This is a genomic window from Bacillus sp. 01N45 (assembly GCF_056399205.1).
In genome coordinates this window covers 746,087-789,582 of sequence record NZ_JBFTQW010000001.1, presented here as the reverse complement: position 1 = coordinate 789,582, position 43,496 = coordinate 746,087, and the positions used below count along the sequence as shown (strand labels likewise).

Annotated in this window: 50 protein-coding genes (1 of these 50 cut by a window edge); 38 read left to right on the top strand and 12 right to left on the bottom strand. The window is 35.9% G+C overall.

All coding sequences use genetic code 11. The features are described 5' to 3' along the window. From AC1DMU_RS04160 to srtB, 5 genes are all read left to right on the top strand, one after another. Positions 1 to 892 (top strand): NEAT domain-containing protein (locus tag AC1DMU_RS04160; protein WP_476941471.1); only part of this gene is annotated, 892 nt, incomplete at its 5' end. A 75-nt stretch (positions 893 to 967) separates the two neighbouring features. Further along, positions 968 to 1,843 carry a heme ABC transporter substrate-binding protein IsdE gene (gene isdE, locus AC1DMU_RS04155; protein WP_088064533.1) on the top strand — a complete coding sequence of 292 codons (876 nt, stop codon included), beginning with the start codon at positions 968 to 970 and terminating at the stop codon, positions 1,841 to 1,843. 27 nt (positions 1,844 to 1,870) lie between these two features. Further along, a complete protein-coding gene (locus AC1DMU_RS04150) occupies positions 1,871 to 2,854 on the top strand; it encodes a FecCD family ABC transporter permease (protein WP_087985361.1) in 984 nt (327 codons plus the stop codon). Next, positions 2,844 to 3,614 carry an ABC transporter ATP-binding protein gene (locus AC1DMU_RS04145; RefSeq protein WP_000403736.1) on the top strand — a complete coding sequence of 257 codons (771 nt, stop codon included), beginning with the start codon at positions 2,844 to 2,846 and terminating at the stop codon, positions 3,612 to 3,614. The genes AC1DMU_RS04150 and AC1DMU_RS04145 overlap by 11 nt, the downstream gene beginning before the upstream one ends. A 31-nt stretch (positions 3,615 to 3,645) precedes the next feature. Beyond that, a complete protein-coding gene (gene srtB / locus AC1DMU_RS04140) occupies positions 3,646 to 4,407 on the top strand; it encodes a class B sortase (RefSeq protein WP_088064532.1) in 762 nt (253 codons plus the stop codon). A 68-nt stretch (positions 4,408 to 4,475) separates the two neighbouring features. Here srtB and isdG read toward each other — a convergent pair whose 3' ends face one another. Further along, the gene (gene isdG / locus AC1DMU_RS04135) at positions 4,476 to 4,799 is read right to left on the bottom strand and encodes a heme oxygenase (RefSeq protein WP_000587825.1); all 324 of its coding nucleotides are present in this window, start codon (positions 4,797 to 4,799) and stop codon (positions 4,476 to 4,478) included. Between the two features lie 295 nt (positions 4,800 to 5,094). Between isdG and AC1DMU_RS04130 the strand changes: the two genes are divergently transcribed. Further along, positions 5,095 to 6,294 carry a class I SAM-dependent rRNA methyltransferase gene (locus AC1DMU_RS04130; RefSeq protein WP_087985357.1) on the top strand — a complete coding sequence of 400 codons (1,200 nt, stop codon included), beginning with the start codon at positions 5,095 to 5,097 and terminating at the stop codon, positions 6,292 to 6,294. A 39-nt stretch (positions 6,295 to 6,333) separates the two neighbouring features. Here AC1DMU_RS04130 and AC1DMU_RS04125 read toward each other — a convergent pair whose 3' ends face one another. Together AC1DMU_RS04125 and AC1DMU_RS04120 are read right to left on the bottom strand one after the other, a co-directional pair. Further along, complete coding sequence (locus AC1DMU_RS04125; RefSeq protein WP_001014310.1) at positions 6,334 to 6,528, bottom strand: YwbE family protein; 195 nt, start codon at positions 6,526 to 6,528, stop codon at positions 6,334 to 6,336. Continuing rightward, entirely contained in the window at positions 6,529 to 6,702 is a 174-nt protein-coding gene (locus AC1DMU_RS04120) for a hypothetical protein (RefSeq protein ID WP_048544295.1), read from the bottom strand. A gap of 169 nt (positions 6,703 to 6,871) precedes the next feature. Between AC1DMU_RS04120 and AC1DMU_RS04115 the strand changes: the two genes are divergently transcribed. The 7 genes from AC1DMU_RS04115 (at position 6,872) to AC1DMU_RS04085 (ending at position 12,066) form a co-directional block, all read left to right on the top strand. Then, complete coding sequence (locus tag AC1DMU_RS04115) at positions 6,872 to 7,564, top strand: response regulator transcription factor (RefSeq protein ID WP_087985356.1); 693 nt, start codon at positions 6,872 to 6,874, stop codon at positions 7,562 to 7,564. 1 nt (position 7,565) lies between these two features. Beyond that, complete coding sequence (locus tag AC1DMU_RS04110; protein WP_088064531.1) at positions 7,566 to 8,501, top strand: HAMP domain-containing histidine kinase; 936 nt, start codon at positions 7,566 to 7,568, stop codon at positions 8,499 to 8,501. 124 nt (positions 8,502 to 8,625) lie between these two features. Continuing rightward, positions 8,626 to 9,549, top strand: coding sequence for an ABC transporter ATP-binding protein (locus tag AC1DMU_RS04105; RefSeq protein WP_088064530.1), 924 nt, complete (start codon positions 8,626 to 8,628; stop codon positions 9,547 to 9,549). After that, positions 9,542 to 9,703, top strand: coding sequence for a hypothetical protein (locus tag AC1DMU_RS04100; RefSeq protein WP_176546134.1), 162 nt, complete (start codon positions 9,542 to 9,544; stop codon positions 9,701 to 9,703). The genes AC1DMU_RS04105 and AC1DMU_RS04100 overlap by 8 nt, the downstream gene beginning before the upstream one ends. 34 nt (positions 9,704 to 9,737) lie before the next feature. Next, complete coding sequence (locus AC1DMU_RS04095; protein ID WP_088064528.1) at positions 9,738 to 10,442, top strand: ABC transporter permease; 705 nt, start codon at positions 9,738 to 9,740, stop codon at positions 10,440 to 10,442. A gap of 34 nt (positions 10,443 to 10,476) precedes the next feature. Next, on the top strand, positions 10,477 to 11,349 hold the full coding sequence (locus AC1DMU_RS04090) for a DUF4097 family beta strand repeat-containing protein (RefSeq protein WP_142291815.1): 873 nt from the start codon (positions 10,477 to 10,479) through the stop codon (positions 11,347 to 11,349). Positions 11,350 to 11,373: 24 nt separating this feature from the next. Next, positions 11,374 to 12,066, top strand: a complete 693-nt coding sequence (locus AC1DMU_RS04085) for an ABC transporter permease (protein ID WP_088064527.1) — start codon at positions 11,374 to 11,376, stop codon at positions 12,064 to 12,066. Between the two features lie 61 nt (positions 12,067 to 12,127). Here AC1DMU_RS04085 and AC1DMU_RS04080 read toward each other — a convergent pair whose 3' ends face one another. Both AC1DMU_RS04080 and AC1DMU_RS04075 read right to left on the bottom strand, forming a co-directional pair. Next, positions 12,128 to 12,460 carry a YfjL-like protein gene (locus AC1DMU_RS04080; RefSeq protein WP_087985349.1) on the bottom strand — a complete coding sequence of 111 codons (333 nt, stop codon included), beginning with the start codon at positions 12,458 to 12,460 and terminating at the stop codon, positions 12,128 to 12,130. A 137-nt stretch (positions 12,461 to 12,597) separates the two neighbouring features. Next, a complete protein-coding gene (locus tag AC1DMU_RS04075) occupies positions 12,598 to 13,101 on the bottom strand; it encodes a DinB family protein (protein WP_088064526.1) in 504 nt (167 codons plus the stop codon). 532 nt (positions 13,102 to 13,633) lie between these two features. Between AC1DMU_RS04075 and AC1DMU_RS04070 the strand changes: the two genes are divergently transcribed. From AC1DMU_RS04070 to uvrC, 8 genes are all read left to right on the top strand, one after another. Continuing rightward, a complete protein-coding gene (locus AC1DMU_RS04070; protein ID WP_215558958.1) occupies positions 13,634 to 14,617 on the top strand; it encodes a BclA C-terminal domain-containing protein in 984 nt (327 codons plus the stop codon). A gap of 188 nt (positions 14,618 to 14,805) precedes the next feature. After that, positions 14,806 to 16,491 (top strand): long-chain-fatty-acid--CoA ligase, encoded by a 1,686-nt coding sequence (locus AC1DMU_RS04065; RefSeq protein ID WP_141555680.1) that lies wholly within the window; start codon positions 14,806 to 14,808, stop codon positions 16,489 to 16,491. Positions 16,492 to 16,597: 106 nt separating this feature from the next. Then, the gene (locus AC1DMU_RS04060) at positions 16,598 to 17,185 is read left to right on the top strand and encodes a TetR/AcrR family transcriptional regulator (RefSeq protein ID WP_088064524.1); all 588 of its coding nucleotides are present in this window, start codon (positions 16,598 to 16,600) and stop codon (positions 17,183 to 17,185) included. A gap of 11 nt (positions 17,186 to 17,196) precedes the next feature. After that, positions 17,197 to 17,973 carry an enoyl-CoA hydratase gene (locus AC1DMU_RS04055; RefSeq protein WP_000911294.1) on the top strand — a complete coding sequence of 259 codons (777 nt, stop codon included), beginning with the start codon at positions 17,197 to 17,199 and terminating at the stop codon, positions 17,971 to 17,973. A gap of 78 nt (positions 17,974 to 18,051) precedes the next feature. Then, the gene (gene etfB, locus AC1DMU_RS04050; RefSeq protein ID WP_001029035.1) at positions 18,052 to 18,825 is read left to right on the top strand and encodes an electron transfer flavoprotein subunit beta; all 774 of its coding nucleotides are present in this window, start codon (positions 18,052 to 18,054) and stop codon (positions 18,823 to 18,825) included. Between the two features lie 36 nt (positions 18,826 to 18,861). Next, on the top strand, positions 18,862 to 19,839 hold the full coding sequence (gene etfA, locus AC1DMU_RS04045) for an electron transfer flavoprotein subunit alpha (protein WP_000101967.1): 978 nt from the start codon (positions 18,862 to 18,864) through the stop codon (positions 19,837 to 19,839). Positions 19,840 to 20,049: 210 nt separating this feature from the next. Next, positions 20,050 to 20,364, top strand: coding sequence for a thioredoxin (gene trxA, locus AC1DMU_RS04040; protein ID WP_001018943.1), 315 nt, complete (start codon positions 20,050 to 20,052; stop codon positions 20,362 to 20,364). Between the two features lie 147 nt (positions 20,365 to 20,511). Beyond that, the gene (gene uvrC / locus AC1DMU_RS04035; RefSeq protein ID WP_088064523.1) at positions 20,512 to 22,296 is read left to right on the top strand and encodes an excinuclease ABC subunit C; all 1,785 of its coding nucleotides are present in this window, start codon (positions 20,512 to 20,514) and stop codon (positions 22,294 to 22,296) included. Between the two features lie 115 nt (positions 22,297 to 22,411). Here uvrC and AC1DMU_RS04030 read toward each other — a convergent pair whose 3' ends face one another. Further along, a complete protein-coding gene (locus tag AC1DMU_RS04030; RefSeq protein ID WP_000042225.1) occupies positions 22,412 to 22,861 on the bottom strand; it encodes a YslB family protein in 450 nt (149 codons plus the stop codon). Between the two features lie 299 nt (positions 22,862 to 23,160). Between AC1DMU_RS04030 and sdhC the strand changes: the two genes are divergently transcribed. From sdhC to AC1DMU_RS04010, 4 genes are all read left to right on the top strand, one after another. Continuing rightward, positions 23,161 to 23,787, top strand: a complete 627-nt coding sequence (gene sdhC, locus AC1DMU_RS04025; RefSeq protein WP_000678354.1) for a succinate dehydrogenase cytochrome B558 — start codon at positions 23,161 to 23,163, stop codon at positions 23,785 to 23,787. Positions 23,788 to 23,800: 13 nt separating this feature from the next. Beyond that, entirely contained in the window at positions 23,801 to 25,594 is a 1,794-nt protein-coding gene (gene sdhA / locus AC1DMU_RS04020; RefSeq protein WP_000676749.1) for a succinate dehydrogenase flavoprotein subunit, read from the top strand. Further along, entirely contained in the window at positions 25,587 to 26,348 is a 762-nt protein-coding gene (gene sdhB / locus AC1DMU_RS04015; RefSeq protein WP_001291827.1) for a succinate dehydrogenase iron-sulfur subunit, read from the top strand. Before sdhA ends, sdhB begins: the two co-directional genes overlap by 8 nt. A gap of 93 nt (positions 26,349 to 26,441) precedes the next feature. Then, positions 26,442 to 26,888, top strand: a complete 447-nt coding sequence (locus AC1DMU_RS04010; RefSeq protein WP_000822749.1) for an acyl-CoA thioesterase — start codon at positions 26,442 to 26,444, stop codon at positions 26,886 to 26,888. Positions 26,889 to 26,924: 36 nt separating this feature from the next. Here the strand turns inward: AC1DMU_RS04010 and AC1DMU_RS04005 are convergent, their stop codons facing one another. After that, positions 26,925 to 27,704, bottom strand: coding sequence for a M15 family metallopeptidase (locus AC1DMU_RS04005; protein ID WP_048541274.1), 780 nt, complete (start codon positions 27,702 to 27,704; stop codon positions 26,925 to 26,927). A 265-nt stretch (positions 27,705 to 27,969) separates the two neighbouring features. Here AC1DMU_RS04005 and motA point away from each other — a divergent pair, with 265 nt between their 5' ends. Continuing rightward, positions 27,970 to 28,764 (top strand): flagellar motor stator protein MotA, encoded by a 795-nt coding sequence (motA, locus tag AC1DMU_RS04000; RefSeq protein ID WP_060488187.1) that lies wholly within the window; start codon positions 27,970 to 27,972, stop codon positions 28,762 to 28,764. After that, positions 28,754 to 29,542: a flagellar motor protein MotB gene (gene motB, locus AC1DMU_RS03995; protein ID WP_001256743.1), complete on the top strand. Its 789-nt coding sequence runs from the start codon at positions 28,754 to 28,756 to the stop codon at positions 29,540 to 29,542. Before motA ends, motB begins: the two co-directional genes overlap by 11 nt. Before the next feature lie 24 nt (positions 29,543 to 29,566). Here motB and AC1DMU_RS03990 read toward each other — a convergent pair whose 3' ends face one another. Beyond that, positions 29,567 to 30,394, bottom strand: a complete 828-nt coding sequence (locus tag AC1DMU_RS03990) for a 5'-nucleotidase, lipoprotein e(P4) family (RefSeq protein ID WP_000782761.1) — start codon at positions 30,392 to 30,394, stop codon at positions 29,567 to 29,569. A gap of 342 nt (positions 30,395 to 30,736) precedes the next feature. Here AC1DMU_RS03990 and AC1DMU_RS03985 point away from each other — a divergent pair, with 342 nt between their 5' ends. The 3 genes from AC1DMU_RS03985 (at position 30,737) to AC1DMU_RS03975 (ending at position 33,397) form a co-directional block, all read left to right on the top strand. After that, on the top strand, positions 30,737 to 31,621 hold the full coding sequence (locus AC1DMU_RS03985; protein WP_137014411.1) for an ABC transporter ATP-binding protein: 885 nt from the start codon (positions 30,737 to 30,739) through the stop codon (positions 31,619 to 31,621). Between the two features lie 2 nt (positions 31,622 to 31,623). Next, positions 31,624 to 32,847: an ABC transporter permease gene (locus tag AC1DMU_RS03980; RefSeq protein ID WP_001224961.1), complete on the top strand. Its 1,224-nt coding sequence runs from the start codon at positions 31,624 to 31,626 to the stop codon at positions 32,845 to 32,847. A gap of 118 nt (positions 32,848 to 32,965) precedes the next feature. After that, positions 32,966 to 33,397 carry an Rrf2 family transcriptional regulator gene (locus tag AC1DMU_RS03975; protein ID WP_000512998.1) on the top strand — a complete coding sequence of 144 codons (432 nt, stop codon included), beginning with the start codon at positions 32,966 to 32,968 and terminating at the stop codon, positions 33,395 to 33,397. A gap of 60 nt (positions 33,398 to 33,457) precedes the next feature. Here the strand turns inward: AC1DMU_RS03975 and AC1DMU_RS03970 are convergent, their stop codons facing one another. Both AC1DMU_RS03970 and AC1DMU_RS03965 read right to left on the bottom strand, forming a co-directional pair. Further along, positions 33,458 to 34,123, bottom strand: coding sequence for an MIP/aquaporin family protein (locus AC1DMU_RS03970; RefSeq protein WP_000913204.1), 666 nt, complete (start codon positions 34,121 to 34,123; stop codon positions 33,458 to 33,460). A 142-nt stretch (positions 34,124 to 34,265) separates the two neighbouring features. Next, positions 34,266 to 35,231: a DMT family transporter gene (locus tag AC1DMU_RS03965; RefSeq protein ID WP_048541288.1), complete on the bottom strand. Its 966-nt coding sequence runs from the start codon at positions 35,229 to 35,231 to the stop codon at positions 34,266 to 34,268. Positions 35,232 to 35,331: 100 nt separating this feature from the next. On the opposite strand from AC1DMU_RS03965, the gene AC1DMU_RS03960 reads away from it, so the two are divergent. After that, a complete protein-coding gene (locus AC1DMU_RS03960; RefSeq protein WP_000658052.1) occupies positions 35,332 to 35,904 on the top strand; it encodes a helix-turn-helix domain-containing protein in 573 nt (190 codons plus the stop codon). A gap of 65 nt (positions 35,905 to 35,969) precedes the next feature. Here AC1DMU_RS03960 and AC1DMU_RS03955 read toward each other — a convergent pair whose 3' ends face one another. Next, positions 35,970 to 36,155: a PspC domain-containing protein gene (locus AC1DMU_RS03955; protein ID WP_000044335.1), complete on the bottom strand. Its 186-nt coding sequence runs from the start codon at positions 36,153 to 36,155 to the stop codon at positions 35,970 to 35,972. Positions 36,156 to 36,486: 331 nt separating this feature from the next. On the opposite strand from AC1DMU_RS03955, the gene AC1DMU_RS03950 reads away from it, so the two are divergent. From AC1DMU_RS03950 to AC1DMU_RS03925, 6 genes are all read left to right on the top strand, one after another. Further along, positions 36,487 to 37,728 carry an amidohydrolase family protein gene (locus AC1DMU_RS03950; protein WP_075312488.1) on the top strand — a complete coding sequence of 414 codons (1,242 nt, stop codon included), beginning with the start codon at positions 36,487 to 36,489 and terminating at the stop codon, positions 37,726 to 37,728. A gap of 98 nt (positions 37,729 to 37,826) precedes the next feature. After that, the gene (locus tag AC1DMU_RS03945; RefSeq protein WP_088064522.1) at positions 37,827 to 39,122 is read left to right on the top strand and encodes a purine/pyrimidine permease; all 1,296 of its coding nucleotides are present in this window, start codon (positions 37,827 to 37,829) and stop codon (positions 39,120 to 39,122) included. Positions 39,123 to 39,287: 165 nt separating this feature from the next. Beyond that, positions 39,288 to 39,512: a spore germination transcription factor GerE gene (gene gerE / locus AC1DMU_RS03940; protein ID WP_000659484.1), complete on the top strand. Its 225-nt coding sequence runs from the start codon at positions 39,288 to 39,290 to the stop codon at positions 39,510 to 39,512. 186 nt (positions 39,513 to 39,698) lie between these two features. Then, positions 39,699 to 39,986: a hypothetical protein gene (locus AC1DMU_RS03935; protein ID WP_048541328.1), complete on the top strand. Its 288-nt coding sequence runs from the start codon at positions 39,699 to 39,701 to the stop codon at positions 39,984 to 39,986. A 158-nt stretch (positions 39,987 to 40,144) separates the two neighbouring features. Next, positions 40,145 to 40,807 (top strand): type 1 glutamine amidotransferase domain-containing protein, encoded by a 663-nt coding sequence (locus AC1DMU_RS03930; protein WP_046956269.1) that lies wholly within the window; start codon positions 40,145 to 40,147, stop codon positions 40,805 to 40,807. A 159-nt stretch (positions 40,808 to 40,966) separates the two neighbouring features. Next, on the top strand, positions 40,967 to 41,605 hold the full coding sequence (locus tag AC1DMU_RS03925) for a TetR/AcrR family transcriptional regulator (RefSeq protein WP_088064521.1): 639 nt from the start codon (positions 40,967 to 40,969) through the stop codon (positions 41,603 to 41,605). Between the two features lie 50 nt (positions 41,606 to 41,655). Here AC1DMU_RS03925 and AC1DMU_RS03920 read toward each other — a convergent pair whose 3' ends face one another. Continuing rightward, positions 41,656 to 42,339 carry a type 1 glutamine amidotransferase domain-containing protein gene (locus tag AC1DMU_RS03920; protein WP_088064520.1) on the bottom strand — a complete coding sequence of 228 codons (684 nt, stop codon included), beginning with the start codon at positions 42,337 to 42,339 and terminating at the stop codon, positions 41,656 to 41,658. 392 nt (positions 42,340 to 42,731) lie between these two features. Between AC1DMU_RS03920 and AC1DMU_RS03915 the strand changes: the two genes are divergently transcribed. Beyond that, positions 42,732 to 43,496: the 5' portion of an MFS transporter gene (locus tag AC1DMU_RS03915; RefSeq protein WP_088064519.1), read on the top strand. It continues 558 nt past the right edge of the window; 765 of the gene's 1,323 nt are visible here — the first part of the coding sequence; the start codon lies at positions 42,732 to 42,734; its stop codon lies beyond the right edge, outside the window.

The following is a 43,496-nucleotide window of genomic DNA, read 5'->3' as shown; positions in this document are numbered from 1 at the left end:
GCAAAATACAAAAGTAGTAGAGTTAGAAGTAGATGATTTATCTAAAAAATTAAACGCAAAAGTAAAAGTAGATATTGATGCGATGAATTATCACCATTTCTACGATGTTCAATTTGTATTTGATCAAGATAGTATTAAAGTTTTAGGTAACCAAGGCGAAAACGACAACCAAGGCGGAAACGATAACCAAGGCGGAAACGATAACCAAGGTGGAAACAACAACCAAGGCGGAAATAGTAAGCCAAAAGTAATAGTTGATCCAAGAAATTTAGTGGATGGTCAATATGATATTCCATTTAAAGTGTTAAAAGATAAAACAAATGAGCTTTCAAAGATGCATGACTATACTGTACACCCAGCAAAATTAATCGTTAAAGATGGTAAAAAGTACATTGAGATGACGTTGAAAAATAGTGCATGGATTACAAAATTCCAAACGGAAAATAACAGTCTTTTTGCTGATGCGAAAGTAGTAAGCGAAGATAAAAATGCAAATAGGAGAGTAGTGCAATTTGAAGTAAGTGATTTATTTGCAAAATTAAATGCAAAAGTAAAAGTTGATATCAACGAAATGAACTACCATCATTTCTACGATGTCCAAATTCAATTTGATACAAATAATATTGGTGTGTTAGGCACGATTAAAGAGGATCCAAAAAATAATCCGAACAATCCAGTGATTACACCGAAAGTAGATAATGTAAAAAAAGTAGATAATCCTGATTTTAACCGAAATGCAGATGATAAGAAGAAAAAAGAAGATCAAAAAAATGATTCAAAAAAAGAGAAAAACTCAAAAACGGCAGATACAGCACAACTAGGTTTATACATGGTGCTATTGCTTGGGTCACTTGCTTTACTAGTTCGTAAATATAGAGCAGGAAGATTGTAATTTTTGGAGTCTTGATGCATGTTCGCATGCATCAAGACTTGTTTCATATTGTTTGGAAAGGAGTGGTGATTGAGAGTGAAGAAAATTGCTAGTGTACTAATGGCTATCATTCTATTAGTGAGTATAGCTGGATGCTCGGCGCCCAAAAAAGAAGCAGCAAAACAGGTAAAGAGTGAGAGTAAAGAGAGAATTGTTGCAACGACAGTTGCTGTTACTGAAATTATGGATGCGTTAGAAGTAGATTTAATTGGTATTCCAACAAGTACGAAAGATTTACCAAAGAGATATAAAGGTTTACCTGAAGTCGGGAATCCGATGAGTCCTGATATGGAAAAGGTAAAGTCATTAAAGCCGTCAGAAGTATTATCCGTGACAACACTTGAATATGAATTAAAGCCAGTTTTTGATGGTGTGGGCACGAAAGCAAATTTTTTAGATTTAACAAGCTTGAAAAATATGCAAAATTCCATTAGCGATTTAGGTAAGCAATATGGACGTGAAAAGCAGGCTGAAGCAGTTGTAACGAAGTTAGATAACAAGGTTGCAGAGATTAAAAAAGCAGTAAAGGGAAAGAAAGAACCGACAGTGCTTATTTTATTAGGTGTACCAGGGAGTTATTTAGTAGCAACAGAGCATTCTTATATTGGAGATCTAGTGAAACAACTAGGTGGCAAAAATATTGCGCAAGGTGAACAAGTAGAGTATTTAGCTTCTAATACAGAGTATTTAAAAAAAGCTGATCCAGATATTATTTTACGAGCAGCTCATGGTATGCCTGATGAAGTTGTGAAAATGTTTGATAAAGAATTTAAAACAAATGATATTTGGAAACATTTCGTTGCCGTTAAAAATAACCGTGTTTACGATTTAGAAGAGCGCTTATTTGGGACGACAGGTAATTTAGCAGCAATGGAAGCGTTAGATGAATTGAAAAAAATGATGTATCCGTGATGCATTTTAATATAAAGGAAGAGTGGAATGAATAAAAAAACTTGGAGTTTCCTCATTGTTACTGCATTGCTTATTGTTATGACATCATTGTCAGCGATGAAAGGGAGTTTAGAAATAGGTATTGTTGAGCTTGTGCAAGGGATATTTACAGGGGGAAATGAAGATGTTGAAGTGATTAAAGATTTACGTTTCCCACGTATTATTATTGCACTATTTACTGGAGCAGCTCTGGCCGTTTCAGGTGTGCTTTTTCAAGCTGTTATGAAAAATCCACTTGCTGATGCTGGGGTAATCGGGATATCTTCTGGAGCAAGTTTTATGACACTTGTTATTATTACGCTATTCCCGCAATTCTTTTTCTGGACACCAGTATTCGCCTTTTTAGGTGGTGCGTTTGCATGTTATCTCGTTTATGCATTTTCATGGAAGTCAGGGTTAAGTCCGCTTCGCATTATTTTAGTTGGTATAGCTATTAATGCAATGTTCACTGGATTAAATGAATCGTTCATTACGATTTGCGGATACTTCATTAAGAGTATTAAGCAAACGACGACTTCTAACATAACGATGAAGACGTGGGACGATGTAGAAATAATGGTTACATATGGAACGATTGGTCTTATTCTTGCTCTGTTTGTAGGAGCTTGGTGTAACTTATTATCGCTACAAGATAAGACTGCGAAAAACTTAGGTTTGCACGTGACGAGAGTTCGTCTTATTATTTCTGCTATTGCAGTACTTTTAGCAGCAGTATCAACAGCAATTGCAGGTGTTATTGCTTTCGTAGGATTACTCGTTCCGCACATTTCAAGACAACTAGTCGGTTCGGATCATAAAGTATTAATTCCATTTTCTGCTCTTGCAGGAGCGTTATTAATTTTGACGGCGGATACGATTGGAAGGTTAATTGTGCCACCTAACGAAATTCCGGCAGCGACGATTATGGCAGTGATTGGTGGCCCATTCTTAATATTCTTGCTTAGAAAGAGTGATAAAGTTCATGGAAATTAAAAATGTAACCTTTTCGTATGATAATGTAACGGATCGATTAAAGTCGGTTAGTAGTGAAATAGAAATTGGTAAAATTACAACAATTATTGGTCCAAACGGTTGCGGGAAATCGACATTACTTGGTGTGATGTCAAGAAATCACGACCCTCGTAGCGGAGAGATAATACTCGATGGGAAGGCGATTAGTCAATATAAACCGAAAGAGTTTGCTAGAAAGTTAGCCGTTGTCCATCAACAAAATGAAGCACCGGCAGACATGACGGTAGAGAAATTAACAAGTTATGGTCGTATGCCTCATAAAAATATTTTTTCCTCGCAAACTGATGAAGATAGAGAAGCAATCGAAAGGGCTTTAGCATGTACGAATTTGCTAAGTAAACGTGATAAAGAGATTCACGCCTTATCTGGTGGAGAAAGACAACGTGTTTGGATTGCCATGACGTTAGCTCAGAAAACACCAATGCTCTTTTTAGATGAACCGACAACATATTTAGATATTTATTATCAACTTGAAATATTAGAGCTAGTAAAAGAGTTAAATGAAGTACATGGATTGACGATCGTTATGGTATTACATGATATCAATCAGGCGATTCGCTATAGTGATCATATTATTGTTATGAAAGACGGCGAAATTGTTACGAAAGGTAAGCCGAATGATGTTGTGACAGAAAGTATGATAAAGACGATATACGGTGTAGATGTCGTTGTAAAGCAAGATGAAGATACAGGGTTGTATATGGTCCCAATGGGTATTTAAATATGCGAACAATCCGTTTTGAGGTGATGATTTGAGTAGTAAAAAAGAACGGAAGAAGAATTCTTTTTTTCAACGAATACTTACAGTTGTTTTTTTAGGTACCTTTTTCTATTCAGTATATGAATTAGGTGATATTTTCATGGATTACTATGAAAATCGTAAAGTAATGGCCGAAGCACAAAACATTTATGAAAAGAGTCCGATGGAAGAGCAATCACAAGACGGGGAAGTACGTAAACAGTTCAAAGCTCTGCAGCAAATTAACCAAGAAATAGTTGGATGGATTACGATGGATGATACACAAATTAATTATCCAATCGTTCAGGCGAAAGACAATGATTACTATTTATTTCGTAATTATAAAGGTGAAGATATGAGAGCAGGCAGCATTTTTATGGACTATCGTAATGATGTGAAATCTCAAAATCGAAATACTATTTTATATGGTCACCGTATGAAAGATGGTTCTATGTTTGGAAGTTTAAAGAAAATGTTAGATGAAGAGTTCTTCATGTCGCATCGTAAATTATATTACGATACATTATTTGAAGGATATGATCTTGAAGTGTTCTCGGTGTATACAACAACAACTGATTTTTATTACATTGAAACGGATTTTAGCAATGATACGGAATACACATCGTTTTTGGAGAAAATTCAAGAAAAATCGCTGTACAAAACGGATACAAAATTGACAGCGAGTGATCAAATCGTAACACTTTCGACGTGTGACTATGCACTTGATCCGGAAGCAGGAAGATTAGTCGTGCATGCGAAACTAGTAAAGAGATAGTAAAAAAAGTATAGAATATGAGAAGTGGTAACGCTTCTCATATTCTATACTTTAAAAAAGAAATATGTTTACTGTGCTGCAGCCATTGGCATACGTACAACTTCAACATTGTAGTAAGTGATTTTATTATCAAGAATATATTCTGGCATCCCACCTTGATGTGAATGAGCATCTTTAAATGCTGAGCTCTTCGTCCAACCTTGGAAATCTTCTTTTGCATTCCAGCGTGTGCTAATTGTTACTTCATCATAATCAACTGTATTTTGCGTTAAAAGAACTTCTAATCCTAAAAAGCCTGGCATCGTTTCGACTTGACCTACTTTATTAAAACGCTCAATTAATTTATGTCCATTTCCCTTTGTAATTTTAGCTGTATTTGTAACAATAATCATGTTTTATTCCTCCTATAAATGTAGCCTTTATTTTCGAGAACTCATATACATTAAATGATAATGAAAATCATTATCAATGTCAATGGTAAATGTGAAATAAATAAGTTTTTTGATTATTTTGGACAGTAAGATTTCCATTTCAAAATGTAGTAAATATGTGGCGGTTAAGTGAGAGAATGAGCGAGTTGTACTAGCAAAGCAATAATATGGTATAGTGAAACGAGGCTGTTTTTTCAGGCTCGTTTTTTAAATGCTTCCTATAGAGAAAGCATGCAAATGGAAAGGAAGTTATTATATGCGATCAGAAGTAACTGTAAAAATAAAACCGAAATTTATAAAAGAAATTAAAAGTGGATATCCGCTTATTTTAAAAGATGCGATTCAAAATTTAAATGATGTTCAGGAAGAAGGAACAATCATTAAAGTAGTAGATGAGAAGAACCATTTTGTCGGAAAAGGTTATTATGGAAAACAAAATAAAGGATACGGCTGGATTTTAACGAGAAAAGAGAGTGAACAAATTAATCAATCTTTCTTTGAAAGTAAAATAAAATCTGCCTTACATAAACGAAAGCAATTTTACAAATCAAGTGATACGACAGCATTCCGTGCCCTAAATGGTGAAGGTGATGGTCTTGGAGGCTTAATTATTGATTATTATGACGGCTATTATGTAGTAAGTTGGTATAGTGAAGGGATTTATACTTTCAGAGATGAGATTATAGCAGCTCTTCAAAAAGTAGCAAACTTTAAAGGTATTTATGAGAAAAAGCGTTTTGATACGAAAGGGAAATACATTGAAGGCGATGATTTCGTAGCAGGAGTACGCGGTGAGTTCCCGCTTATCGTAAAAGAGAACGGTGTGAACTTTGCTGTTTATTTAAATGACGGAGCGATGGTTGGTGTATTTTTAGATCAGCGTAACGTTCGAAAACAAATTCGTGATAAATATGCAAAGGGGAGAACAGTATTAAATATGTTCTCTTATACAGGTGCTTTCTCTGTATTTGCAGCGCTTGGCGGAGCGAGTAAAACGACGAGTGTCGACCTTGCAAATCGTAGTTTAAGTAAAACGATTGAGCAGTTTAGTGTAAATGAAGTTGATTATGAAGCGCAAGATATTATTGTAGAAGATGTATTTCTTTACTTCAAATATGCAGCTAAGAAAAAGATGAAATTTGATATGGTCGTACTTGATCCTCCAAGTTTTGCACGCTCAAAAAAATATACATTTAGTGCAGCGAAAGATTATAAAAACTTACTAAAAGAAACAATTGCGATTACAGAAAATAACGGGATTATCGTTGCTTCTACAAACTGTAGCGCATTTGATATGAAAAAGTTTAAAGGATTTATCGATACGGCATTTAAAGAAATGAATGGCAAATATAAAATATTAGAAGAACATTCTTTACCAGAAGATTTTCGTACCATTGATCAATTCAAAGAAGGAGACTATTTAAAAGTAGTTTTCATTGAGAAAATTAAAGGGTAATAAAGAAAAAGGAGCTCGAGTTTACTTGAGCTCCTTTTCTTATTGAACGATATTTTGTACTCTACCGACTTGCCCGTCCTGCAATCGTACTTTAATGCCATGTGGATGAGAAGGGGAGTTTGTTAAAATATCTTTTACAATTCCACGTGTTAATTTACCGGTGCGTTGATCTTGTTTTAATACAATATCAACTTCAAGACCGGGTGCGATATTAGAACGTTTTTGTCCGTTCATTTATACACCTGTACGTCTACGTTGGTTGTTTGTTTTCTTCGTTTGTTGGTTTTGTAATTTTTTCGTTGCTTGGCTTTGATTTGTATTATTTGCACCATTTCCATTTCCTTGCTTTTTCTTTGCAAGTTGTTCACGCATTAAATCAGCTAAGCTTACTTTTTTGTTTTCTGACATGATAAGTCTCCTTTATATAAAGTTAATTATGAACAATAGTAGTGAATTTTATCATATCATTGTTAAGGAAGGAAGGGAAGTTGGTTTGAAAATTCATATAATTCTTTCCAGTATTCATTCGTTACGATACAATTGAAATGTTAATGTTTGTAAAAAAGGGGATAGACATATGTCACATCATATTTTATTAGTTGAAGATGATATTTCAATTCAAGAGATGGTGGAAAAGTATTTAATAAAGGAAGGTTTTCAAGTTACAATCGCGTCTGACGGAGAAGAAGGGGTGCAAGCATTTTTTAAATCATCCTTTGATTTAGTTATCCTCGACATTATGATGCCAAAGCTAGATGGCTTAGAGGTTGTGCGAATCATTCGGGAAAAAAGTGCCGTTCCGATTTTAATGATGTCGGCAAAAGATACAGATGTTGATAAAGCTGTTGGATTAGGACTTGGAGCAGATGATTACATTTGTAAGCCGTTTTCTATGATTGAATTGGCTGCACGTGTAAAAGCGGGTATTCGGAGGTCTACGAAATATTCGGCTACAGAAACAACAGAAAAGATGATTCAAATTGGTGATTTGACAATTGACCCAATTAATTTTACGGTTGAAAAAAACGGAAAGTCGCTCAAACTTACTTTAAAAGAATTTGAGATTTTAAAGCTATTCGTAAAGAATCAAAATCGTGTATTTACGAAAGCGCAAATATATACGTTAGTTTGGAACGAAGAGTATTACGGTGATGATAATGTTATAAATGTTCATATGAGAAGATTGCGCGAGAAAATTGAAAGTGATCCATCTAATCCAGAGTATATTAAAACGTTATGGGGCATCGGCTATAAGTTGGAAGTGATGTAATATGGTCAATTTGTTAATAGGTATTATTTTTACATTGTTATGTGTCATTTACATACAGTATAAAATGAGAAAAAACAGTAGCAAAAATTTACGATACACATATGAAAAGCTAGAAAGCATTGTAAATGAACAAACAGGCGAGAAGTTACTCGTTATGACAGATGATCTACAATTACAAAAATTATTAGTGGCAATTAATCAATTATTAGCTGCAAAACAGAAAACGAATGCAGATCATGCAAAAGTAGAAATTTCGATGAGAAAAATGCTTTCAAATATTTCACATGATTTAAAGACGCCACTAACAGTTATTCTTGGATATACAGAAATGTTAAATAAGGATAAAGCGATGAGTAAAGAAGAACAGCAAATATTACTTGAAAAGGTGCATGTGAAAACACTAGAAGTAATGGAACTAATTCATAAGTTTTTTGATTTAGCAAAATTAGAATCTGGTGACAAGGCAATCGAGATGACAAAAGTAAATATGAATGAAGTTTGTCGGGAGAAGATTTTATCTTTTTATGATTTAGTGACGACGAAAGGGTTTCAAGTTCATATTGATATACCAGAAAGAAATATATATGCACTTGGAAATGTAGAAGTATTAGGTAGAGTATTGAATAATTTAATATCAAATGCAATTACATATGGAGACGATGGAAAGACACTTGGTGTGACGTTAAGAGATGATGAAACGAGTGTGTATATAGATGTATGGGATACAGGGAAAGGAATTGATGAATCTCATATTGATAAAGTGTTTGAGCGTATGTACACACTTGAAGATTCAAGAAATAGATTGTACCAAGGGAGCGGTTTAGGGTTAACGATTACGAAACGGCTTGTGGAAGCGATGGATGGAAAAATTCACCTTTCTAGTAAGCCATATAAAAAAACGATTTTTACAGTTGTATTAAAAAAGATGCTGTTTTAGCTTGTAGAGAAGTAGATTCTACAAGCTTTTTTCAGCGTAAGGAATTTGTAAGGAACGGGTAAGAAAAAAGAGATTTCCATTGTCTATTATAGAAATATAAAGTAGTGCGAAAGGAGAAAACGACATGACATATATATTAAAAACGAATCAGTTAACGAAAGTGTTTAAAGGGAAAGAAGTTATTTCTAGCGTTAACATGCATGTGAAAAAAGGAGAGATTTATGGTTTCTTAGGACCGAATGGTGCAGGTAAAACAACGATTATGAAGATGATCACAAATCTAATAAAGCCGACGAGCGGTGATATTGAAATTTTTGGTGAGAAGTTAACGGATACATCTTATGAATTGTTAAAGCGCATGGGGACAATTATCGAATATCCAATCTTTTATGATAAATTAACGGCGAAGGAAAACTTAGAATTACATTGTGAATATATGGGGTATTACGACAAGAACGCAATTGATCATGCTTTAAATTTAGTGAAATTGCACGGTATAGATGATAAAAAAGTAAAAGATTTTTCATTAGGTATGAAGCAACGACTTGGTATTGCAAGGGCAATCATGACAAAGCCAGAATTACTCATTTTAGATGAACCTATTAACGGCTTAGATCCAATTGGTATTAAAGAATTACGAGACTTATTTAAAATGCTCTGCAAAGAATATGGTATTACGTTATTAGTCTCTAGTCATATTTTAGGCGAGATGGAACAAATGGCGGATACAATTGGTGTAATTCAAAATGGAAAACTAATAAAAGAAGTTTCAATGAAGAGTATTAACGGAAAACAAACAGAGTACATTGAAATTACTGTTCTTGATGTGAAGCGTGCAGCTTATATTTTAGAAGATAAACTCGGTATAAAAAATTACAAAATAATGAGTGGAAATATGATTCGTGTGTATGAATTGGCGGCGACACAGCAAGCCATTTCAAAAGCACTTATTATGAACGATGTAGAAATTGAAAGTATTAATAAGAAACATAGTTCCTTAGAAGAATATTTCTTAAATGTAATGGATGGAGAGGGCATTCATGCTTAATGGATTGTTAGTGAATCTAGTAAGTGGATTGATTGTAATGTTCATAAGTGGGATTTTATATTATAGAAAACCAGAGCGGAAATGGTTGTTAATTGTACTAGTGATAGGAATAGTAAGCGTAGTTACGGCTGGAATTAGAATGTTAGCAGCGTAGAGATAGTTATATAAAGGATGGAGGAGTGGTTTGTATGCTTAGATTAATGAAGCTTGAGTGGAAAAAGCATCGATTATCTAGTTACTTTAAAAGTGTAGCAATTTGTATTATAGCAATTTTCGCTGCAGTAAGCCTTATGGCATTAGGAATGAAAGCTGAGGGAGACGTGCTCTTCTCTGACTTCACACAGAACATGGCTTTAGCAAATATTTTTATTAGGATAACATTCATTATTTTTAGTTCGGTCATTTTATCACGTTTAGTAATTGATGAGTATAAGAACAAAACGATACAACTATCATTTATGTACCCACTGCAAAGGAAAATGTTAATGAGAGCGAAATTAACAATTGTTTTTTGTTTTTGTTTTGTGAGCACGATTATTGCTACTTTTATTATTAGTTTGCTCGTATATTTTGTGAGTCCAATGATGGGACTGATTGAAACGCCAGCTACGATAGGTGAAATAATAGCTATCGTTCCAGCTACTATTATAAGTGCATTTATGATATCTGGTATAAGTTTAATTTCTTTATTTTTTGGGATGAGAAAGAAATCAACACCGACAACAATTACTTCGGCTGTAATAATTGGTATGCTGATTAGTGGTAACGTTGGGGCTGAAAGCAATCAAGTAAGTATGTTTGATTTTATAGCTATCCCAATAGTGCTCTGTTTATTAGGGATTTTCATTAGTTATCTATCGTTTCGTAAAATCGACAAGATCGATGTGGCGTGAAGCAAGCCTAAAACAAAAACGAACTGGGGTATGAATGGTGAAAAAAATAATAGTAATTGCAATATTATTTTTGACAATTGCTAGTGTGGTTTTTGGCTTTAAGGTATTTCAGGGGAAAGATTTTAAGAAAGAAAAGTCTTTTGAGATAAATCATATAAAAGAAATAGAAGTGAACAATGAAGACTGGGATATTGAATTTAAAGGTACAGATGCTAACAAAATAGTGATTTTGGCTCAAGGTAAACAAGTGGATGAAGAGATAGATCCTGTCGAAATAGAACATGAAGGGAATAAAGTTATAGTTAAGCAAAAACAAAAGGCGACCAGATTCTTTAATGGTTTTACGTTTAGGAAGAAAAATAGTATATCTATAGTTGTTCCGAAGAAAGAAATAGATAAAATTGTATTAAATAATAAATCGGGTGATGTGAAAATAAGGGATATAGAAGTGAAAAATATTGTGACAAAAAGTGAGTCTGGAGATGGAATGGTTGTAGGACTATCGGCAGAGAAGGGTGAATTTACATCCGAAAGCGGAGATTTAATGTTAAAAGATAGTTCATTACAAGAAGTAAATATAACTTCTACTACTGGCGATAATTATGTGAAAAATATAAAAAACGAAAATATGAACATCACTTCAACATCCGGTGAAGTATTACTGAAAGATATGAAAGAAGGAAAATCATTATTTGTAGAAACAAAGTCAGGAGATATTGGCGTAAGATATAAAGGTGTTCCAGCTTCATTGAAACTTACGGCTAAAAGTAATTCGTCTGACGTAATGATAGATTTAAAAGGACTTAAGAAAGATAAAAATACAGAAAAGATAAAAGCAGGAACGATTGGTGATGCAAAAAACAAAGTGGAGATTTTAAGTAAAACAGGGGTAATTTATATCGATTAAAATGTAAATGAAAGGAGGACTATTATGCTACGTCTTATGAAGCTAGAACTGAAGAAATTTAAGATTGGATGGTATGTGAGGGGAGCGATTATTGCAAATATCGCTATACTGGCATTACTGATCTTTACGAGCATCGTTTCTCAAATAGAAGGAGATCCAGAAATAAGAGATCCACAGATGGTTTTGTTAATGGCTAGTACATTAGTAAGAGCAACATTTATTATTTTTGGTAGTGTGTTAATCGCAAGGTTAATAATTAGTGAATATAAAAACAAAACAATACTACTTATGTTTTCTTATCCAATTAACCGAAAGAAAATGATGGTTAGTAAGTTGGTTATTACAGCAACATTAACATTTATAACAGTTATTTTATCTAATATTTTAGTAGTAGGAATGTTCTTTGGGGTAGATAGCTATTTTTCAATTCTTCCTAATTCATTCACAGTAGATCAATTGATGCAAGAAGGGATAAACCTTGTTCCTTTAGCCGTTGCAACTGCGGGAATAAGTTTAATCCCACTATATTTCGGAATGCGTAAACGTTCAGTGCCAACTACAATTGTTTCATCCCTTATCGTTGTATCAATTGCAATGAATAGCACTACGTTTTCTGTAGCAACTTTCCTTCCTCTTCAACTAGCATTGGCAGCAATTGGAGTTGTGATTGCATGTTACGGAATTAAAAATATAGAGAAGGAAGATATAACTGTATGACAAGAATAAAAAAAGAGTTGACGTTACAGCAACTCTTTTTTTGTATATGTATGCTTTGTTACTACTCTGTAAATTTGGAGTGTTTGCTTAAATATGCTTGTACTCCTGGAGAAATATTAAAGTTATTAGGACTTTTATATTCGATAGTAAACTCTCCGTCTTTACTTGTTTCAAAGGAGATTGCATAGCTATTCATTTTAGCATCGTAAGAAGTATTTTTGACTTCCGCATCTAGATTAAAGTATTTTGTAATATATTCTTTTGATTCCGTAACTGCTGTTTGTTTTCCCCAAGGGGTACCATAACTTGTACAATAAAGAGACACACTGATAACTCCGATAATAGAAGTTAGTAAAATAGTTCCCATAGCTATTTTTTTATTTTTTGTATTCAATTTGGTTGCCCCTCCTCATAATATGTATTCATTTTAACGTATTTTTTCCATAAAACAACCATTTAGCAAAAATAGTTTCACATGAAACAAGTTACAGAAAAAGACAAGATGTGTAAACAACTTGTCTTTTTTTATTGTTACATTTTAGGAGCTTCCATTCCAGCCGCGGCCCATTCTTCTTTTGCAGGACCATATACGCCAGGGACGGTTAAGCCAGCTTGGCGCATTAAAACAGTCATTTGTCCGCGGTGGTGATTTTGATGATTAATGAGTGTCATTAAAAATATAGAATTCGGCATAGGACGACCAAAGAAGTCATTAATAGTAGCTAAGTCTTTATCAGTCCATTCGCCTTGAAGTGCATCAACAAAAGCTGCGTTCACTTTACGATACCCATCTGAAATTGTTTTAGCTGAAGGTGGAACAGGATAATCTTTTGTTTCTCCTTCAAATTTAAGTCCCGTACCAGATAATATAACTGGAATTGCCGTCACGATATGCCAAGCAACTCTGCCTAACGTCCAGTGCCCAGGTGCAATTTCTTTTGACAAAGATTCATCTGTTAATGCATCGAGCATCTTCTGAGTAGACTCAGCCTCGTATGTCCATGATTGCAAGAAGCCTTCAATAGTTTGATACATGTTATCCCTCCTCGTTATGTTCATAGGTTACATTCGTGAAAAAAAGATAGTTTCCTTTTGATCTTATAAGAACGAATAAAAAAGGAGGCTTCTTCCCACTCTTCTTCCTCATCAACTATAAGAAATAAGGCGCTCCAAGTACAGCAACGTTCAAATTTGTGTTAACGATAAAGAGTTGAATAATTGTTGAGCTGAGAGCTGAAATGCCGATTTCTATTAAAGCAAGGGCTATTGAGCTAAATCCTAATTTCCATGAAAAAAAGGAAAATTTCAACTGCAAGTAGTCCGCCGATGAATACACCAATTGGATTGAAGTTTATATGTATATGCAGAATGAAAAAAAGAACTTCATTTGAGCAAGAAGGCGAAAGTACAAGCAAAAGGAGAGCAAATCGCATGTAATAATTACTAGAATGTATGGAATAAATCTGTGTTTATCCCGACTAGGTAAAGTATTTCTTTGTTATTTAAATAGATGTTTTTTAACTCGGCGATTGTACTTAAAAGATTGAATGTGAAGGAAGTGGTCAACATGTCTTCATGGCGCAATAATATAAATGGGTATTGTGAGTGTAATAATCAAAATGGTGTACATGTTGATTCTTGCTGTTTTAGTTGTGATGGGACAGTTCCTAAGCTGGGCCCAACAGGTCCGACGGGAGTAACAGGAGTAACAGGTCCAACAGGTCCAACAGGAGCGACGGGAGTAACAGGAGTAACAGGTCCAACAGGAGCGACGGGAGTAACAGGAGTAACAGGTCCAACAGGAGCGACGGGAGTAACAGGAGCGATAGGAATAACAGGAGCAACAGGTCCAACGGGAGTAACAGGTTCAACAGGAGCGACAGGAATAACAGGAGCAACAGGTCCAACAGGAGCAACGGGAATAACAGGCCCAACAGGAGCGACGGGAGTAACAGGCCCAACAGGAGCAACAGGTCCAACAGGAGTAACAGGAGCGACGGGAGTAACAGGTCCAACAGGAGCGACGGGAGTAACAGGTTCAACAGGAGCAACGGGAGCAACAGGAGCGACGGGAATAACGGGAGCAACAGGTCCAACAGGAGTAACAGGTTCAACAGGAGACACGGGGGCAACTGGCACAAGTATAACGGCAACATACGCTTTTGCAAATAATACGTCGGGAACAGCGATATCGGTACTTCTTGGTGGAACGAATGTCCCGCTTCCGAATAATCAAAATATTGGTCCAGGTATTACTGTTTCTGGGGGGAATACAGTATTTACGGATGCAAATGCGGGGAATTATTATATTTCATATACGATTAATATAACGGCTTCATTATTAGTCAGTTCGCGGATTACAATTAATGGTGCACCTCTTGCTGGAACGATCAATTCTCCTGCGTTAGCAACTACATCATTTAGTGCAACAATTATTACGACTCTTGCGGCTGGAAGTGCCATTAGTTTGCAACTATTTGGTTTGGTAGCTGTTGCAACGTTATCAACAACTACACCAGGAGCTGTGTTAACGATAATAAGGTTAAGCTAAATAATAACTCTCTTATTCTTTTAAGATTAGGAGAGTTTATACATATAATAAGAAGTTAATGGAGTGAAGCATAGTTATATAAAAGTCAGAATATTATGATTGTAACGTTATGGCGACTATAATATAATGAAACCAACCATCATGAATGAACATTCATTTATTTTTATGTATTTGAAGGGGGAATGAAGGTGGAAAAACCATGGTTGAAAAGTTATCCAGGAGAAATTCCAAGTACGATTTCTTATGATATTCAGCCGCTTCATGGATATGTGGAACAGGTGGCTTCACGCTATCCAGAAAAGAAAGCGCTTCACTTTTTAGGGAAGGATATTACATTTTCAGACTTCCACGATAAGGTGAAGAGGTTTGCAAATTATCTTCAAAAACTCGGTGTGGAAAAGGGTGATCGAGTTGCTATTATGTTGCCGAACTGTCCGCAATCTGTAATTGGTTATTATGGTACATTACTTGCGGGAGGTATCGTAGTACAAACAAATCCACTATATACAGAAAGAGAATTAGAATACCAGCTTCATGACTCGGGAGCAAAAGTAATTCTTTGTCTCGATTTAGTGTTTCCAAGAGTAACGAATGTTCAATCTGCTACAAAAATTGAACATATTATCGTAACTCGGATTGCGGACTTTTTACCCTTCCCTAAAAATTTACTTTATCCATTTGTACAAAAAAAGCAGGCAAATCTTGTTGTGAATGTGTCGGAAAGCGAAACGATTCATCTATGGAAATCAGTAGAACGAGAAAGTAATGTTAATGTTGAAGTGCCTTGTGATCCTGAAAATGATCTAGCTCTTTTACAGTACACTGGAGGAACAACTGGATTTCCGAAAGGCGTTATGTTGACGCATAAAAACCTTGTTTCGAACACTTTAATGGGAGCTCATTGGCTATATAATTGTAAAGAAGGGGAAGAAGTAATTCTTGGTGTCCTTCCGTTCTTTCATGTGTATGGGATGACAGCTGTAATGAATTTAAGTATTATGCAAGGATATAAAATGGTGCTGATTCCGAAGTTTGATATGAAAATGGTTTTTGAAGCGATAAAAAAACATAAAGTCACACTATTTCCAGGGGCACCGACCATTTATATTGCTCTATTAAATAGTCCCCTCTTAAAAGAATATGATATTTCTTCTATTCAAGCTTGTATTAGTGGATCTGCCCCGCTTCCTGTAGAAGTACAGGAAGAGTTTGAGAGAGTTACAGGTGGGAAATTGGTAGAAGGTTATGGATTAACGGAGTCGTCGCCAGTTACACATGGGAATTTTTTGTGGGAAAAACGCGTGCCAGGAAGTATTGGTGTGCCGTGGCCAGATACAGAGGCAAACATTATGTCACTTGAAACTGGAGAGGCTTTACCTCCGGGTGAAATTGGTGAAATTGTTGTAAAGGGTCCTCAAATTATGAAAGGGTATTGGAATAAGCCAGAAGAAACAGCAGCTGTATTACAAGACGGATGGCTTCATACAGGGGATGTTGGTTACATGGATGAAGATGGATTTTTCTATGTGAAAGACCGTAAGAAAGATATGATTGTTGCGAGTGGATTTAATGTGTATCCTCGCGAAGTAGAAGAAGTATTATATGAGCATGAAAAAGTGCAAGAAGTAGTGACGATTGGAGTTCCCGATCCGTACCGGGGAGAGACAGTTAAAGCATTTGTTGTGTTAAAAGAAGGTGCGGAGTGTTCTGAGGAAGAATTAAACCAGTTTGCGCGTAAATATTTAGCGGCTTATAAAGTGCCGAAAGTATATGAGTTTAGAGATGAACTGCCGAAAACGACAGTCGGAAAAATTTTACGCCGTGTCCTAATAGATGAAGAGAAAAGAAAAAATGAGGATGAGCAAACGGGCTAAGGCCCTTTCTTTTTGAAAAAATAGGATTGACACTTTTCTAAATAGTCAGTATTATAAGAATATGAATGACTATTCATTCAGTCATCTTCTTGAAGGGGACAGTAAAGTGAAGAAAAATAGACCGAAATACAATCAAATTATTGATGCGGCAGTCATTGTGATTGCGGAGAATGGGTACCACCAAGCGCAAGTTTCTAAAATAGCAAAGCAAGCTGGGGTAGCTGATGGCACGATTTATTTATATTTTAAAAATAAAGAAGATATATTAATATCCTTATTCCAAGAGAAGATGGGAGATTTTGTCGAAACAATTCGTCAAAAAACAGCAGGAATTGAAAGCGCTGTATCGAAGTTATTCATGTTGGTAGAAACGCACTTCTTGCTGTTATCACAAAATGATCCTCTTGCTATCGTTACGCAATTAGAGCTAAGACAGTCCAATCAAGACTTACGCCTAAAAATAAATGAAGTATTAAAAGGCTACTTACAAGTTATGGATGAGATTTTAGAGACAGGTATAAGGCAAGGTGAATTCCAAGCGGATTTAAATGTTCGCGTGGCAAGACAAATGATCTTTGGAACAGTAGATGAAGTTGTGACCAATTGGGTAATGAGCGATCATAAGTATGATCTGGTCGCACTTTCAAAAACGGTACATGGGCTACTTATTGCAGCTTGTGGTTATCGTCAATAATGGGAGGGATCATGTTGAAATTCCTATCTGTAAGAGTTGAAGATCATATCGCGGTGGCGACGTTAAATCATGCGCCGGCAAACGCGATGTCTTCACAAGTTATGCATGACGTTACTGAATTAATTGATCAAGTGGAGAAGGATGATAACATTCGTGTTGTTGTTATTCACGGTGAAGGGCGCTTCTTCTCGGCGGGAGCAGATATTAAAGAATTTACATCTGTTACTGAAGCGAAGCAAGCGACAGAATTAGCGCAGCTTGGACAAGTTACGTTTGAGCGTGTTGAAAAATGTTCAAAACCAGTTATCGCGGCAATTCATGGAGCGGCACTTGGCGGCGGCCTTGAGTTTGCTATGTCTTGCCACATGCGCTTTGCAACTGAAAGTGCAAAACTTGGTTTACCTGAATTAACACTTGGATTAATTCCTGGATTTGCAGGTACACAGCGATTACCACGTTATGTTGGGAAAGCGAAAGCTTGTGAAATGATGTTAACAAGTACACCGATTACTGGTGCAGAAGCATTAAAATGGGGACTTGTTAACGGAGTTTTTGCTGAAGAAACATTTTTAGATGATACGCTTAAAGTTGCAAAACAGATTGCTGGAAAAAGCCCAGCGACGACTCGTGCTGTACTAGAGTTATTGCAAACGACGAAATCGTCTCATTATTATGAAGGTGTACAACGCGAAGCTCAAATCTTTGGTGAAGTATTTACGGGTGAAGATGGAAGAGAAGGTGTAGCAGCGTTTTTAGAAAAACGTAAGCCTTCATTTAGTGGCAGGTAGTTCAATTATTTTTTTAATATAAATTAACAGAAAATTAAAATTGATAGAATCTTTCTGAAAAACAAGGGGGTAAATGGAATGAACATCTACGTACTCATGAAACGAACATTTGATACAGAAGAAAAAATCGTAATTAAAAACGGTGCAATTTACGATGGCGAAGCGGAATTCATCATCAACCCTTACGACGAATATGCGATTGAAGAAGCAATTCAAGTAAGAGACGCACAAGGTGGCGAAGTTACTGTTGTAACAGTCGGTGGCGAAGATAGTGAGAAAGAACTTCGTACGGCATTAGCGATGGGCTGCGATAAAGCTGTATTAATTAATATTGAAGATGATGTGGAAAATGGTGACCAGTTCACGACAGCAAAAGTACTTGCTGAATATTTAAAAGATAAAGATGTAGATTTAATTTTAGGCGGGAACGTTGCAATTGATGGTGCATCTGGACAAGTTGGTCCACGCGTAGCAGAAGCGTTAAATATTCCGTACGTAACGACAATTACAAAACTTGAAATTGACGGTACAAACGTGAAGATTGAGCGTGATGTTGAAGGTGATACGGAAGTGATTGAAACTTCATTACCAGTTTTAGTAACAGCACAACAAGGTTTAAATGAACCTCGTTATCCATCGCTTCCAGGTATTATGAAAGCGAAGAAAAAGCCACTAGAAGAAGTAGAATTAGATGATTTAGATTTAGAAGAAGATGATGTGGAAGCAAAGACAAAAACAATTGAAATCTATTTGCCTCCTAAGAAAGATGCAGGAAAAGTGTTACAAGGCGAGCTGCAAGATCAAGTAAAAGAACTTGTATCGTTGCTCCATACAGAAGCGAAAGTAATCTAATAAAATACGAAATTATATATGCAGGAGGGAAAATCTATGGCTCGTAAAGTATTAGTAATGGGTGAAGTTCGTGATGGATCGCTACGTAACGTTTCGTTTGAAGCGGTAGCAGCAGCAAAAACAATTGCAGAAGGCGGTGAAGTAGTAGGTCTTCTAGTTGGAGACAGCGTTGCCTCTTTTGCAAATGAATTGATTCATTACGGTGCAGATCGCGTTGTGACAGTTGAAAATGATAAATTAAAATCATATACATCTGATGGTTATGCACAAGCATTTTCAGCTGTATATGCTGAAGAAAAGCCAGAAGGTATTGTATTTGGACATACAGCACTGGGTAAAGATTTATCACCAAAATTAGCAGCGAAGCTTGAAGCTGGTCTAGTTTCTGACGTAACTGCTTTAGATGTTGAAGGTGGAAATGTTATCTTTACTCGTCCGATTTACTCTGGTAAAGCGTTTGAGAAGAAGATTGTAACAGACGGTATCTTATTTGCGACAGTGCGTCCAAATAACATTGCGACGCTTGAAAAAGATGAGTCTCGCAGTGGTGACGTGTCTTCTATTACAGTAGATGTGAAAGATTTACGTACAATTATTCAAGATGTCGTCCGTAAGACGGCAGAAGGTGTTGACCTTTCTGAAGCGAAAGTTATTATCGCTGGTGGACGCGGTGTGAAGAGTGAAGAAGGATTCAAGCCATTAAAAGAGTTAGCTGACGTATTAGGCGGCGCTGTTGGAGCATCTCGTGGTGCTTGTGACGCTGAGTATTGCGATTACTCATTACAAATTGGTCAAACTGGTAAAGTTGTTACGCCAGACTTATACATTGCATGCGGTATTTCTGGTGCGATTCAGCATTTAGCTGGTATGTCTAACTCAAAAATAATCGTTGCGATTAATAAAGACCCAGAAGCAAGTATCTTTAAAGTAGCTGACTATGGTATTGTTGGCGATCTATTTGAAGTCTTACCTCTTTTAACAGAAGAGTTTAAAAAGTTAAAAGTACATTCATGATTTGAGTACCCTTGAGTTCCAAGTGAAGTACCCCTATATATAGAAAAGGTGAGAGATCCCCTGTCTCTCATCTTTTTAGTATTTAATCCGTATTTTTATATAGTATAAAGGAACACTTTTTTGTTACAATACATAACGATACATATTATTCGCCACGTATATAAGTTAATGATATACTCTTGGTAGAATATACTTGAAGGAGGAAATAAAATGGCAATTGTAAATGCAAATGACCAAAGCTTCGCAGCTGAAACTAGCGAAGGTGTTGTATTATTAGATTTCTGGGCACCTTGGTGTGGACCTTGTAAAATGATCGCTCCTGTATTAGAGGAAATTGATGCAGAACTAGGCGAAAAAGTAAAAGTAGTAAAAGTAGACGTGGATGAAAACCAAGAAACTGCTCGTCAATTCGAAGTAATGAGCATTCCAGCTCTTTTCGTATTAAAAGACGGTAAAGTAGTTGATCAAGCGTTAGGTTACAAACCGAAAGAAGCGTTAGTAGAATTAGTTTCTAAACACTTCTAAAATAAAGGGCTACCATTTGGTAGCCTTTTTTATTTTCCTTTTTTACACCTTTCCGTTACAATAAAGGAACGTATGTTGGGTGTTTTGGCATAGTATGTTTTCATGTGAAAATAAAGATGCTAAGCATGTAGAAATGGAGGGTAACGAGTGCACGAACATTTAAAAGAAAAATTGGCTATTTTACCAGATCAACCTGGTTGTTATTTAATGAAAGATAAGCAAGGAACGGTTATATATGTCGGAAAGGCAAAAGTGCTTAAAAATCGTGTGCGCTCGTACTTTACTGGTTCGCATGATGGAAAAACACTGCGGCTTGTAGGAGAAATTGTAGATTTTGAATATATTGTAACCTCCTCAAATCTAGAGGCTCTCATTTTAGAGTTAAACTTAATAAAAAAACATGATCCAAAATATAATATTCAATTAAAAGATGATAAAACATATCCTTTTATTAAAATTACAGCTGAGAAACAGCCGCGATTACTTATTACGCGAAATGTAAAAAAGGATAAGGGAAAGTATTTTGGTCCTTATCCGAATGCACAATCAGCTCATGAAACGAAAAAGCTGCTAGATCGTATGTATCCGCTTCGTAAGTGCTCAAATATGCCAGATAAAGTTTGTTTATATTATCATATGGGTCAATGTTTAGCGCCTTGTGTGAAAGAAGTGACGGAAGAACAAAACAAAGAAATTGTAGATGAAATTATTAAGTTTCTAAATGGTGGGCATAAAGAAGTTCGTTCAGAATTAGAAACAAAGATGTATGAAGCTTCAGAGAAACTAGAATTTGAACGTGCAAAAGAGTTGCGGGATCAAATTGCTCATATCGATGCGATTATGGAAAAACAAAAGATGATTATGAGTGACTTAGTGGATCGTGATGTGTTTGGGTATGCAGTTGATAAAGGATGGATGTGTGTTCAAGTTTTCTTCGTTCGAAAAGGAAAGCTAATTGAACGTGATGTTTCTATGTTTCCAATCTACGATGAACCAGAAGAGGGATTTTTAACGTTTATCGGTCAATTTTATGAGAACAGCAGTCATTTTAAGCCGAAGGAAATTGTCGTTCCAGGAAGTATAGACTCAGATTTAGTAGAGCGCTTTTTAGAAGTTGAAGCGACACAGCCGAAACGTGGTAAGAAAAAAGATCTTGTAGAATTAGCAAATAAAAATGCGAAGATTGCTCTTGAAGAGAAATTCTACTTAATTGAACGTGATGAAGAGCGAACGATTAAGGCGGTAGATCATTTAGGGAAGCAGCTCGGGATTGAAACACCTTATCGTATTGAGGCGTTTGATAACTCAAATATTCAAGGGACAAATCCTGTTTCTGCAATGATTGCTTTTATCGATGGGAAACCAGCTAAAAAAGAATATAGGAAATATAAAATTAAAACGGTTCAAGGACCAGATGATTATGAGTCTATGAGAGAAGTTGTGAGACGCCGTTATACAAGGGCGCTGAAAGAGAGTTTGCCTTTACCAGATTTAATCATTATTGATGGTGGAAAAGGGCATCTGGCAGCTGTAAGTGATGTTCTAGAAAACGAACTCGGTTTATATATTCCGATGGCAGGGCTTGTAAAAGATGACAAACATAAAACTTCCCATTTAATTATTGGAGATCCACCTGAACCTGTGATGCTTGAGCGAAATAGCCAAGAATTTTATTTATTGCAGCGCATTCAAGATGAAGTGCATCGATTTGCGATTACATTCCATCGTCAATTACACGGGAAATCTGTCATTCAATCAGCACTGGATGATATTCCCGGAATTGGAGATAAACGGAAAAAGATATTATTGAAACATTTTGGGTCGCTAAAAAAGATGAAAGAAGCTTCTGTAACGGAATTTGTCGAAGCGGGTATGCCGAAAAATGTCGCAGAGACGATTTATACTTATTTAGCGGATAAGAAGACGTTGTAGTTTACAACGTCTTCTATTTTTTGGTATAATTTCTGAAGATTTAAAATAAACCTAACTGAATGAAAATACAAAAAAAGTCAACTAAACTTATATGTCTAGTTGACTGTAGGTAATGCTACACTTCAATGAGATCTTTTATATCCCATTTCACAAGAAATGTAATAGAGTCTGAACGTTTTTTCTTTTCTTCATAGGACTCTGCAACTACGTTTCGTTGCTTTTGAATTTGTTCAGCGATGAATCCAGCTTCTAATTGATAAGAAGAATGTCTGTTTTGTTTTTGACGTTCAGCGATGAGTGTGCCTTTAAGTTGGAACTGCATTTCACGACGCTTATGTTCAATAATGCTTAAAGTGCCCCAGCCAGCTTTTTCAAAGAACTGAATGACTTCTTCAATTGTTTCTAGTGGATATTTTCTTGCAAGGTTTCTACCAGACCAGTATAAAATACCATCTAAATCGTTACCGATTAAATCAGGTAGTAATTCTTCACGTAGCAATTCATAAGCGAAGGCGTTCAATGAAACATCTTCTAAAGATGTTGTATCGATTGTATTTTTACTCACAATATTCCCCTCTTTCTATAGGGATTATTATATAACATTTCTCATTTATAAAAACAGATTTTTCTTTGGGAAAATCTGAATATATAAGAAGGGAAAAAGAATTGGCAAATTATATGCAAATTATGTATACGTTTTCTTGACGCTTCGACAAAAATAGGGGTAAAATGAACTTGTTATCAAATTATGCTGAAATATTTCGAATAATTTTTTCAGTTTTTCTTATGCCAATAGTGAAAAAACATTATTGTTGTAAATTAATCTGAAAACAGCAGTCAAACATTCAAGGGGGTAATGGGGACATGAAAGGCCGCGAGTATACGTTTCGTAAGTGGCACTCATTAATGGGGGTCATCCCGGTTGGTGTCTTTTTGACGCAACATCTAATTGTAAACAACTTTGCAACAAGAGGAGCAGAGGCTTTTAACAAAGCTGCAGGCTTTATGGAGCTCCTTCCATTCCGGTATGCGCTAGAGATTTTCATCATCTTTTTACCGATACTGTACCATGCTATATATGGCTTATATATTGCATTTACAGCTAAGAACAATGCGGTTTCTTACGGTTATTTCCGTAACTGGATGTTCGTCTTCCAAAGAATTTCAGGTATCGTTACACTGATTTTCATTTCTTGGCACGTCTGGGAAACTCGTATTCAAGCAATGCTAGGTAAAGAGGTAAACTATGATATGATGGCAGATATTTTAAACAATCCAGCTATGTTTGCATTCTACTTAGTTGGTGTTGTTTCAACAATTTTCCACTTTGCAAATGGACTATGGACATTCTGCATAAGCTGGGGAATTACAGTATCTCCACGTTCACAAAGAATCTCTACTTATGTAACATTAGCTATTTTCTTAGGTCTATCTTATGTAGGTGTGAGTGCATTATTAGCGTTCATCGATCCACAGCTAGCAAACCAGTAAGGAGTGGGAGAGCATGAAAGGGAAACTTATAGTAGTCGGCGGTGGCTTGGCCGGCTTAATGGCAACGATTAAAGCGGCGGAAGCAGGAGTAAATGTTGAACTATTTTCTTTAGTACCAGTAAAACGTTCACATTCTGTATGTGCCCAAGGTGGAATTAACGGTGCCGTAAATACGAAAGGTGAAGGGGATTCTCCATGGATCCACTTTGACGATACAATTTATGGTGGGGACTTCTTAGCGAACCAACCGCCAGTTAAAGCAATGTGTGAAGCAGCACCTGGTATCATTCATTTAATGGACCGTATGGGTGTTATGTTCAACCGTACGGAAGAAGGGCTTCTTGATTTCCGTCGTTTTGGTGGAACACAACATCACCGTACAGCATTTGCTGGTGCAACAACTGGACAGCAATTACTATACGCATTAGATGAGCAAGTACGTCGTCACGAAGTAGCAGGACTTGTAACGAAATATGAAGGTTGGGATTTCTTACGAGCTGTTGTTGATGACGAAGGTGTGTGCCGAGGAATCGTTGCACAAGACTTACAAACAATGGAGATTAAAAGTTTCCAAGCTGATGCCGTGATTATGGCAACAGGGGGCCCTGGTATCATCTTTGGAAAATCAACTAACTCTATTATTAATACAGGTACAGCAGCTTCTGCTGTATATCAACAAGGTGCATATTATGCAAACGGCGAGTTCATTCAAATTCATCCAACGGCAATTCCTGGAGACGATAAATTACGTCTTATGAGTGAATCTGCACGTGGTGAAGGTGGCCGAGTTTGGACATATAAAGATGGTAAACCATGGTACTTCCTAGAAGAAAAATATCCGGCTTACGGAAACCTTGTACCTCGTGATATTGCAACGCGTGAAATCTTTGACGTTTGCGTAGAGCAAAAACTAGGTATTAACGGTGAAAACATGGTGTACTTAGATCTTTCTCATAAAGATCCGAAAGAACTAGATATTAAACTTGGTGGAATTATTGAAATCTATGAGAAGTTTACAGGTGATGATCCTCGTAAACTACCAATGAAAATCTTCCCAGCAGTTCACTATTCAATGGGCGGACTATGGGTTGATTATAAGCAGATGACAAGTATTCCAGGTTTATTTGCAGCAGGTGAGTGTGATTATTCTATGCACGGTGGTAACCGTCTAGGTGCGAACTCACTATTATCAGCAATTTACGGTGGTATGGTAGCAGGACCGAACGCGATTGAGTATATGAAAGGTCTTTCTAAATCGTCTGATGCTGTTTCATCTACTGTATATGAGCAAAATGAATTAATCGAAACAGAGAAATTTAACAATATTTTAACGCTTGATGGTAACGAAAATGCATATGTTCTTCATAAAGAGCTTGGAGAATGGATGACAGATAACGTTACAGTAGTTCGTGAAAATAAAAAGCTACTAGAAACTGATGCGAAAATTGAAGAGTTAATGGCGCGTTACAAACGCATTAACATTAACGATACAGCGAGATGGAGTAACCAAGGTGCTTCATTTACACGCCAACTTGCAAATATGTTTGAGTTAGCACGTGTTATTACAATTGGCGCATATAACCGTAATGAGAGCCGCGGGGCGCATTACAAACCTGAATTCCCAAATCGTGATGATGCAAACTTCTTAAAAACTACGATGGCGAAATTTGAAGGAGAAGGAAATGCACCAGCATTCCATTACGAAGAAGTGGATGTTTCATTAATTAAACCACGTAAACGTGACTATTCCTCAAAACATGATGTAGCTGCTAAGGGTGAAGAGAAGGGGGATAAGCAACATGTCTGAGAAAACAATCCGCCTCATCATTACGAGACAAGATGGACCAGACGCTCAAGCGTTTGACCAAGAGTTTGAAATTCCATATCGTCCAAATATGAACATTATTTCGGCACTGATGGAAATTCGTCGTAATCCTGTTGATTCAAAAGGAAACCAAACGACTCCGATTGCATGGGATATGAACTGTTTAGAGGAAGTATGTGGCGCATGTTCGATGGTGATTAACGGAAAACCACGTCAATCATGTACAGCTCTTATTGATCAGTTAGAACAACCAATTCGCTTAAAGCCGATGAAGACATTCCCAGTTGTACGTGACTTACAAGTTGACCGTAGTCGCATGTTTAACGCTCTAAAACGCGTTAAAGCTTGGATTCCAATTGATGGTACGTATGACTTAGGACCAGGACCAAGAATGCCTGAGAAGAAACGTCAATGGGCTTATGAGCTTTCAAAATGTATGACATGTGGTGTTTGCTTAGAATCATGTCCAAACGTAAATAGTAAATCTGACTTTATTGGACCAGCACCGTTATCACAAGCTCGTTTATTCAACTCACATCCAACGGGTGAAATGCATAAAGCAGATCGCTTACGTGCAATTATGGGAGATGGAGGACTTGCAAACTGTGGTAACTCTCAAAACTGTGTGCAATCATGTCCGAAGGGTATTCCATTAACAACTTCAATTGCGGCATTAAACCGTGATACAACAATTCAATCGTTTAAAGATTTCTTTGGTAGCGACAATAACTATTAATAAATATTGCCTCTTCATGTTGAAGAGGCAATATTTATAACTTTATTTTTCTGTTTATTCTGTTTATTTTGAAGGCGAAAAGGAGAGGAAACAATGAAGAGGATTTCTTATATTGAAGACTTTGAGCGATGGGAAAGTGGTTTTTCATTTTACAATCCTGTAAAAGTTCGTTTTGGTGAAGTAGATATGTTTGGGCATGTAAATAATGTCGTTGCCTTTACCTATTTTGAAGAAGCACGTATCGCATTGTTTAAAGAACTTGGATTTATGCAAGAATGGACGCATGAATCTTCAGAAACGATGATCGTTGTTGCAGATTTACAATGTAATTTTATTAAGCAAATATATTTTGATGAACAGTTGAAGGTGTATGTAAAAGCGGGATCGGTTGGGAATTCTTCTTTAGATTTGCATTACATGGTGAAGAATGCAGAAGGAGAAGCATGTTTAGTCGGCCGTGGAATGATGGTTCAAGCATCGAAAAAAACGGGAAAAGGCGAACCGTGGCCTGAAGAATGGAAGAAAAAATTACTACAATGATAGAGTGAAAGAAAAATAAGAGAGCAATTTGCTCTCTTATTTTTTGTCTTTCATTGCTTCTTCTAATGTTAAATGATGTTTATATATGTATGTAGCGTATGGATTACCAACGTAGCGCAAATGCCACGGTTCATATGAATATTCTGTTGTTTCTGTTTTATCTTCTAAATAACGAATTACAAAGCCAAATTCATGGGCATGTTTTGCAACCCATTTTCCTTCGGCTGTCTCTCCAAAAATAGGTTCTAATTGGAATTTAGCAGATTTTGAACTAATATCCATTGCTAAACCAGTTTGATGTTCACTCGTACCAGGAATGGCACTTACTGAATCAGCTTCAGCTTTTCCTTGACGTCTAACGTATGTATCATGTAATGATTTTTGGCGTTTGTATGAACGATAACCAGATACAGCTGTAAGTTCAAGTCCTTCTTTCTTTGCCGCTTCAAACATATTTTCAAGCGCATCTGCAGCATCTTTACGCAGCAATGTTTTTTCTTTATCTTTTGGACTAGTAAATGGTACGTTTGGTCTTGTTAAGTCTTCAGGTATGTATCCGTCTGGTAGTTTTCGATGTTTATTAACTAAGACAAGATTAGACTCTGGATTTGTTACAACGGAAAAATCATTTTCTAGCTTCTTTGCAGTATGATCAGCTTTTGGAAAAGCAGGAATCTCTTCTTTTTGGTGATTACTATGCTGTTGACTTTCGACAGCTTTCGCCTCATTTTGTAGTGGTGATTTAGAACTAAAGTAAGCGAAAGAAGTGATACCGATTACAATAGTAGTGGCAGAAATAATGATTATCTTTTTCATGATACCTTGTAATCACAGTCCTTTCTTAATAAAATATGTATCGTTTTTTATTATAAGTCTAGTTTACTGAAAAAGAAATATAAGAGTCGTAACGTAATAGAAATGCAAAGAAAATGTCAGAAAATGTGTGAAATTGTAGTATTTTTTCATTTAATTCATTTCTTATCTTTCATGAAATGAATTTTTTATGTAATATATATACATAAGAAGATGTAGCGATTATCGAGAATAAAGAACTTCTTGTATAGACTAGGAGTGAATGGGAATGGATTTTGCAACAATTATTGGACTTATTTTAGGATTTGTAGCGGTAGTAGTAGGGATGGTCGTCAAGGGCGCTGACATAAATGCCTTATTGAATCCTGCCGCAGCATTAATTATTTTTATCGGTACATTTGCTGCAGTATGTATAGCATTTCCGATGAATCAACTAAAAAGGGTTCCAAAATTATTTAAAGTTCTTTTTGGTTCAAATAAAAAGGATTTAAGTTATGAACAGTTGCTAGAATTATTTGTTCATTGGACATCAGAAAGTAGAAAATACGGTATTTTGTCTTTAGAGCAACAATTAGACAAAATTCAAGATGAATTTCTTTTGCGTGGTATGAAATTTGTGATTGATGGCGTATCCGCAGAAGATCTAGAACAGATTTTAGAAGCTGAATTAGAAGCAATTGAAGAAAGGCATGCAAAAGGAGCGGCAATTTTTTCTCAAGCTGGTACATATGCACCGACATTAGGGGTTTTAGGTGCTGTTATTGGTCTTGTAGCTGCACTTGGCAATTTAACTGATATTGAAAAGTTAGGTCACGCTATTTCGGGTGCTTTTATTGCAACGATTTTCGGTATTTTTTCAGGCTATGTATTATGGCATCCATTTGCAAATAAACTAAAGCAAAAATCTGCAGCTGAATTAGAGAAAAAACGTTTAATTATTGATTGTTTATTAATGTTACAAGAGGGTACATATCCGTTTATTATGAAGAACCGCATTTTAGGTGCACTTTCTGCAACTGAACGTAAAAAGCTAGAAAAAGGAGCAGAAAAAAATGCGGAGTAAAAAAAATAGAAGAGGTAAAAAGAAAAAACACGAAGAACATATCGATGAAACTTGGTTAATCCCTTATTCTGATATGTTAACGTTGTTATTTGCATTGTTCATCGTTTTATTTGCGATGAGTAGTATAGATGCTGCGAAGTTCAAACAGATGGCAGTAGCATTTCGAAGCGAATTAGCAGGTGGAACAGGAAATAAAGAGTTTTTAAGTGATCAGAAGCCAAATGATGAAAAGGAATTATCAGCAAGTAGCCTTGAGGCAGAACAAGCAAAAAAACAAGAAGAAGCTAGAGAAAAAGAAAAAAAAGAAATGGATGAATTGAAAGCATTACAAAAAAAGATTGATCAATATATTAATGAGAAACAATTATCCTCTTCTTTTCAAACTAAATTAACTGAAAAGGGATTAATGGTGACAATATTAGAGAATGTGCTGTTTGATTCGGGGAAAGCAGATGTGAAGTTAGAATCACTAGGGATTGCAAAAGAGATGTCTAGCTTACTTGTTTCAGCGTCACCTCGTGAGATTACAGTATCTGGTCATACGGATAATGTCCCTATTGCCAATGCGCAGTTTGCATCGAACTGGGAATTAAGTACGCAGCGTGCAGTTAATTTTATGCAAGTATTACTCCAAAATAAAGAATTACAACCAGAAAAATTTAGTGCGATTGGTTACGGAGAATACCGTTCAATTGCTCCAAACGATACACAAGAAGGAAAGGCGAAGAATAGGCGTGTGGAAGTGTTTATCTTGCCTTTAACAGAGAAGGGAAAATAAAGAGGATGGCGAATGCCATCCTCTTTATTTTGCATCAAATGATTTTAAGTTGTCGCGACGGATTTTATCTTTTTCAGCATCTGATTTTTTGAAATCATAATCATATAAAGCGCCTTCCCAATCGCCATACATCGGATTCGGGAAAATAATAAATTTCTCACCAAATTGTTCTTTTGAATCTGCAACTGTTTGATTGCGATCTTTTACAGATTTCCCATCAAAACCAGTGAAATCAGATAAGTTATCACCGAAGAATAAGACGATATCATGTGTTTGCGAAACGAGTTCACGGCGTTTTTCTTTTCCTTTTTCTTTCGGATCTTGTAGTAATATATGTTCTTTCGTTGCTTGAGGAGCACCTACACGCTCAAGATTTTTAATTGTTGCATCTAGTTGGTTCGTTTTACGATTTGAGATGTAATAAATATCTACACCTTTAGATTCTGTATATTTTAAGAAATCAATTGCGCCTGGAAGGGCTTCAGCTTCAGCCTTATTAATCCAGTCATCCCATTTATACGGATAGCCTTTTCCTGTTTTTACGCTCATTGCTTGATGAGGACTGTTGTCTAAAACCGTTTCATCTAAATCAAGTACGATAGCAGGTTTTTTCTCTGTCCCTTTTGCAAGAGCTGCATCAAGCTTCAATTGACCGATATTGTATCCTTGGTAGTAAAGTGCTTTCGTTTCACCGGCTGTTTGATACCATAAATCAGCCATTAATTGCTGTTCTGTTAATTTTACTTTTTCTTCTTTTGCCACTGTTTTCTCTGGTGTTCCTGAACATGCTACAAGCGATGTAGATAGAACCGCTACAGATAATAAAGTGGTAATACCCCTCTTCATCTTCATATGTATCCTCCTTGATGTTAGAAAATCATCTTATATTATATATTAAAATATAAAAATTTTTTATGAACATTTGCATATTGTCTTTTGTATATATAGTAGTATGTCCTATATTAGAAAGATGAGAAAAATAATGGAAATCATTTTGACAACTTTTATTGTCTAAATGACAATTATAATTGACAAATGACATGATATTATTTACAATTTTAACTAAATAGAACAAATGATGGATTAAGGAGATGTTACATACTAAGAGGATGAAGTGTAGTGCTATATTTTATCCTGAATAAACATAGTCTTTGAGAGAGAGTATGAATGATATTAAAGGGGAGGCTTTATACTTTGAGTTTACAAATTCAGAACTTAACGAAACTATTTGGGGAATCAAAAGCAGTGAACGGTTTGCAAATTTCGTTACCAAAAGGTGAAGTGCTAGGATTACTTGGACGAAATGGTGCAGGAAAAACAACGACAATCAAAATGCTTCTCGGATTATTAACGCCTAATGAAGGATCTATTACATGGGATGGAAAATCATTTGGGACTAGTGGGGTAACGATTGGGTATTTACCAGAAGAAAGAGGTTTATATACAAAAAGTAGAGTAATAGACCAGTTGCGATATTTTGGTAGATTAGAAGGAATGTCGAAAAAAGAAGTAGATCTTGCTATTGATCACTGGTTAGAGCGATTAGCAATACCGGAATATAAATTTAAAACGGCAGGAGAGCTTTCAAAAGGAAATCAGCAAAAAATCCAATTAATTGCTGCTCTTCTTCATAATCCTGAACTTCTCATTTTAGATGAACCATTTAGTGGACTGGATCCAGTTAATGCTGGAATGTTAGCTAGCATTATTGAAGAACAAGTACAGAGCGGAAAGACAATTATTTTATCTAGTCATCGTATGGAACAAGTAGAGGCTTTTTGCCAACATGTATGTATTTTGAAAAAAGGCGAAGCAGTCGTAAAAGGCCAGTTAAGTGATATTAAAAAAGAGTACGGTTTCCGTAATTTAACGATTGAAGATACAGAAGAGAATGCGAAGGGATTAGAAGCTATTCATGTATCGTATGAAAAACAACAAGGCCTTCTTTATGTGCAAGTACAAGATGATGCAGAAGCTCTAAAGATTTTACAACAGTTGCAAGAACAAGGTGTTACCTTACGACAATTTAAAATGTTAGAGCCGACGTTAAACGAAATCTTTGTAGAGAGGGCGAAATAACGATGCGTAAATTTTCTCACGTATTTTCATTTTATTTCAGGGAAGCATTTTTATCTAAAAAATCATTAATCATGAGCGCGATTTTATTTTTAATTGTTTTTGGGATTTTTGCGTTCAATCATTTTACTTCAAGTAATGATAAAAATAAGGATAAAGATAAAATTGCAGTTGTGACAGAGAGTTCTACATATAAAATACAAAAAGAAGAGTTAACTAAGTTATTACCATCAGCTAAATTAACAATTGGTTCAAAAGAAGATTTCAATAAACTGCATAAACAAGTAGAAGAAGGCGAGTTAGACGGTTTGTTTCGTGTAACTGAAAAGAATGGAGTTCCAGAAGTCACGTATATGTTTAATGGGTTCGCTAGTGAAACAAATTCTACAATTATAGCTAGTTATTTAAAGGGAAAATATATGGCGGTAACAGTTGCTAAACATAATGTTTCACCAGAAATTGCACAACAATTGCAAACCGAAATTTCTGTGAAACAAGAAGCAATAAAAGATCGTTCTGCCTCTGCCGGAATTGCATATTTCTTCATATTCGCTTTATATATGTTTATTGTTGCGTTCGGAAGCACAATTGCGATGAATATTGCTTCTGAAAAAGCTTCTCGCGTTATGGAAGTTATGATTCCGAAAGTAAAACCTCTTACGATGATGTATGCAAAAATTTTAGCGGTTGTTTCAACGGCGTTATTACAACTTGTCATATTGGCATGTGGTTATTTAGTTCCTTATTTACTAGGGTGGGTAGATTTAGAAAATGGTTCATTATTTGGCGTAATTGATGTTACAAAGTTAGATGCAAAAATAATCGGTATGTTCCTAATTTATTTTGTTACAGGATATTTCCTGTATGCGATGATGTATGCAGCTGCTGGTGCGGTTGTTTCTAAGACGGAGGATTTGCAAGGTGTAATGCTACCAATTTCAATTTTAATAATTGCAGCATTCTTTATAAGTCTTAAATCGTTAGGTGACCCAAATAGTACTATCGTTGTTATAAGCTCTTATGTTCCGTTCTTTACCCCGATGGTTACATTCTCACGCTTTGTAGCTGGTGAAACTGGTATGTTAGAAATTATGATAACATTGGCGGGGCTTTTAGCGACAATCGGTATTTTAAGTGCTGTTACAAGCCGCATTTACGTAAATGGCGTAATGAATTACTCAGATAAAGTGAAATTTAAAGATTTAGCGAAGTTTATAAAGCGTCAATAATGAGAGAAAAGTATGATTTCCTATTGGAATCATGCTTTTTCTTTATGTATAAATTAAAAATAGTATATAATAATAAGAGTCGTCTTTTAATAGAATGAATACAAAGGAGGGTGTGCAGATGGGGATTAGTAGTCGTTTTACAGTAGGTGTTCATATGTTAACGTTACTTGCGATAGATCGAAACTCTCGCTGTACCTCTGAATGGATTGCTGGTAGTGTGAATACAAATCCAGTTGTGATTCGTCGCATTACAGGAATGTTGAAGAGAGCAGGACTTGTTGATGTACAAGCTGGTAAAGGTGGTACGACACTTGCTCGTGATTTAGAAGAAATTACATTACTTGATGTATATAAAGCAGTGGAAGTTGTAGAAGAAGGACAACTATTTTCCTTCCATGAAAATCCCAACATTGAATGTCCAGTAGGAGCTAATATTCAATCAGTATTAGAAATTATTTTAATGCAAGCGCAAGAAGCGATGGAAAACGTACTTGCAAATGTAACGGTAGATCAATTAGTTACAAACTTAAAGTCTAAAATGAAAGAGTAAAAAAAGCGAGCAACCTCATAATGAGGGCTCGCCTTTTTTTATTCAGAAATATTGAAAATTCTATTTTTCAGTATTTAAAATGAATTTACCAACAATAGCTGCTACGATACCACCAAGAATTGGTGCTACGATGAATACCCATAGTTGAGAAAGTGCTTCTCCGCCAGCGAATAGAGCTGGTGCGATACTACGAGCTGGGTTAACAGAAGTTCCAGTTAACGGAATTCCTAATAAGTGAACTAAAACTAATGTGAAACCAATTACTAATCCTGCTAGAGAAGAACTTCCTTTTTTACCTGTTACAGCAACGATAACTAAAATGAATACGAAAGTTAAAATAAATTCAACTAGAAATGCTCCAGATAAACCAAGAGTTCCAAAACCATTTTGTCCTAAATTATCTAAAGGTGTTTTAGCAGAGCGTAAAATCGTTACTAACGTTGCAGTTCCTAATAAACCACCTAAAATTTGAGCTAATACATAATAACAAAGTTCCATAGCGTTCATTCTTTTGTTGATGAACATAGCTACTGATACTGCTGGGTTAATGTGACATCCAGAAATTGTTCCGATGCTATATGCCATAGCCACAATAGATAGACCGAAAGCCATAGCGATTCCTAATGTTCCAATTCCTTCAATTCCGCCGCCAATGACAGCTACTCCAGTTCCGAATAATACAAGTACAAATGTACCAATAAATTCAGCGATTGCTTTTTTTAACATAATTTACCTCCTAATATTGCGCATGAAACGTATTATAACATAGGTTTTAGTATAAACAGCTAATGAAATACTATTCTGATAAGGCGAAATAGGGGGACAATAAAAAAGAGTATAGTTCTTTGTTAGAGAACTATACTCTTTTTTATGCAGTTTTTTTCTGCTTAACGACTGGAGCAGAACGGTTTAAAACGCTATTTGCAACCATTCCTAACATAATAATAATCATTCCTAGTAGGGAAAGACCACCAGGAAATGAACCATTCAAGAAAACAATTTCGCCAAGCACGGTAAAGACCATCGTTCCAGCTTGCGTTGCTTCAACAGCTCCAAGTAGAGAGAGGTTATCTTTGGCTAAGTCAGTAGCAAAGAAAAATGTCATCGTCGCAATCACGCCAGAACATAAGGCTAACAAAAATCCTTGCAACATTTGGCTGGATGTTGGAATACCGGTAGTAGAAAATCCATATATACCAAGTAAAATTGTTATAGGTAGACTTCCTATTGCCATTCCTAATACACGTTGGAACGTATCAAGACGTCCGCCAACAAGTTCCATCATTTTTCGGTTGCCGAATGGATATAAGAAGGCTGCTACTACGACAGGTAAAAAACCTGAAATGAACTGAGTCATTGTAATATGACCTGCTGCAGTCGCTTGCATACAAATTACACCAAGTAAAATAAATAATGCGACATATAAACTACGAAGTGGAATTTTTCCGCGTACAAGTTTTGTGCCTGATTTCGTTTCTAATTTAACGAAGAATAATGGTGATAAAAGTAAACCTGCTAATATAGTAACTTGCCAAGTTCCAGCAACGAGCCAAGCTGGAGAAAAGACAGCTGCGAAACTTAATAAAGAATAGAAACCAATACCAGCAACGGAACCCCATCCGATCCACGCTAATGGATGTTTCTTTAATTCTTCCCATAAACCCCTTAAGTTTTTGCGAAATAAAACGATAAGGAATAAAATAGGGAGAGCAAATAAAAAACGGAAGGAAGCTGTCCAGGCCCAGCTCGTTCCAGATACATTCATCGCTCGATTAATAATAAAGGTTGCGGAAAAAAAGGCTGATGATAAAAGGCCTAATAAAATTGCGCGCATGAAGTATAGCACTCCTTTCGGAATTTGATAATTATGTATAGTATAATATACTTAAAAATAATAAAAGTAAACTATTTTATACTTTAAGGTGGTTTTATAGATGAAAGAACATGAAGATATGCAAACGAAAGAAGTCATTCAGCAAGTAGGTCAGCTGTTAAGACAAATTCGAAATGAACAAAAATTAAGTTTAGAAGAATTAGCCCAAAAAACAGGGGTTAGTAAATTAACATTAGGAAAGATTGAAAGAGGCGAAACGAATCCGACGTTAGCTGTCATTTGGAAAATAACGAAAGGGTTATCGATTCCTTTATCGAGATTGATGGTTGTTGGAGAACCTGTAGCTGTGGCGCGCTGCGGAGAAGGATTTGCAGTAGATGTAGGACAAGCATGGCATTTAGAAACGATGTTCCGCTATACGAAAGAAACGGGGATGGAAATGCACCGTGCTTGTTTAAGATCGAATAGTATATATGAACCAGAAGCTCATCATGAAGGTGCTATTGAGCTTGTAACAGTAATGAAAGGGAAAGTATCGATTCAAGTAGAAAGCGATGTATACGAATTAAATGAGTTTGACTCTATTCAATTTGAAGCGAATAAAAAACATAGTTATAGAAATGAAGAAGATGAAGTAGCAGTATTACATTTAACGATGAAATATTCTTCATAAAAAAATCACCTATAGAATTCTATAGGTGATTTTTTATATTTCGATTAAGTATATGCAGGATGCCACTAGTACGAACGTGGCATAAGTAATAAACAAATAAAATAAACTAAAAACCCCGTCCCAAAACATAAAATAGCAATGACCCAAAGTATGCGAATGAGAGTAGAGCTAATATCAAAATATTCCCCTAAACCACCACATATACCAAATAGCATTTTATCAGTTTCGGATTTACATAACCTTTTTGACATCTTCCAATCCACTCCTTTTTATCCCGCTTTAACGGGTAGTAAGAACTCCACCTAAAAATTCAGCGAAAGCAAAGAAGTTAGGTGGGGATTAACTGCCTGTAAAAGCCCGATTGGTTTAACTAATGATCAGTGGGGGGATGAACAACCCCCACTGATCAAAGTTTCACTTTATAGCAAGCTATATACTTCTATTCTATATGGAAATTTATGAGAAGACTATGCGGTTGTATTACATTTTTTTAGGGAACAGTCGTATTAATTGTCTTAATTTTCAGTTGATATTAAAATTATAGTAAGAGGTAACTTTTAATAAAGGGTGGGGGAAATAGAGATGACAGTATATTGGCTGACTAATGTAATGCTTGAATCGGGGTATACATATGAAGAGGGGAGAATTTCCCAAACAGAAACAGAGTTATGTAGTTTACTCATTGAAGATGGACGAATTAAAAAAATGATAGCAGGGGCTGTTCAAGAGGAAGGAGTATTAATTCTTGATGCTAATCGTTTATTGATTTTGCCAGCTTTCGAAGAGATGCATATTCATATTGATAAGACATATTATAGTGGCCCTTGGAAAGCTTGTATGCCAGCAGAGAATATTTTTACGCGTTTTAATGAAGAAGAAAAAATTCTGCCGAAGCAATTAGCAACTGCTCAAGATAGGGCGGAAAATATGTTAGCGTTATTGCTTCGAAATGGTGCAACGAATATAAGAACGCATTGTAATGTTGATCCGATTATTGGACTTGGTAATTTGGAGGCGACGTTAGCGGCGTTGGAAACATATAAAAATCAGGTTTCTGGTAGAATTGTTGCTTTTCCGCAACATGGATTATTGCGCAGTAATTCTGTACAACTTGTGAAAGATGCGATGCGTATGGGTGCGCATCTAGTCGGTGGAGTGGATCCAGCTACAGTGGATAATGATATTGAAAAATCATTACATACCATTATGGATATCGCAGTAGAATTTAATGCGGATGTTGATATTCATCTGCATGATGCGAATAATCTTGGGACGTTTACGATGAAGCGATTGGCAAGTTTAACAGAAGAAGCGGGATGGCAAGGTCGCGTAACAATTAGTCATGCACTTGGACTTGGTGGTGTTACGGATAAAGAAGTTGAAGAAGTGGCGGAAAGACTAGCTGCTTTAAATATTGATATTACTTCAACGGTGCCAATTGGGAAACAAGTAATCCCAATTCCGTTATTAGATAAAAAAGGTGTGAAAGTTTCATTAGGAAATGATAGTATTACTGATCATTGGTCACCGTTTGGCACAGGTGATATGCTGCAAAAGGCAAATCGATTAGCGGAACGTTTTGGGTGGAGTGACGAAAGGTCTTTAGGAAAAGCCCTTCACTTTATTACGGGAGGAAAAGAAACGTTAAACAATGAAGGGAAGCGAGCATGGCCGAATGTAGGAGATGAAGCGAGTTTTGTTTTGACGAATGCAACATGTACTGCTGAAGCGGTAGCGCGTCAAACAGAGAAACGTTTAGTCGTGCATAAAGGGAATATTGTTGTTGGAAGTTTAAATGAGGTGGAATTAAATAATCTTGTGTAAAAGAATCGTGTAAATGTTTTGAGGAGGGTTCTAATTGTGAGTGTAGAACCCTTCTTTGTTATGCTTGCAATATATTTCTTATAGGGAAGCTAGAAAGGATGAAAAATTTGGACAATCAACATAACCAAAATCATATTATGGGAACTTTGCAATGGTTTATATTTTTATTAGCGAATTCAATCGCACTACCAATTGTCGTTGGCGGATTATTTCATCTTACAACGGAAGAAATATTTTATTTAATGCAGCGTACGTTTTTGGTAGTTGGTATATCTTCTTTTTTACAAGGGTGGCTTGGACATAGACTACCAATTGCGGATGGACCAGCTGGATCGTGGGTTGGAGTATTTACCGTACTTGCTTATGCAACGGCCGGGCAAGATCAATTACATAGTACGTTGCAAATTTTAGAATTAGGAATGATAATTTCCGGTGTTATTTTAATAGGATTAGGAGTCACTGGTTTTATCGGACGTATTTTATTTTTATTCACGCCGCTTGTGACAGGGACGTTTTTACTTTTATTATGTTTACAATTAAGCGGTGTATTTCTAAAAGGAATGCTAGGAATTACTGCTACTGTTTCTCAAATCGATGGATTTACAGCGATAATTGCGTTTAGCATATTTCTTTTCGTTATTATACTATCTAACTTCGGAAAAGGTTTTGTCAAAAGTTATGCGGTTTTAATAGGATTAATTAGTGGGTGGATTCTTTTTCTCATTGCAGGAAAAATGACGATTCCATCTCAAGTAACTCATTTTGTGCAACTTCCGCAAATATTTGCTTGGGGACTTCCAAAGTGGAATACAGGTATGGCTGTATCCAGTTTCGTTATGGTATGTATTTTAGTTTCAAATACAGTGGCAGCTATTATAGCAATTAATCAAGCTACCATTCAAAAGGGGACTATTGAACAAAAACAGTTGAAGGGTGGTACGTGGGTTGGAGGGATTTCGCATATCATTTCTTCTGTATTTTCAACTGTAGGTGTCGTGCCGTTACCAGCAACGGCAGGATTTATACGTTTAACGAAACAAAAATATATACGATCGTTCTTACTAGCATGTTTGTTACTAGTCGTAATGTCGTTGTTTCCAAATATTATTCGTTACTTAGCATCGTTACCACCCGCTGTCGCATCTGCGGTTTTAATGGCTTCGTTCGTACAGTTAATTGGAATTGGGTTTCATAATATAAAACAAGTGCCAATGAGCGAAAGGAATGTAACGGTTTTAGGAGTTTCTGTATTATTTGGAAGCGGTGTTATGTTTTTACCGTCTGGAGCACTCCAATCACTGCCATCTGTTATGCAATATATATTCGGAAATGGTTTGTTCGTAGGTACAGTTGTCAGCATATTACTAGAACAAATATGGCGTAATGAAAAGTGAGTGGATACAAAGAGTGTCTGCACTGTATAAAAGTCTAAAATAACATGTGAAATAAAGCCTATTTTCATTCACCACCCGCACATTTCGTTCATACAATATCTTGACTAAATAAACACCCAACTTACACATACACGGCTCTGGCTTAAGCAAGGAGGTTTATACCAGTTGAAGGAAAAAGCGTATCAATCTAAACCGTTACTCACAAAGAGAGAGAGAGAAGTATTTGAATTACTGGTTCAAGATAAAACAACGAAGGAAATTGCAGGTGAACTTTTTATCAGTGAAAAAACAGTACGCAACCACATCTCAAACGCAATGCAAAAGCTAGGAGTTAAAGGACGTTCACAAGCAGTTGTTGAGCTTCTTCGCATGGGAGAGCTCGAACTATAAAAAGAAAGCCGACTTTTATATGAAGAGTCGGCTATTTTTCTGTTTATATTTTGAACTTAAAAAGGTATTTCAGACTTTGAGAAGGAAGATATGTTTAAGAAAGAAACGTTAAAAATAACTACTTTAGAACATGATGAGGCATTCAGGGTAGGTATCTGTGTCATTTACAAATAAGAAGGTGCAAATATGAAGTTGTATTTTAAGGATATGGAGATAGGTGAAATTAAAGATGTTTTTGGAGACATGCCATGGATGTATGGAACAATTCGTCTATATGAAAATAGTAAACCGTTCCAAAAATATTTTCGTGAGATGGTAGACGAAGATAGTGGATTTGATTTTGAAAGCATAGATCCTGAATTTTTATATGAAGGAAATTGGTCTGTTTTTGATGAGGATAATCAGCGGTATTTAGGGATTGATATACCTGCTATTCATATGGAGGATAACACGATTGCGTGGCGTTGGAGATAAAAGTTATAAGGTTGTGAAAATCTTCGTACGAAAGAATTCAAACGATAACAACAAGCTGACCTTTTGTATAAAAGTCAACTTGTTGTTATCGTTTTTTCCGCTTGCTATATGAATGATAAGAACATTCCATACATAAATAGGTAGTAAGGAGGGGGGATATGTTGAAAAGGATATTGTTAGTTTCAACAAGCGCTCATGATATGAATGGACACCCGACTGGTTTGTGGCTGGAAGAGCTCGCAGCTCCTTATAATGTATTTAAAAAAGCTAAGTTCGATGTTGATATTGTGTCGATAAAGGGCGGTAAAGTACCTATTGATAGAGTGTCTATTCCGAACGGGATACCTCGTGAATTTAAGTATGTCGCTTCTTTATTGCAAAATACGAAGCCGATCTCAAATGTTCATTTTTCGGATTATGATGCGGTTTTATTTGGTGGTGGGCACGGGGCAATTGTAGATTTTCCAGGTAATCCATATGTTGCAAATTTGATTGAGAATATGTACAACAATAATCGGATTGTAGCGGCTGTTTGTCACGGAGTAAGTTCTTTAGTCGGTGTGAAAAATAAAGATGGCTCGTTTTTTGTTGCCGGTAAGCGTATAACAGGTTATACAAACGATGAGGAAAAAGCTGTGCATTTAGAAAAGCGAGTGCCGTTTTTATTAGAAAGTAAATTGAAAGAAGAAGGAGCTTTGTTTTATGTTGCTCCAAATTTCACACCGCATGTAGTAGTAGATGGGCGTTTAATTACAGGGCAAAACCCGCAGTCTAGTATGGAAATAGGGAAAGCTATAAGAAGAGCTGTAAATAAATTATAGAAAAGGTGCTCGCTACTCATAAAGGTAGCGGGCATTTTTTCAGTAGTGTAAATGAAAAAGATTTAAACTAAAAAGATGTATTGAGTATAGTGACTTCATTTATAATTAATCGTGAATTTGCTATACTATTTTGTATGGACAAAAGGGGAGGCTCTTTTAATGAGAAAAGTTGCGTGTGCAAATACTTATATTAATAAAATAAAGCCCGTTATTAGAAAAACGAGTTTTAGCCAATTGAAAATAGATGAAATTGCGAAATATATGGATATTAGTAAAGCTACTTTATATAAACGTTTTTCTTCAAAAGATGAGATTATTGAAGCGGTGGTAGAAGATTTTATGAACTATCTTCTTGAAGGAGATGCGGATAATCAAGATGAAAGTATGTCTTTTGCAGAACGTTTCCAAAAGACGTTTATCCACTCTTTAAAATGTGTGACATATATTTCTGATGTCTTTTTACAAGATTTGAAAGAGGCATATCCGCATTTATCTGATCAGCTAGTCACTGCACAACAAAATCGTAATCATAATTTGCAAATGTTTTTTGAAGCGGGTATGGAACAAGGCTACTTTAATAAAATGAACGCACAATTATTTATGGTGCAAGATGATGTGATGTTAAGACGTATTATAGATCATTCTTTTTGTATTCAGTACGATATTACGTTAAAGAAAGCGATACTTGATTTTTATCAATTGAAGAAGTATCAACTTTTTAAACCAGAGTATATAGATACAATTGATGATTCCGAAATTGAAAAAGAAGTTATTGCTATTTTGCAAATGATTTCGTAAAAAAGCAGGTTTTCCTATGATAATGGAAAACCTGCTTTTTTTATCACCTGTTATTTGTTTACGTGTTGTAATACTAATTTAGCTACTGAACCACCTGAAGCTGGGTTTTGACCAGTGATAACACGATTATCTTCTATAGCATAAGCTTCCCAAGGTTGCGCAGCTTTTTCGTAAAGTCCTCCATTTTTAATGAGTTCATCTTCTGTTAAAAATGGAACAAATTGATCTAATTCAGCTAGTTTTTCTTCTTCGTTTGAAAAACCTGTTACTTTTTTACCACTAATTAAACGTTCCCCATTACTTAATGTGATATGAAATAAACCAGCAGCTCCGTGACAAACAGAGGAAACGATTCCGCCATTTTCATAAATGTTGCGGCTAATCATTTGAAGTTCTTTATTTTCTGGGAAGTCCCAAATTACACCGTGACCGCCTGCGTAATAAATGACGGAGTAGTCTGCTGGATTCACTTCACTCGGTTTCATTGTAGAACCGAGACGATTCATAAATTCTTTCTTTTGATACCATTCCCAATCGATGCTCTCCGCCATTGCTAAACTATGCGGATCAATTGGTGTATAACCGCCTTGTGGGCTGACATAATCTACTTCGTAACCAGCTTCTTCTACTTTTTTAACGAAATGGACAGCTTCACCAAGCCAAAGACCAGTAGCTCTATTTAAATTTGGATATTTTTCTACGCTCGTTAATACGACTAACATTTTTTTCTTCATCATAATCCTCCTATAATGTTTCTTCTATATAAAAGCTCTTTATTTACTTAATTTTATTAAGTTAGAAATTGCAAACTTGAATAACCACGTCAGTCCTCCTTATATCGGATTCGAAATTAGTGTATAACAATTCTTGAACAAAGTAAACTAAAAACACTGATTTAGTTTACTTTGTATATTTTTCGTTGACAAACTGTAATGCTGAAACTATGATAGTTCCATGAATATCGAACAACATACATGCTTCGTTTCGAATTCAGTTTGTCGCGCGATAAATTTATACATTTGATGAAGTTGTTTAGTGGTGATAGCGGAGGATGAAGACCACCCGCTGATTAAAGTTTCACTTTATTTTTCATTTACAGTTACTACAATCAGGAGAGGTGTTACACATGGGGAAAGATATAAGTAACCATTCAAAATGGTTTGTTCTTACATTATGTTTTATCGTTTTATTAGGACCGATGAATGCGGTTTTATTTAATGTAGCGTTAGAAGATATTGCTAATGATTTATCCATTAGCCAATCGAAAGTAAGCTGGGTTGTAGTAGGTTATTCCTTGGTTGTCGGTATTGGTTCGATGATCTATGGGAAGCTGGCTGATCGTTATAGTGTAAAAAAACTATTAATTATTTCAATCATCATATTTGTAGCGGGTTCTATTATTGGATTTATGAATCAATCTTATACGATTACCATTCTTGCAAGATTAGTGCAGGCGAGTGGAGGAGCGGCGTTTATTGCGCTTAGTATGATTGCAGTGGCAAAATTATTTGTTCCTGATAAGAAGCCTGATGCATTAGCGATGATCAGTTCTTCTATTGCATTAGCAATAGGTATTGGTCCTTTAGTTGGCGGGGCTATTACAAATACATTGGGTTGGCCATATTTATTTTTATTTATGGTTATTTCAGTAGTTGGGATTTTCTTACTTATAAAATTTATGCCAGAAGAAGCACAGCATACGGATGAAGCGTTTCATTTTGATTACATTGGAGCGGTGTTATTATTTGCGTTCATTACGACTGTTTTATTAGGTGTAAATATTAATAGTTGGCTATTTGTGTTATCGGTAGTTTTCTTATTTTTATTCACGGTTCGTATGAAGAACGCGGAGCATCCATTTATTGATATTGAGTTGTTTGCAAATAAACCA

What these genes read in the sequence shown, in the direction of transcription:
- AC1DMU_RS03930 (WP_046956269.1), top strand. Translation starts at nt 40,145, where the DNA reads ATGTTGAAAAGGATATTGTTAGTTTCAACAAGCGCTCATGATATGAAT.
- AC1DMU_RS04090 (WP_142291815.1), top strand. Translation starts at nt 10,477, where the DNA reads ATGGTGAAAAAAATAATAGTAATTGCAATATTATTTTTGACAATTGCT.
- AC1DMU_RS04005 (WP_048541274.1), bottom strand. Translation starts at nt 27,704, where the DNA reads ATGAAAAAGATAATCATTATTTCTGCCACTACTATTGTAATCGGTATC.
- AC1DMU_RS04110 (WP_088064531.1), top strand. Translation starts at nt 7,566, where the DNA reads ATGGTCAATTTGTTAATAGGTATTATTTTTACATTGTTATGTGTCATT.
- AC1DMU_RS03970 (WP_000913204.1), bottom strand. Translation starts at nt 34,123, where the DNA reads ATGTTAAAAAAAGCAATCGCTGAATTTATTGGTACATTTGTACTTGTA.
- AC1DMU_RS03975 (WP_000512998.1), top strand. Translation starts at nt 32,966, where the DNA reads ATGGGGATTAGTAGTCGTTTTACAGTAGGTGTTCATATGTTAACGTTA.
- AC1DMU_RS03945 (WP_088064522.1), top strand. Translation starts at nt 37,827, where the DNA reads ATGAAAAATTTGGACAATCAACATAACCAAAATCATATTATGGGAACT.
- AC1DMU_RS04085 (WP_088064527.1), top strand. Translation starts at nt 11,374, where the DNA reads ATGCTACGTCTTATGAAGCTAGAACTGAAGAAATTTAAGATTGGATGG.
- AC1DMU_RS03980 (WP_001224961.1), top strand. Translation starts at nt 31,624, where the DNA reads ATGCGTAAATTTTCTCACGTATTTTCATTTTATTTCAGGGAAGCATTT.
- AC1DMU_RS04100 (WP_176546134.1), top strand. Translation starts at nt 9,542, where the DNA reads ATGCTTAATGGATTGTTAGTGAATCTAGTAAGTGGATTGATTGTAATG.
- AC1DMU_RS03960 (WP_000658052.1), top strand. Translation starts at nt 35,332, where the DNA reads ATGAAAGAACATGAAGATATGCAAACGAAAGAAGTCATTCAGCAAGTA.
- motA (WP_060488187.1), top strand. Translation starts at nt 27,970, where the DNA reads ATGGATTTTGCAACAATTATTGGACTTATTTTAGGATTTGTAGCGGTA.
- AC1DMU_RS04120 (WP_048544295.1), bottom strand. Translation starts at nt 6,702, where the DNA reads ATGTCAGAAAACAAAAAAGTAAGCTTAGCTGATTTAATGCGTGAACAA.
- AC1DMU_RS04145 (WP_000403736.1), top strand. Translation starts at nt 2,844, where the DNA reads ATGGAAATTAAAAATGTAACCTTTTCGTATGATAATGTAACGGATCGA.
- AC1DMU_RS04070 (WP_215558958.1), top strand. Translation starts at nt 13,634, where the DNA reads ATGTCTTCATGGCGCAATAATATAAATGGGTATTGTGAGTGTAATAAT.
- AC1DMU_RS03950 (WP_075312488.1), top strand. Translation starts at nt 36,487, where the DNA reads ATGACAGTATATTGGCTGACTAATGTAATGCTTGAATCGGGGTATACA.
- AC1DMU_RS03935 (WP_048541328.1), top strand. Translation starts at nt 39,699, where the DNA reads ATGAAGTTGTATTTTAAGGATATGGAGATAGGTGAAATTAAAGATGTT.
- AC1DMU_RS03965 (WP_048541288.1), bottom strand. Translation starts at nt 35,231, where the DNA reads ATGCGCGCAATTTTATTAGGCCTTTTATCATCAGCCTTTTTTTCCGCA.
- AC1DMU_RS04125 (WP_001014310.1), bottom strand. Translation starts at nt 6,528, where the DNA reads ATGAACGGACAAAAACGTTCTAATATCGCACCCGGTCTTGAAGTTGAT.
- AC1DMU_RS03955 (WP_000044335.1), bottom strand. Translation starts at nt 36,155, where the DNA reads ATGTCAAAAAGGTTATGTAAATCCGAAACTGATAAAATGCTATTTGGT.
- AC1DMU_RS04105 (WP_088064530.1), top strand. Translation starts at nt 8,626, where the DNA reads ATGACATATATATTAAAAACGAATCAGTTAACGAAAGTGTTTAAAGGG.
- AC1DMU_RS03925 (WP_088064521.1), top strand. Translation starts at nt 40,967, where the DNA reads ATGAGAAAAGTTGCGTGTGCAAATACTTATATTAATAAAATAAAGCCC.
- sdhA (WP_000676749.1), top strand. Translation starts at nt 23,801, where the DNA reads ATGAAAGGGAAACTTATAGTAGTCGGCGGTGGCTTGGCCGGCTTAATG.
- AC1DMU_RS04010 (WP_000822749.1), top strand. Translation starts at nt 26,442, where the DNA reads ATGAAGAGGATTTCTTATATTGAAGACTTTGAGCGATGGGAAAGTGGT.
- sdhC (WP_000678354.1), top strand. Translation starts at nt 23,161, where the DNA reads ATGAAAGGCCGCGAGTATACGTTTCGTAAGTGGCACTCATTAATGGGG.
- etfB (WP_001029035.1), top strand. Translation starts at nt 18,052, where the DNA reads ATGAACATCTACGTACTCATGAAACGAACATTTGATACAGAAGAAAAA.
- AC1DMU_RS04055 (WP_000911294.1), top strand. Translation starts at nt 17,197, where the DNA reads ATGTTGAAATTCCTATCTGTAAGAGTTGAAGATCATATCGCGGTGGCG.
- etfA (WP_000101967.1), top strand. Translation starts at nt 18,862, where the DNA reads ATGGCTCGTAAAGTATTAGTAATGGGTGAAGTTCGTGATGGATCGCTA.
- AC1DMU_RS04150 (WP_087985361.1), top strand. Translation starts at nt 1,871, where the DNA reads ATGAATAAAAAAACTTGGAGTTTCCTCATTGTTACTGCATTGCTTATT.
- trxA (WP_001018943.1), top strand. Translation starts at nt 20,050, where the DNA reads ATGGCAATTGTAAATGCAAATGACCAAAGCTTCGCAGCTGAAACTAGC.
- AC1DMU_RS04115 (WP_087985356.1), top strand. Translation starts at nt 6,872, where the DNA reads ATGTCACATCATATTTTATTAGTTGAAGATGATATTTCAATTCAAGAG.
- AC1DMU_RS04075 (WP_088064526.1), bottom strand. Translation starts at nt 13,101, where the DNA reads ATGTATCAAACTATTGAAGGCTTCTTGCAATCATGGACATACGAGGCT.
- AC1DMU_RS04130 (WP_087985357.1), top strand. Translation starts at nt 5,095, where the DNA reads ATGCGATCAGAAGTAACTGTAAAAATAAAACCGAAATTTATAAAAGAA.
- AC1DMU_RS04095 (WP_088064528.1), top strand. Translation starts at nt 9,738, where the DNA reads ATGCTTAGATTAATGAAGCTTGAGTGGAAAAAGCATCGATTATCTAGT.
- sdhB (WP_001291827.1), top strand. Translation starts at nt 25,587, where the DNA reads ATGTCTGAGAAAACAATCCGCCTCATCATTACGAGACAAGATGGACCA.
- AC1DMU_RS03920 (WP_088064520.1), bottom strand. Translation starts at nt 42,339, where the DNA reads ATGAAGAAAAAAATGTTAGTCGTATTAACGAGCGTAGAAAAATATCCA.
- motB (WP_001256743.1), top strand. Translation starts at nt 28,754, where the DNA reads ATGCGGAGTAAAAAAAATAGAAGAGGTAAAAAGAAAAAACACGAAGAA.
- AC1DMU_RS03990 (WP_000782761.1), bottom strand. Translation starts at nt 30,394, where the DNA reads ATGAAGATGAAGAGGGGTATTACCACTTTATTATCTGTAGCGGTTCTA.
- isdG (WP_000587825.1), bottom strand. Translation starts at nt 4,799, where the DNA reads ATGATTATTGTTACAAATACAGCTAAAATTACAAAGGGAAATGGACAT.